Origin of the sequence: Methylobacterium endophyticum, assembly GCF_050591105.1 — a bacterium.
GTDB lineage: Bacteria > Pseudomonadota > Alphaproteobacteria > Rhizobiales > Beijerinckiaceae > Methylobacterium.
The window spans coordinates 1-55,432 of sequence record NZ_JBNHES010000023.1 but is presented as its reverse complement, the minus strand read 5'-3'; the positions used below and the strand labels follow the sequence as shown (position 1 = coordinate 55,432).

General features: G+C 69.0%; 57 protein-coding genes. 34 read left to right on the top strand and 23 right to left on the bottom strand.

The features are described from left to right. Positions 1–145: 145 nt before the first annotated feature. From ACP56T_RS19980 to ACP56T_RS19945, 8 genes are all read left to right on the top strand, one after another. Complete coding sequence (locus tag ACP56T_RS19980; RefSeq protein WP_430913911.1) at positions 146–616, top strand: phage adaptor protein; 471 nt, start codon at positions 146–148, stop codon at positions 614–616. Between the two features lies 1 nt (position 617). Next, positions 618–2,099 (top strand): hypothetical protein, encoded by a 1,482-nt coding sequence (locus ACP56T_RS19975; protein ID WP_430913910.1) that lies wholly within the window; start codon positions 618–620, stop codon positions 2,097–2,099. Beyond that, positions 2,096–2,398 (top strand): hypothetical protein, encoded by a 303-nt coding sequence (locus ACP56T_RS19970; RefSeq protein ID WP_430913909.1) that lies wholly within the window; start codon positions 2,096–2,098, stop codon positions 2,396–2,398. Before ACP56T_RS19975 ends, ACP56T_RS19970 begins: the two co-directional genes overlap by 4 nt. A 243-nt stretch (positions 2,399–2,641) precedes the next feature. Next, the gene (locus ACP56T_RS19965; RefSeq protein ID WP_430913908.1) at positions 2,642–2,914 is read left to right on the top strand and encodes a macro domain-containing protein; all 273 of its coding nucleotides are present in this window, start codon (positions 2,642–2,644) and stop codon (positions 2,912–2,914) included. 101 nt (positions 2,915–3,015) lie between these two features. Next, positions 3,016–3,324: a hypothetical protein gene (locus tag ACP56T_RS19960; RefSeq protein ID WP_430913907.1), complete on the top strand. Its 309-nt coding sequence runs from the start codon at positions 3,016–3,018 to the stop codon at positions 3,322–3,324. Beyond that, positions 3,321–4,874 (top strand): tail fiber domain-containing protein, encoded by a 1,554-nt coding sequence (locus tag ACP56T_RS19955; RefSeq protein WP_430913906.1) that lies wholly within the window; start codon positions 3,321–3,323, stop codon positions 4,872–4,874. Before ACP56T_RS19960 ends, ACP56T_RS19955 begins: the two co-directional genes overlap by 4 nt. Then, on the top strand, positions 4,871–6,391 hold the full coding sequence (locus ACP56T_RS19950) for a hypothetical protein (protein ID WP_430913905.1): 1,521 nt from the start codon (positions 4,871–4,873) through the stop codon (positions 6,389–6,391). Before ACP56T_RS19955 ends, ACP56T_RS19950 begins: the two co-directional genes overlap by 4 nt. Then, positions 6,388–9,681, top strand: coding sequence for a hypothetical protein (locus ACP56T_RS19945; protein WP_430913904.1), 3,294 nt, complete (start codon positions 6,388–6,390; stop codon positions 9,679–9,681). The genes ACP56T_RS19950 and ACP56T_RS19945 overlap by 4 nt, the downstream gene beginning before the upstream one ends. Positions 9,682–9,925: 244 nt before the next feature. On the opposite strand, the gene ACP56T_RS19940 is transcribed toward ACP56T_RS19945, so the two are convergent. Together ACP56T_RS19940 and ACP56T_RS19935 are read right to left on the bottom strand one after the other, a co-directional pair. Beyond that, positions 9,926–10,306 carry a hypothetical protein gene (locus tag ACP56T_RS19940; protein WP_430913903.1) on the bottom strand — a complete coding sequence of 127 codons (381 nt, stop codon included), beginning with the start codon at positions 10,304–10,306 and terminating at the stop codon, positions 9,926–9,928. A 397-nt stretch (positions 10,307–10,703) separates the two neighbouring features. Beyond that, the gene (locus ACP56T_RS19935; protein WP_430913902.1) at positions 10,704–11,204 is read right to left on the bottom strand and encodes a hypothetical protein; all 501 of its coding nucleotides are present in this window, start codon (positions 11,202–11,204) and stop codon (positions 10,704–10,706) included. A gap of 190 nt (positions 11,205–11,394) precedes the next feature. Between ACP56T_RS19935 and ACP56T_RS19930 the strand changes: the two genes are divergently transcribed. The 8 genes from ACP56T_RS19930 to ACP56T_RS19895 all read left to right on the top strand — a co-directional run bounded on the left by ACP56T_RS19930 (position 11,395) and on the right by ACP56T_RS19895 (position 17,820). Further along, positions 11,395–12,189: a lysozyme family protein gene (locus ACP56T_RS19930; RefSeq protein WP_430913901.1), complete on the top strand. Its 795-nt coding sequence runs from the start codon at positions 11,395–11,397 to the stop codon at positions 12,187–12,189. 75 nt (positions 12,190–12,264) lie between these two features. Beyond that, positions 12,265–13,503, top strand: coding sequence for a tail fiber protein (locus ACP56T_RS19925; RefSeq protein WP_430913900.1), 1,239 nt, complete (start codon positions 12,265–12,267; stop codon positions 13,501–13,503). 66 nt (positions 13,504–13,569) lie between these two features. After that, on the top strand, positions 13,570–15,402 hold the full coding sequence (locus ACP56T_RS19920) for a hypothetical protein (protein ID WP_430913899.1): 1,833 nt from the start codon (positions 13,570–13,572) through the stop codon (positions 15,400–15,402). Between the two features lie 111 nt (positions 15,403–15,513). Further along, positions 15,514–15,990 (top strand): sterol desaturase family protein, encoded by a 477-nt coding sequence (locus ACP56T_RS19915; RefSeq protein WP_430913898.1) that lies wholly within the window; start codon positions 15,514–15,516, stop codon positions 15,988–15,990. Between the two features lie 113 nt (positions 15,991–16,103). Then, the gene (locus ACP56T_RS19910; protein WP_430913897.1) at positions 16,104–16,781 is read left to right on the top strand and encodes a lysozyme; all 678 of its coding nucleotides are present in this window, start codon (positions 16,104–16,106) and stop codon (positions 16,779–16,781) included. Positions 16,782–16,785: 4 nt separating this feature from the next. After that, positions 16,786–17,055, top strand: coding sequence for a hypothetical protein (locus ACP56T_RS19905; RefSeq protein ID WP_430913896.1), 270 nt, complete (start codon positions 16,786–16,788; stop codon positions 17,053–17,055). Next, a complete protein-coding gene (locus ACP56T_RS19900) occupies positions 17,055–17,471 on the top strand; it encodes a hypothetical protein (RefSeq protein ID WP_430913895.1) in 417 nt (138 codons plus the stop codon). Before ACP56T_RS19905 ends, ACP56T_RS19900 begins: the two co-directional genes overlap by 1 nt. A 4-nt stretch (positions 17,472–17,475) precedes the next feature. Next, positions 17,476–17,820: a hypothetical protein gene (locus ACP56T_RS19895; protein ID WP_430913894.1), complete on the top strand. Its 345-nt coding sequence runs from the start codon at positions 17,476–17,478 to the stop codon at positions 17,818–17,820. Positions 17,821–17,886: 66 nt separating this feature from the next. Here the strand turns inward: ACP56T_RS19895 and ACP56T_RS19890 are convergent, their stop codons facing one another. The 5 genes from ACP56T_RS19890 to ACP56T_RS19870 form a co-directional block, all read right to left on the bottom strand. Further along, positions 17,887–18,162 (bottom strand): hypothetical protein, encoded by a 276-nt coding sequence (locus ACP56T_RS19890; protein ID WP_430913893.1) that lies wholly within the window; start codon positions 18,160–18,162, stop codon positions 17,887–17,889. Beyond that, positions 18,159–18,311, bottom strand: a complete 153-nt coding sequence (locus ACP56T_RS19885) for a hypothetical protein (protein ID WP_430913892.1) — start codon at positions 18,309–18,311, stop codon at positions 18,159–18,161. The genes ACP56T_RS19890 and ACP56T_RS19885 overlap by 4 nt, the downstream gene beginning before the upstream one ends. A 249-nt stretch (positions 18,312–18,560) precedes the next feature. Beyond that, positions 18,561–19,286: a TetR family transcriptional regulator gene (locus ACP56T_RS19880; RefSeq protein WP_430913891.1), complete on the bottom strand. Its 726-nt coding sequence runs from the start codon at positions 19,284–19,286 to the stop codon at positions 18,561–18,563. Next, positions 19,283–20,467, bottom strand: coding sequence for an amidase (locus ACP56T_RS19875; protein ID WP_430913890.1), 1,185 nt, complete (start codon positions 20,465–20,467; stop codon positions 19,283–19,285). Before ACP56T_RS19875 ends, ACP56T_RS19880 begins: the two co-directional genes overlap by 4 nt. Then, positions 20,464–21,075, bottom strand: a complete 612-nt coding sequence (locus ACP56T_RS19870; protein ID WP_430913889.1) for a cysteine hydrolase family protein — start codon at positions 21,073–21,075, stop codon at positions 20,464–20,466. Before ACP56T_RS19870 ends, ACP56T_RS19875 begins: the two co-directional genes overlap by 4 nt. Before the next feature lie 497 nt (positions 21,076–21,572). Between ACP56T_RS19870 and ACP56T_RS19865 the strand changes: the two genes are divergently transcribed. From ACP56T_RS19865 to ACP56T_RS19845, 5 genes are all read left to right on the top strand, one after another. After that, positions 21,573–22,556 (top strand): BMP family protein, encoded by a 984-nt coding sequence (locus tag ACP56T_RS19865; protein WP_430913888.1) that lies wholly within the window; start codon positions 21,573–21,575, stop codon positions 22,554–22,556. Beyond that, the gene (locus ACP56T_RS19860; RefSeq protein ID WP_430913887.1) at positions 22,553–24,151 is read left to right on the top strand and encodes an ABC transporter ATP-binding protein; all 1,599 of its coding nucleotides are present in this window, start codon (positions 22,553–22,555) and stop codon (positions 24,149–24,151) included. The genes ACP56T_RS19865 and ACP56T_RS19860 overlap by 4 nt, the downstream gene beginning before the upstream one ends. Further along, positions 24,148–25,215 (top strand): ABC transporter permease, encoded by a 1,068-nt coding sequence (locus ACP56T_RS19855; RefSeq protein ID WP_430913886.1) that lies wholly within the window; start codon positions 24,148–24,150, stop codon positions 25,213–25,215. Before ACP56T_RS19860 ends, ACP56T_RS19855 begins: the two co-directional genes overlap by 4 nt. A gap of 13 nt (positions 25,216–25,228) precedes the next feature. After that, positions 25,229–26,146: an ABC transporter permease gene (locus ACP56T_RS19850; RefSeq protein WP_430913885.1), complete on the top strand. Its 918-nt coding sequence runs from the start codon at positions 25,229–25,231 to the stop codon at positions 26,144–26,146. 122 nt (positions 26,147–26,268) lie between these two features. Next, complete coding sequence (locus ACP56T_RS19845; protein ID WP_430913884.1) at positions 26,269–26,454, top strand: hypothetical protein; 186 nt, start codon at positions 26,269–26,271, stop codon at positions 26,452–26,454. Between the two features lie 59 nt (positions 26,455–26,513). Here the strand turns inward: ACP56T_RS19845 and ACP56T_RS19840 are convergent, their stop codons facing one another. The 6 genes from ACP56T_RS19840 to ACP56T_RS19815 form a co-directional block, all read right to left on the bottom strand. Next, a complete protein-coding gene (locus ACP56T_RS19840; protein ID WP_430913883.1) occupies positions 26,514–28,661 on the bottom strand; it encodes a TonB-dependent hemoglobin/transferrin/lactoferrin family receptor in 2,148 nt (715 codons plus the stop codon). 195 nt (positions 28,662–28,856) lie between these two features. Further along, positions 28,857–29,663, bottom strand: a complete 807-nt coding sequence (locus ACP56T_RS19835) for a heme ABC transporter ATP-binding protein (protein ID WP_430913882.1) — start codon at positions 29,661–29,663, stop codon at positions 28,857–28,859. Then, on the bottom strand, positions 29,656–30,711 hold the full coding sequence (locus tag ACP56T_RS19830; RefSeq protein ID WP_430913913.1) for a FecCD family ABC transporter permease: 1,056 nt from the start codon (positions 30,709–30,711) through the stop codon (positions 29,656–29,658). The genes ACP56T_RS19835 and ACP56T_RS19830 overlap by 8 nt, the downstream gene beginning before the upstream one ends. A 31-nt stretch (positions 30,712–30,742) precedes the next feature. Continuing rightward, complete coding sequence (locus tag ACP56T_RS19825; protein ID WP_430913881.1) at positions 30,743–31,621, bottom strand: heme/hemin ABC transporter substrate-binding protein; 879 nt, start codon at positions 31,619–31,621, stop codon at positions 30,743–30,745. Then, positions 31,618–31,815 (bottom strand): hemin uptake protein HemP, encoded by a 198-nt coding sequence (locus ACP56T_RS19820; protein ID WP_430913912.1) that lies wholly within the window; start codon positions 31,813–31,815, stop codon positions 31,618–31,620. Before ACP56T_RS19820 ends, ACP56T_RS19825 begins: the two co-directional genes overlap by 4 nt. A 162-nt stretch (positions 31,816–31,977) precedes the next feature. Then, on the bottom strand, positions 31,978–32,961 hold the full coding sequence (locus tag ACP56T_RS19815; protein WP_430913880.1) for a 2-hydroxyacid dehydrogenase: 984 nt from the start codon (positions 32,959–32,961) through the stop codon (positions 31,978–31,980). Between the two features lie 195 nt (positions 32,962–33,156). Here ACP56T_RS19815 and ACP56T_RS19810 point away from each other — a divergent pair, with 195 nt between their 5' ends. After that, on the top strand, positions 33,157–34,056 hold the full coding sequence (locus ACP56T_RS19810; RefSeq protein ID WP_430913879.1) for a ketopantoate reductase family protein: 900 nt from the start codon (positions 33,157–33,159) through the stop codon (positions 34,054–34,056). A gap of 166 nt (positions 34,057–34,222) precedes the next feature. Here the strand turns inward: ACP56T_RS19810 and ACP56T_RS19805 are convergent, their stop codons facing one another. Next, a complete protein-coding gene (locus ACP56T_RS19805; RefSeq protein ID WP_430913878.1) occupies positions 34,223–36,205 on the bottom strand; it encodes a sigma-54-dependent Fis family transcriptional regulator in 1,983 nt (660 codons plus the stop codon). 597 nt (positions 36,206–36,802) lie between these two features. On the opposite strand from ACP56T_RS19805, the gene ACP56T_RS19800 reads away from it, so the two are divergent. The 9 genes from ACP56T_RS19800 to ACP56T_RS19760 all read left to right on the top strand — a co-directional run bounded on the left by ACP56T_RS19800 (position 36,803) and on the right by ACP56T_RS19760 (position 45,647). Further along, on the top strand, positions 36,803–37,852 hold the full coding sequence (locus tag ACP56T_RS19800; protein WP_430913877.1) for an ATP-NAD kinase family protein: 1,050 nt from the start codon (positions 36,803–36,805) through the stop codon (positions 37,850–37,852). A gap of 35 nt (positions 37,853–37,887) precedes the next feature. Then, positions 37,888–38,871, top strand: a complete 984-nt coding sequence (locus tag ACP56T_RS19795) for a thiamine pyrophosphate-dependent dehydrogenase E1 component subunit alpha (protein WP_430913876.1) — start codon at positions 37,888–37,890, stop codon at positions 38,869–38,871. A 49-nt stretch (positions 38,872–38,920) separates the two neighbouring features. Beyond that, entirely contained in the window at positions 38,921–39,940 is a 1,020-nt protein-coding gene (locus ACP56T_RS19790; protein ID WP_430913875.1) for an alpha-ketoacid dehydrogenase subunit beta, read from the top strand. A 10-nt stretch (positions 39,941–39,950) separates the two neighbouring features. Continuing rightward, complete coding sequence (locus ACP56T_RS19785; RefSeq protein ID WP_430913874.1) at positions 39,951–41,084, top strand: acetoin dehydrogenase dihydrolipoyllysine-residue acetyltransferase subunit; 1,134 nt, start codon at positions 39,951–39,953, stop codon at positions 41,082–41,084. Between the two features lie 6 nt (positions 41,085–41,090). After that, entirely contained in the window at positions 41,091–41,426 is a 336-nt protein-coding gene (locus ACP56T_RS19780) for a carboxymuconolactone decarboxylase family protein (RefSeq protein ID WP_430913873.1), read from the top strand. 192 nt (positions 41,427–41,618) lie between these two features. After that, positions 41,619–43,571, top strand: a complete 1,953-nt coding sequence (locus ACP56T_RS19775; protein ID WP_430913872.1) for a pyrroloquinoline quinone-dependent dehydrogenase — start codon at positions 41,619–41,621, stop codon at positions 43,569–43,571. Positions 43,572–43,671: 100 nt separating this feature from the next. Further along, positions 43,672–44,040 carry a c-type cytochrome gene (locus ACP56T_RS19770; RefSeq protein ID WP_430913871.1) on the top strand — a complete coding sequence of 123 codons (369 nt, stop codon included), beginning with the start codon at positions 43,672–43,674 and terminating at the stop codon, positions 44,038–44,040. Positions 44,041–44,138: 98 nt separating this feature from the next. Next, positions 44,139–44,546, top strand: a complete 408-nt coding sequence (locus ACP56T_RS19765) for a hypothetical protein (RefSeq protein ID WP_430913870.1) — start codon at positions 44,139–44,141, stop codon at positions 44,544–44,546. Positions 44,547–44,825: 279 nt separating this feature from the next. After that, on the top strand, positions 44,826–45,647 hold the full coding sequence (locus tag ACP56T_RS19760) for a transporter (RefSeq protein WP_430913869.1): 822 nt from the start codon (positions 44,826–44,828) through the stop codon (positions 45,645–45,647). Positions 45,648–45,789: 142 nt separating this feature from the next. Here the strand turns inward: ACP56T_RS19760 and ACP56T_RS19755 are convergent, their stop codons facing one another. Beyond that, entirely contained in the window at positions 45,790–46,284 is a 495-nt protein-coding gene (locus ACP56T_RS19755) for a hypothetical protein (protein ID WP_430913868.1), read from the bottom strand. 149 nt (positions 46,285–46,433) lie between these two features. Next, positions 46,434–47,036 carry a TetR/AcrR family transcriptional regulator gene (locus tag ACP56T_RS19750; RefSeq protein WP_430913867.1) on the bottom strand — a complete coding sequence of 201 codons (603 nt, stop codon included), beginning with the start codon at positions 47,034–47,036 and terminating at the stop codon, positions 46,434–46,436. Between the two features lie 155 nt (positions 47,037–47,191). Here ACP56T_RS19750 and ACP56T_RS19745 point away from each other — a divergent pair, with 155 nt between their 5' ends. Further along, the gene (locus tag ACP56T_RS19745) at positions 47,192–47,494 is read left to right on the top strand and encodes a hypothetical protein (RefSeq protein WP_430913866.1); all 303 of its coding nucleotides are present in this window, start codon (positions 47,192–47,194) and stop codon (positions 47,492–47,494) included. Here ACP56T_RS19745 and ACP56T_RS19740 read toward each other — a convergent pair. From ACP56T_RS19740 to ACP56T_RS19730, 3 genes are all read right to left on the bottom strand, one after another. Further along, positions 47,449–47,862, bottom strand: a complete 414-nt coding sequence (locus tag ACP56T_RS19740) for a hypothetical protein (RefSeq protein WP_430913865.1) — start codon at positions 47,860–47,862, stop codon at positions 47,449–47,451. The genes ACP56T_RS19745 and ACP56T_RS19740 overlap by 46 nt on opposite strands. Positions 47,863–47,981: 119 nt before the next feature. Further along, complete coding sequence (locus ACP56T_RS19735; protein WP_430913864.1) at positions 47,982–48,293, bottom strand: hypothetical protein; 312 nt, start codon at positions 48,291–48,293, stop codon at positions 47,982–47,984. 10 nt (positions 48,294–48,303) lie between these two features. After that, a complete protein-coding gene (locus ACP56T_RS19730) occupies positions 48,304–49,389 on the bottom strand; it encodes an alkene reductase (RefSeq protein WP_430913863.1) in 1,086 nt (361 codons plus the stop codon). A 150-nt stretch (positions 49,390–49,539) separates the two neighbouring features. Here ACP56T_RS19730 and ACP56T_RS19725 point away from each other — a divergent pair, with 150 nt between their 5' ends. Both ACP56T_RS19725 and ACP56T_RS19720 read left to right on the top strand, forming a co-directional pair. After that, entirely contained in the window at positions 49,540–49,884 is a 345-nt protein-coding gene (locus ACP56T_RS19725) for a hypothetical protein (protein WP_430913862.1), read from the top strand. A gap of 84 nt (positions 49,885–49,968) precedes the next feature. Further along, complete coding sequence (locus tag ACP56T_RS19720; protein ID WP_430913861.1) at positions 49,969–50,886, top strand: LysR family transcriptional regulator; 918 nt, start codon at positions 49,969–49,971, stop codon at positions 50,884–50,886. A gap of 113 nt (positions 50,887–50,999) precedes the next feature. Here ACP56T_RS19720 and ACP56T_RS19715 read toward each other — a convergent pair whose 3' ends face one another. From ACP56T_RS19715 to ACP56T_RS19700, 4 genes are all read right to left on the bottom strand, one after another. Beyond that, complete coding sequence (locus ACP56T_RS19715) at positions 51,000–51,887, bottom strand: HEAT repeat domain-containing protein (RefSeq protein ID WP_430913860.1); 888 nt, start codon at positions 51,885–51,887, stop codon at positions 51,000–51,002. Positions 51,888–52,467: 580 nt separating this feature from the next. Further along, a complete protein-coding gene (locus tag ACP56T_RS19710; protein WP_430913859.1) occupies positions 52,468–53,742 on the bottom strand; it encodes a three-Cys-motif partner protein TcmP in 1,275 nt (424 codons plus the stop codon). An 83-nt stretch (positions 53,743–53,825) separates the two neighbouring features. Then, the gene (locus ACP56T_RS19705; RefSeq protein ID WP_430913858.1) at positions 53,826–54,578 is read right to left on the bottom strand and encodes a DUF5131 family protein; all 753 of its coding nucleotides are present in this window, start codon (positions 54,576–54,578) and stop codon (positions 53,826–53,828) included. A 563-nt stretch (positions 54,579–55,141) separates the two neighbouring features. Beyond that, the coding region (locus tag ACP56T_RS19700; protein WP_430913857.1) for a transposase at positions 55,142–55,432 on the bottom strand (291 nt) is incomplete at its 5' end.

Genomic DNA, 55,432 nt, shown 5'->3' with positions numbered 1-55,432 from the left:
CGACCAACATCCCGCGCAAGCCTCCCGTTCGAGCCGGAAGGCAGTGTGGATGACTTGTCCTGGGGTCCCGTTTGGACGCCGATTACCCCAAAAACGGGGTCCTTATTCCACGCCTAATCACAAGCGGATCATCACCTTCCAGACGATGCCGGGCGTCGACGTCTACGGGCGCGGCGACGCGGCGGCGATTCCGGACCTCTACGCCATCGACAGCGTCGTGATGCTCGACGGGAACCAGTCGTATCCGCTCGGCCGCATCCCCGAGGCGTGGATCGAGGCGGCCGACAGCCCGACCTCGGCGAGCCGGCCGTGCTCCTACTCGTATTTCGACGGGTCGCTCCGTCTTTGGCCGATCCCGTCCGACGCCTGGACGATCCGGATCGCGGCGCATCTGCGCCTCGATGTGCCGACCGACGATGCCGCGCCGAGCCCCTGGTTCGACGAGGCCCGCGATCTGATCTCCGCTCGCACGAAGTGGCATCTCGCCCTCCATGTGCTGCGGGACCCGGCCCTGAAGGCCGCGATGGACGTCGCTGCGGCCGACGCCTTCACGACCCTGAAGGGCCGCGCCAACGGCATCGCGAGCTCGGGGCGGATCGAGGCCTACGACCTCTGACATGCCCTCCGTCAAGCTCGCCCCCTTCGCGCCGGACGTCGCCTCCGTCGATGCCGGAGCCGCCGCCGTCGCGACGAACGTCATCCCGCGCGCCGATGGCTATGGCCCAATCGCTGGCCCGAAACCGATCTCGGCCGCGCTGCCCGCCGATTGTCGCGGCGCGATCGAGGTCGCCTCGCCCGCCTTCGGCTTCCCCGTCTACTTCGCCGGCACCGGCACGAAGCTCTTCAAGTTCAACCTCGGCACGGCCGCTTGGGACGACGTGTCGAAGCCCGGCGCGACCTATTCCGTGCCGCCGGGCGACTACTGGTCCTTCGCCGTATACGGGGCGCGGCTCGTCGCGACCTGCCTCGGCACCGTCATGCAGGTCATCGACATCGACACCGGCAAGGCCTTCGCGGACCTCGGCGGCAACCCGCCGCGCGCCCGCCATTGCGGTGTCGTCGGTGAGTTCCTGGTGCTGGCCGGCCTCGCCTCCGATCCGAACGCGGTGCAGTGGTCCGACCTCGGCGACCCGACCTTCTGGACGCCCGGAATCGCGACCGGACACACAGCGGACCTTCAGATCTTCCCCGATGGCGGCGCCGTGACAGGCTTTGCCGGCGGCGAATTCGGGGTGGTGTTCCAGGAGCGCGCCATCCGGCGCATGGTGTTCGTGCCGAACTCGGCCGAGGTCTTCGATTTCTCGATCTTCGAGGAGAACCGTGGGGCCGTGGCGCCCTGGTCGCTGGCCCGCGCCGGCGCGCGGGTCTTCTTCCTCGATCGCGACGGATACCACGTCTTCACGGGAGGGGCGTCGTCGACCATCGGCGCGGAGCGGGTGAACCGCTTCTTCCTCGATCGGGTCGATCCCAATCAGGTCGCATCGGTCGTCGCCATCCGCGATGCCACCGGGCCGCGCGTCCTGTTCGCCTATCGGAGCAAATCGGCCGCAGCCTCCGATCCGACGTTGCTCGACGAGGTACTCCTTTACGACTGGCTCCTTGACCGCTGGGCCTTCCTGGCGCTGCCGGTGCGCTTCGGTCTCGTCGCCGCGACGCCGCCGGTCTCCATCGACAGCATCCCCGGCTCGCTCGACGATCCAGGCCAGAAGAGCCTCGACGATCCGTCCTATGCCGGCGGCGCGCCGGCGCTCGGGCTGGTGACGGCCGACAACCGCCTCGCCCTGCTGAACGGGCCGAGCCTCGAGGCCCTGTTCGAGACGACCGACGCCATGCTCGCCCGTCCGAGCCGGGCCTTCGTGCGCGGCGTGCGCCTCGACAGCGACGCCGACGACTGGCGGGCGCAGGTCGGGACGCGCGAGACGCTGCGGGTCTCCGATCCGGTACGCTACCGGGCCGAGACGGCGCCGAACTTCGAGCGCTTCGCCCCCTGCCGGGCCTCGGGCCGCTATCACCGCGTCAGGGTCCGCATTCCGGCCGGCACGGCATGGACCTATGCGACCGGCATCGAGCCGGACGCGACGGCGGAGGGTGGACGATGATCGTTCCCGGCAAGACCGAGAGGGACCTCGCCAAGTTCTCGCAGGCGATCTCGGATGCGGCGCAGGGCGGCACCAACGCGCTCGGCGGTCCGATTGCGCTCACCGTCGGTGCGAGCGAGACCGACGTCGAGGATTCCCGCTGCACCGAAGGCGCCCTGCCCCGGCTCGAACCGTGCTCGGCGAGCGCGGCCACGGCGGCGGTCTGGCTGAAGGCGACGCGACGCGGCGGCTTCACCATCGGCCACGACGCCTCGGCGGCGACCGACCGCGTGTTCCGGTACGAGATCCGGCGGCCCTGATGCGTCTCATCATCTGCGATCTCAACCCGGCCGTTCCGGTACAGGCCGAAAACCAAGCGGCCGCGCGGGGTCTGCGCGGCGTCACTGGGCATATCGGCGACCTCCTCGCTCTGTCCGCCGATGCCGCCGTGTCGCCCGCCAACAGCTTCGGCCTGATGGATGGCGGGATCGATCTGGCTTATTCGCGGAAGTGGGGTTGGGGGGGTTCAGGATCGCCTTCGCGGCCTCATCGCGAAGCGGCCGATGCACGAGTTGCTGGTCGGCGAGGCCCTGATCGTGCCGACGGGTGGCGATGCCATCCCGTTCTGCATCTCGGCGCCGACGATGCGGGTGCCCGGCCCGATCCTCGATCCCATTGACGTGCTCCTTGCCAGCAAAGCGGCTCTGCTCGCCGCACGGGAGGCGGGGTTCAAGCAAGTGCTCATGCCGGGCATGGGCACGCTCACCGGACGCGTACCCGCGCCGCTCGCCGTCCGCCTGATGCTCGACGCCTACCAGACCGTTTTCGGGTCCTGATGCGCCTTTCCCCCGTCGCAGCGGCCGACCTCGCTCAGGCGTGGCCGGTTGCGGAGCCGTGGCTCGAAGCGGCCTGCCGCCGGCCGGGCTGCGATCTCACCGTGGCCGACCTGCTCGACCTCTGCCGGCGCGGCGAGGCGCAGCTCGTCCTCATCCATCCCGAAGACGGTGAAGCGGTCGCCGCCGGCGTGACGCAGGTCCGTGATCTGGAGCGCGGTGGCCGATCCTGCATCGTCCTCGCGGTCGGCGGCAGCGGCGCGCGCGCCTGGCGCCACACCCTCAGGCTGATCGAGGCCGGCGCCACGCGCATCGGCTGTTCCCGCGTCGAGTTCGTCGGCCGCGCCGGCTGGGCCGCGCTGCTCCCCGACTACGCCGTCGACGCATATTTCGTGAAGGAACCGGCGGCATGAGCGGCGGATCGCGCACCCAGACCACCCAGCAGAGCAGCCAGACCGATCCCTGGAAGCCGGCACAGCCCGCGCTCCAGAACATCCTCGACGGCGCGACGACGGCCTACCAGTCCGGCGTCGGCTCGCAGGTCTACGGCGGCCAGCGCGTGGCCGGGCTCGGCGATACCACGCAGGCCGGCCTTGGCGAGATGGCCGACGGCGCATCCGCCGGCGCGCCGACGGCGGCTTCCGGCAACGACTTCCTGCACGGCCTCCTCGCCGGCGGCGGCACCACCGCTGCGACGCAGGCCGCGACGGGCGGCCTCGCCGGAATCGATCCGAACGCGGACACCTCGGGCGTCGCGTCGGCCGCCGCGCGCATGGCCGACCCGAACGGCATGGCCGCGACGGTCGGCAACCGGCTCGCGAGCGGCGGCTACAATCTCGACGCGTCCGGCTATCGGGGCCTGCTCGGCGAGAACGCGGGGCCGACGCAGACCCAGCGCTCGCTTCAGGCCACGGCCGACGGCGCCTATCTCAACGGCTCGCCGCAGCTCGACGCGATCACGCAGCGCGCCTCCGACGCCGCCGCGAGCAGGGTGGCGCAAAGCATGGCGGCGTCGGGCCGCTACGGATCGGGCCGCTTCGCCGCCGCCACCGCCGATGCTGTGGCCGGGCAGAACGACCAGCTCCGCTACGCCGACCTGAACAACCAGCTCGACCGGCAGGCGCAGGCGGCCTCGGCCATCGATTCCGCGCGCAACGCGCAGACCGGGATCCGCTCGGGGCTGCTCGGCAACATCAACGACGTCACCTCGGCCAATGCCGGGCAGGCCGTCACGGGCGCCGGTCTCACGTCGGGCGCCGATGCGGCCGCGCTCACGGGGGCGAGTGCGCTGGCGGGCTTGCAAGGCTCGAACGCCGATCGCGCGCTCGGGCAGGCCGGCGCGCTGCTCTCGTCCGCACAGGGCGATCGCGCCGCCGGGCTCGCCGGCATCGCCGCCACGCCGACCGTGCAGCAGTCCCTCGCCCAGCCGGGCCAGACCCTGGCGCAGGTCGGCACGATCCAGGATCAGGCCCGGCAGCAGCAGCTCGACTCGAACCGTGAGATTTTCGACGAGGGGCAGAGCGCCCCCTGGCGCCAGATCGGTCTCTACGAGGGCGCGGTGAATCCGATCGCGGGGCTCGGCTCGCAGACCTCCGGCACCTCGACCCAGCGCACCCAGACCGACCCCGGCCTGCTGAACTCGATCATCGGTGGCATCTCCGGCCTTTCGGGCGCGGCGGCGAACGTCGGTCGCGCTGCGCCCTTCCTCGCCATGCTCTCCGACGAGCGGGCGAAAGAGGACGTCCAGGAGGTCGGCAAGCTCCACGACGGCCAGACCGTCTACAGCTACCGCTACAAGGGTAATCCGACGCCCCAGATCGGCCTCCTCGCACAGGAGGTCGCCGGCGCTGAGCCCGACGCCGTCGCGCTCTTTCCGGGAGGTAACGGCCTCCTCGGCGTCGACTACGGGCGCGCCACGGCGCGCGCCGCCGCCATGGCACCTCAGGATCGGAGAGCAGCATGACGACCGGCAACCCGTTCGGCATCGGCCTCCCCGTGAACCTGCGCCCCGAGGACATCGCGGCGCTGATGAGCCGGGTGCCCATGGCGCCGGCGCAGGGGTTTACTCCTCCCGACGCGCCGCAGACCGATCAGGGGCAGGCGCCGCAGGCCGCCATTCCGGTCGCGCCCGCGCCGGCCGCGCAGCCCATGCCGTTGGCGCCGCCAGTCGCGCGCGCGACGCCCCCGGCTCCCGATCCGGCACCGACCACGGGCTCCGCCCCTTCGGCGGCGCCGTCGCCCATCGCCCAGCCGCCCGCGAAGGCCGCCGATGCCGGCGGCGAGAGCGGCGGTTTCCTCAAGGCCTGGAAGGCGCTCGCCGATACCGGCCTCGGCGATCAGGCGCTCGCGTTCGGCGCCGGCCTGCTCTCGGCGCCCGGCGGCGAGGGGTGGGGCAAGGCGTTCGACAATCTGTCGAGGGTCTCGGCGACCTCGGCCACGACCGATCTGGCGAAGCAGAAGCTCGCACAGGAGCAGGCGAAGCTCGCCCGCGAAACGGCCGGCGAGAATGCGACGCGCCAGTACCTCCTCGGCAAGGGATTCGATCCCAACCTCGCCACCGCCGCCATGTCGAGCCCGATCGTGCTCCAGAGCGTGCTCGCCCAGATGAACAAGGATCCGAGCCGCGTCACGATCGGCGGGAACATCTACGAGCTGAAGCCCGGCGAGCGCCCGGGTGCCTCGAACATGCTCGGTTCGGCCGAAGCCAGTCCCGACGCTGTGCGCGCGAAGGCGCAGGCGCAGGCCGAGGGCACCGCCGCCGGCAAGCCCGACGACACGTTCAGCCTCGTCCCTGATCAGGAGCGCGTGCAGCTTGGTCTTCCGGCTGGCGCGTACCAGAAGGATTCGAAGGGCAAGATCACGCCGATCAACCCGCCCGGCGGGACGAGCGTGAACATCGACCTGGGCAAGAAGGCGAACCAGGAACTCGATTCCACGATGATCAAGGGCATCGACGAGAGCCGGCAGAAGGCGCTCGGCGCGGTGCAGACCATCGACGCGATCAACCGCCAGAAGCAGTCTCTCGAGAGCGGCATCGTCGCCGGCTGGGGTGCCGACTGGCGCACGCAGGCCCGTGCCGCCGCTGCCCAGATCCTCGGCATCCCCGACGACTACGTGAAGAACTCTCAGCTCTTCGATCAGGCCGCGACCCAGAAGGCCGCCGCGCTCGCGAAGGCGATCAGCCAGTCGGGCCACACGACGAACATGGATCTGCAATTCGGCAAGACGATTTCGTCCGGCGACCGTTCCAGCGTCGAGGCCGCCCTGCGCGCCGGCGTCGAGGCGCAGGAACTCCTCGCGAAGGAAGAGATCAAAAAGCACAACGACAGCGTCGACCGCTTCGTCGGCGTGATGCCGGAGGCGAAGGATCGCGCCGGCTGGTTCCGGGTCCAGCAGCCCGAGATCTACCAGTACCAGCCCCGAACGCCGGACCGCTCGGCGGTCGAGGCCGAGATGCGCCGCCGGGGCATGATGAAATGAGCGACCTCTCGAAGCTCTCCGACGACGAGCTGATGGCGCTCTACAGCCAGAGCGCCCCGAAGGCCGATCGTCCGCAGCCCGGCGCTCCGCCGGTCGCCGATCTCAGCAAGATGTCGGATGCGGATCTGACGAAGCTGCACGGCAGCTTCACGGACCTGCCGTCCGCCGGTCAGCCTGGCGACGCCTCGGCGGCGGTCGGGCGCGGCATCGTCAACGGCGTCCCCGTGATCGGTCCCTACCTCCTCGCTGGTCTGAACCGCGGCGTCGCAGGCATTCGCGCGCTCCAGAACGATACCCGCTATTCCGACGAGCTCGGCAAGGTCGAGAAGTTCGGCGAGAGCACCGTGGCCGAGCATCCGATCGCGAGTGGCGCGGGTGAGATCGCTGGTGGCGTGGTCGGCACGCTGCCGCTCGTGGCCGCTGCGCCGGCGCTGTTTGGCGCGGGCGGTGCCGCGCTTCCTGTAAGGACCGCTGCGTCGGCGGCGTCGGGCACCGTTCTAGGCGGCGCCGATGCGGCGGTGAGAAGCGGCGGTGATTGGGAGGCCACGAAATTCGGCGCCGAACTCGGTGGCGGACTTGGCGCTGCTGGCCCGATCGCAGGGCGTCTCGTCGGAAAGGCCGTGACCGCCATTCGCGGCGACGAGCTCGGCATGCCGCTTCTGCGCGAAGCGGCCCATGGGCTGACCGACGCCGAATTGGCCTCGGCCCAGCAGATCCGCGAGATGGGCCGCAACCTGCCCGGCGGCGGCGTCGACATCCCGCTCGACGAGGCGCTGAACCGGGCGACCGATGGGCGCGCCACGCGCGCATCCCAGCTGGCCCGCGTCGCGGCGAATTCCGGCGGTGAGGGCGGACGGATCGCGGCCGAGGTCTATGCCGGCCGGCCCGCCTCGATCGACAACGTCGCCCGTGCTGCGTTCAACAGCATCGCGCCCGAGAACGTGGCCCCTTCGGCCGTCGGCATTGACGCTCAGGCCGCAGCCCGTGCCGGCGTAGCACAAACCCCGGAGGGTATGGCGCTGACGCAGGCGCGCGAAGCCGTCGGCCCGCGTGTCACCGCCGATAGCGCCGGACAGGTGATCCAGCCCGAGATGCGCCGCGTGCTCGATGCTCGGCAGGCGACGCGCGATCAGCAGGCCGCCGCCGATTACGGCGCCGCGCGCGCCGCGCCCGAGAACGTCGGCGTCGAGCGCATGATCACTGTCGAGCGGCCGGGCGAGCCGATCATCACGCCGCAGGAATATGCGCGGCCGCGATTCGCCAATGCCGCGCCCCGTCCGCTCGAGCGCTTCACCGCCGATGCGCCAGACGCCGCGCCGGGTCCGGAGAGCCTTGCCCGCTTCGTCGCGAAACACGGCGGCATCGCGCTCGACGGCGATGCCCGCGCCACCGACCTGCACCGCTTCAACATCCCCGGCGTCGGCAACGTCGCCCGCGCCGACGGCAAGAGCATCGATAATTTCTGGCGGGAACGGCTGATCGAAGCCGGCTACCTGCGCCCCGATGCCGATGGAGGCGCCGCGCGCGACATCACGAACGACCTTCTCCGAAAGCTCCAGAACGAGCAGCGCGGCTTCCCGAGCTATCCGATCGACACCGAGGGTCAGCAGGTCGGACGGCAGACCGTCGGCCGGCAGTCGGACGAGTTCAAGAATGCGGTCTCGATGGCGGAGAGCCGGCTCGACGAGGACCTCACGAAGGTCGGTGTCGATCCGAAGAGCCTGCATCCGGATATCCGCGAGCGCGTGCTCGGCTCGATGATCCGCGGCGAGCATGCCGATCCGCTCGACGCGGTCGAGGCCGTGATCGGCGGCATGAAGGAGAACCCGGCGCCGCTCGTGAAGAGCACGACCGTCCAGGAGCAGATCCCGGATGTGCGGTTCGGGCAGGTCGATCCGCGCCCTGCCTTCGATGCGGTCGCCGACCAGAGCCGGACCGCGAAGGGGGACGTGAAGGGCGCGCTCGGCGCGACGCGGCGTGATCTCACCGGGCCCGGTGGTGAGCCCGACATGAGCGTCGAGGGCCTCCTCCACGCGCGCGAGCGGCTCGATCGGCGCATCGCCGTAGCGCAGGAGCAGGGAGATGGGACGAAGGTCCGCGATCTCACCATCTCGCGTTCAGCGCTCGACGGGCAGTTGAAGCAGGTCCCCGAGGTCGCAACCGCCGACGCCAATTTCGCGGCGAACTCGCGCCCGTTGGAGCCCTTCGCCGGCAACACCCCGCTCGGCCGCGTTACACGGCAGGATCCCCTCAGCGGCCGCATGGCGACGCCGACCGAGGAGGTGCCGACGCATCTCCAGGGCGCGAGCGCCGCGCGAGAATTCCTCGCCAACAGCACGCCCGCAGCACGGCAGGCCTACGAGGGCCATGTCGCGACCCGCATCATGGATGCGGCGACCGACCGGCGCGGGAATGTCGATGCAGATGCCCTCAGCGCCTTGCTGCGCGAGAGCGGCGATGTCCTCGGCCAGATGCCGGACGTCTACCATCGCCTCGATGCGGTGGTACGCGCCCGTGACGGTCTCGCCCGCGTCGAGGCTTCGCCGCTCGGGAAGCTCGCCCAGACCGACGATGTCCGCCGCGCGGTCAACGTGCTGTTCCCGCAGGTGCCTCAGGGTGCGAACCACCACGAGATCGCCTCGGCGATGACGGCGGTCGCCCGCAACAATCCGGCGGCAGCTAACGATCTGTCGCGCATCTACCTGGAGACCCTCTTCAATGAGGCGACCCAGCAGGTGAAGGGCATCGCGGCGCAGTACGGCGGTGCTGGATTTGCCTCAGCAGTCAGGGGCAATCCCCAGCAGCGTCACAACCTCGAAGCCGTGCTGCGCGTCCTGCCGGAAGGCGAGACGAAGGCGGCGGCGATCGATCGCCTGCTCACCGTGCTCGAGGCAACCGGCTACCGGCCCCAGAAGGGCTCGGACACCGCGTTCAACCAGGCGATCCAGAAGCAGCTCGCGAGCGGCAACACCCCGATCGGTCAAGCCATCGCGAGCGCTGCCTCAGGCGCTGTCGCCGGCGGGACGGTCGGCGGTGTCAGTGGGGCGCTCGGCGGTGCCGTCGTCGGCCTGAAGCACGGTGTCAGCGACGCTCTGCTGCATCGGCGCATGATGGGCAACGGCGAGGCCATCGCGCGCTTGATCTACAATCCCCGCGCCCTGCCGGATATCCGCGCCCTGGCGAAGTCGCCTCCAGGCACCAAGAACGCCGAGCTGTTCACCGAGCGGCTGCTGCGGCTCGCGAATGGTGGCTCGCAGCCGATCCGGAACCAGTCAGCGGCGTCGCGGTAGGAGCGGGTGCATCCGGCCCGATGGATCGCGGGGCCACCAGCCGTAGATGGCACACGCCCCGAAGAGGGCGATCAAGGCGACGCCCGAGCCAACCGGCCCGAGCGCACTGTCCAATGCCTGGTTGAACGACGGCAGAACCGCCATTAAGACAACCCGAGCCGTCACCATGGCGGCGACGAAGAGGGTGAGGCAGAGCAGGATTTGAAGCCAGCGAGGCATTTTCGCAGCTTATCATGCTCCGGCTCTAGTAGCAGTTCGTTGTTACCAAGCCCTCGGCCTGAAAGCTGTTGCAGGTGACACCAGCGGCGGCGGTCTTGCGCGCCTCGAACTCACCATTGGCGCTTGACAGCTCACGCGCGAGAAGCAGCCGGGCATCGGCATCTGAAAGTTCTTTTCGGCGCACTCGTTCGGCAATCGCATCACCCGTCGCCATGTACCGAATGCCGAGATCATTGTTCATCTGACCAGCTCGCTTGGCGGCGACCTCGGCTTTGATGCAGTCCCAGGCTTCAAGATACCCGGCGTGTGAAGACGTGCAGGCGCCCTGCGTTGAAACCAGCGATCCCGTCATGCATCCGGCCAGCGTGATAACGCCGATCCCCACCGCCAAAACACCGAAACGCATCGCCTTCGCCCCTGCTCAGCGCGCAACCTAGAGCAGCAGTTGGCCGGTGGTCCATGGCGTGGCAGCCGCAGTTCACAGCGCCTTCTCGCTCACCGCCCCCCATCCCGCGCACGGTAGATTGAGCCATGATGACTCCACGCGAAGCCGCCTGGACGGCCCACCACCGAGCCGGGGCCGCCATCACCCCGTGCACGCTGCACGAGCGGAGCGGCGATGTCCGTCGCTGGGTCGTTCAGAGCCCCTACGTCCACGCCCGTCCATCATGGACGACGACCAGCTTGTCGCGTGGTCTACCGAGCTAGACGGCCTCAAGGATGCGCACGGGACAGGGCGCCAAGATCTCCCGGTGCATTTCTGACGCGTTGCGGGAGAGGTAGGCGTCAGCGGCCCCGATGAATCATCGATCGAGCGCGTACTTCGGTCCACACTCGGCCGTCATGATGCTCGTGCGAATGACCAGCGGAGCGACCTTGCTTGCGGTCCATGCAAGCGTGCCGACGCCGAGTTCGCTCACCTTGAACAGGAAAGTTTCCGAGAAGTTCTCGCCATAGGCCGAGATCAATAATGACCTGTCCTGCTGGCTGAAATTGATCAAGGCCACCTTATAGCCTTCCTTTAGGTAGCTCTTCGTCCCGGTCGTGTCGCGTTGCAAGATGTCGAGTTGTTGATTGTCGTTGATGTATGCCGTGATGCGACCATCGTCGATGCCGTCTTTCTTCCATCCGCCACGACCTGGGCCGGCGATTCCGGCTTCGAAGTAGTAGCTCTCGCCCGTGGATGGGCCGCAGCGAGCAAGGATGGTAGCGGCTTCCACGCCCGAAGGAACGAAGAGCGCCAGCGCCGCCGCCAGCGCTGGGGACGCGATCCTGGCCGGTTGAACGTTGGGGGTGCGGCTCATTCTGCTCTCGTAAAGGTCGGCGGGGCAGGAATCGGCCGCCGCGCCATTCGTAGCACAGGGTCGCTCGCTCCCCTTGACCCGACGGGCGAACGGCCCGACAAGGCCCCGTCCCGAGACGCGCGCGAGCAATCTGCCGCGCTGCCCCGAGCCCCGCCCCTGCGCGGGGCTTTTCCATGTCCGGACCCACCGCATGCCCCTCGCCGACAGCATCATTGGGGCCGAGTCGGGCGGCAACGCCACGGCGCGCAACCCGCGCTCCTCCGCCACGGGCGCCGGCCAATTCATAGCCGGGACATGGCTCGACATGGTGAGCCGGTATCGGCCCGATCTCGCCGGCCTCCCGCGCGACCAGGTGCTCGGCCTGCGCAACGATCCCGGCCTCTCGAAGGAGATGGTCCAGCACTATGCCGACGAGAATGGCGCCAAGCTGCGAGCCGCCGGCCTGCCGGACAATGACGGCAGCCGCTACCTGAGCCACTTCGCCGGGCCGGCAGGTGCGCAGGCGGTGCTCTCCGCCGATCCGTCCACGCCGGTCGCGCAGATCCTCACGCCCGACGCCATCGCCGCGAATCCGTTCACGCGGTCGATGACCGCAGGCGATCTCACCTTGTGGGCCTCGAAGAAAGTCGGCGGCGACGGTTCCCCCGCCCCCGCCGCCATGACGATGCCGGGCGAAGCCCCCACGCCCGGCGCCTTCGGGCTGTCCGGCCCGACGCAGGTCGGCGCGCCGTTCTCGCTGGCGCCGGCGGGTGCCGCCGCGATGACCGCGCCGACCGAGCCGGCGCCCGCCGATGACGGGCCCGACTTCGCCGCCCTGCTGAAGAGCCTCGGCGGCCTCTCCGGGACCGGCCAGACGGCGCAAGGCCAGGGGCAGCAACAGGGCGACACGCCCATACAGCCCCTTCCGACCCGCCAGCCCCGCGCGGCGCAGTTCGACCCGACGAAGTTCTTCGCGCTGCTGCCCGGCCGCCGCGCACCCGTCTGACCCCTTTCACCCCCGATCCGCCCGACCCGAGCGCCCTGCGCTGATGGGATCGGTGGCGGCTGCGCGGAGGCGCCCATGGCCGGTCTCGTCGACTTCTCGATCGACGCGGCGTCGAACGACAGCATCGCGCCGCCGATCTACTGGGCTGAGGGCCAGCCAGCCGCCACCGTCAACAACTCCGCGCGCGAGATGATGGCGGCGCTGGCGAAGTGGCATGCCGACAACACCGGCGCGCTGGTCGCGCGGCGCGGGGCGTCCGACGTCTATGCCGTCGCGACGAACCAGGTGCTTTCGGTCAACTCGGCCGCCGCCGCCCACACCCTGAGCTTCACGGTCGACGCCGCGAACCAGGGCCCGGCCTCGTTGGCGCCCGACGGGCAACCGGCGCGGCCGCTGTTCCGTCCGTTCGGCCGCCAGCTCGGCCCCGGCGACCTCGCCCCCGACATCGTCTTCACCGCGCATTACCGCCCGAGTTCGGGGGCGTATTTCATCGTCGCGCCGTTCATCGAGCGGCCCGGCGTATTCAAGCCGCAGGGCGACGTCACGCCCGATGCGGGCTGGGTGCCGATGGACGGCCGCCTGCTGTCCCGCACCGCCTATGCCGCGCTCTTCGCGCAGGTCGGAACGACCTTTGGCCCCGGAGACGGGGCAACGACCTTCAATGCGCCGAACGCCAACGGCAAGACGCTGTTCGGGCCGGGCGGCACCCTCGGCGGCGTGGGTTCGACCGGCGGCTCAGAGACGGTCACGCTCGCCCTCAGCCAGGTGCCCGCCCACACCCATGGAGGCTCGACGAATGCGGCCGGCGGCCACGATCACGGCGGGGCGGTCGGCGCTGCCGGCTCGCACAGCCACGGCGGCACGACCGGCGCGGCGGGCGGTCACAATCACACCGGCACGACGGGCGGAGCAGGCGGTCACGGCCATACCGGAACGACGTCGATCGCCGGCAACCACGCCCATGCGATCCAGTTCACCCAAGCCTCGACCTATCAGGCCGGCGGCGGCGGCGCCGCGACCGCCATCGGGGCGATCTACCCGACCGGCACCCCCAACGCCGGCGGCCAGACCGACGGCAACGGCGCGCACCAGCACACGCTCAACGTGGACCCCGTCGCCGACCATCAGCACGGCTTCACCACCGGCGCGGTGGCCGACCACGCCCACGCGATCGCCGCGGACGGCAACCACCAGCATGCGATTTCGGCCGCGCCCGACCACGCCCACGCGCTGACCACGAACAGCGCCGGCGGCGACGGCGCGCATTCGAACATGCCGCCGGGCCTCGTCGCCTTCTACGTCGTCAAGGCCTGACGGCCGCCTTCCGCAGACCGCCGCCCGCCCTCCGAGGCGGGTTTTTCATGCCTGGAGCCTGACCCCATGGGCGCATTCGACTGGAAGACCGATCCCGCGCTCAACGGGACCGTGGATCCGGGCCTGCCGGTACAGGACGGCGCGTCGGCCCGGACCTATCCGGCCGTGGTCCGCGAAGTGATGGCGGCCGTTCGCGGACTCTCCGACGACATCGGCGGCGCGATCACGACCTCGGGGGCGCTCAACGCCTACATCGCCGCCACCGCCTCCGGGGTCACGCAGCTGCGCGCGGGCGTCTCGCTTCTGCTGAAGGTCGATCGAAGCAACACGGATGCCGCGTTCTTGAACGTGGACGGCACGGGGCCGAAGCCATGGGTCGATGCGGACGGCAGCGTGTTCGCCGCTGGACGGCTGAAGGCCGACCGCATGGCGCGCGTGACTTACCACGTCGCCACCGACGCATGGCGCACCGACATTCTGGCGGCGCTCGACAACACCAGCGATCAGCAGAAATCGGAGCCCGGCAATCCGGTCGGCGACAAGATCGCGGCAGCGGTCGATCAGCGCAAGGGCGGCCGCATCGTGGCGGCCCAGCGCGGGCTCGTCTTGAGCGATCCGGCCAGCGCCACGGCCAACCGCATCCTGCTCAACGCGCTCCTGGCCGAGATGGCCGGGCTCGGCGGCGGCACGGTCTACGCGTCGGGCACGGTCTACGTCGACGGTCCGATCGACAACAAGTACTCCGGCGTCTACCTCGAAGGTCCGGCGGCGCTCTCGGCCCACGACACGGCGTTCAGCGCCTACGGCCTGACGATCATCCCGACCGTCGATTGCACGGGCGCCGTCGACGCCACCAGCCCGAACGGGCGCGGCGCCGTCCTGCGCCACCGCACCCCGTGGAAGGCAGAGGTAGGGGGCGCAATCGCGCCGGCACGCAACGTCGGTGGCGGTTTTCGGTACGTCCGGGTGATCGGTAACGGCGTCGCGCGAAGGCTGCTGGAGGTCGATAGCGTCACCTACGGCACCTATGACGTGTACCTCGAAAACCCCGTCGGCTACGACGCGGCCTGGTTCCGGTCCGGCGTGACGGGCACCGACCTCGGCGAGGCGGCGGACATCCAATATGCGAACGTCAACCTGCGGGCCCGATGTGTCGAGGGGGCGGGGGCCAACGCCCATGGCGTCACCCTGGCCGGCTCGGTCAACGCCAATTTTTCGTTGAACGGCAACGTTCAGATCTCCGTGCAGCACGTCAACGGCAACGCGCTGAACCTGTCCAACGCGGACAACAACACTATCCGCCTCACCTCCTACCGGCTCGGGTCCGGCACCGGCGCGTCGTTCATCGCGGCGGCGGCCATCGGCGCGGGCAGTCAGGTCTATGCCCGCGCCAACACCCTGTTCCTGTCTGCCGATTCTGCTGGGTACGTCCAAGGCCTTGAGGCGTCCGGCGCGACGAGCCCCGCCGTTTTTCGAGAAATCATTCTCGACACCGAGAACGGCACGCCGATGCCCGTTCAGGGCACGGGGGCCCTGTCCAGGGTCACGAACGTCATGGCGATCTACACGCCGACGCTGGTTGCCGGCGGGGGCACGCTCGGCGCGGGGGCGACAGCGACAGGGCGATGGTCGCAGACGGCGGCCGGCCATGTGACGGCGCGCGTCTCCATTTTCATCCCGAACGGCAGCGGCCTGAGTTCTTTCCTTGCCGTTGGCATGCCCATCCCACCGCGCGCCGGCGTCATCGAGGGAATGGCCTACGGAAAGGAAATATCCATCACCGGGAAAGCCGTTTCCGGTATAGTTTCCGGCGGAACCGCCAATATCCAATACGCAGACGGAACTTTTACCGGCGCAAACGGGATGAACATTCGCCTTGTTGCTACCTATGAGGTCTGAAGCGATCTCCTGCAAACAATGATTTGCTCCCCGCCGATAGCGAGCCACGACTCCTCGCCCCATCCGTCCGCAGCCGCCTCCGGGCGGCTTTTTCATGCCCGGAGCTCGCCCGTGTCCCGCTTCGCCTATTACGCCGACTTCGTCCTGATGCCGGCGATGATCCTGGTGCTGCTGGTGCTGGGCTCGCCGACCCTCGCGGGTGTGCTCTTCGGTGCGGCGGCCTGGACGCTCGCCGAGTACGCGGCCCACCGCGTGCTCTTCCACCGCCCGCCGCTCTTCAAGGCGGCACACGACGAGCATCACGCCCGGCCCTGCGGCCGGACCGGCGTGTCGAGCCTGCACTCGTTCGCGATCTTCGTCGGCTTGGCGCTGCTGCTGCCGGCGGACGTGCTCGCCGGCTTCGCGCTCGGCTACCTCGCCTACATCACGGCCCACCACGCCGTGCATCACTGGCGCATCGGGCCGCGCCATCCGCTCTACGGCCTGAAGCTACGACACGCGATGCACCACCATGGCGTCGAGGCGAATTTCGGCGTCGTGACGACGCTCTGGGACCGGGTCTTCGGGACCTACCTCCCACGTCGCTGACGCGGCCGGGGCGCCTCCATCCTTCCGGGTAGGGGCCGCCTCGCGCGCGGGGACGGTCTGGTAGGCCCCGGCCGCGCCGGCCGCCGATCGTACACCACACATCGGAGATCACCATGCAGCTCTCCCCCGTAGGCCGCGCCGCCATCGAGGCGCGCGAGGGATGCCGGCTGACCGCGTATCGCGACAGCGTCGGCGTCTGGACCATCGGCTACGGCCACACCACGGCGGCTGGCGGCCTCGTCGTGAAGGCCGACGTCACGATCACCCAAGCGCAGGCGGACGCCATGTTCGCGGTCGACGTCGAGAAGTACGCCGACCCGGTGCGCAAGGCCCTCGGGCCGAAGCTCGCGAGTTGCTCGCCGGAGCAGTTCGATGCCTTCGTGTCGATCGCCTACAACATCGGCCCGGTCGGCTTCGCGCACGCGACCTTCCTGCGCAAGTTCATGGCCGGCGACGTCGCGGGCTGCGCCGAGGCGATCCTGATGTGGAACAAGCCGGCGGCGATCGTCTCGCGCCGGCAGGGCGAGCGCGACCAGTTCCTCACGCCCTACGCCAAGGCGATGCCGAGGGCGCGACGCGGGGACCTGCGGCCGGTGACGGCGAGCTTACCTCCTTCGGCGCCGAGCCTGCCTCCTAAGCCGGCCGACCCGATGGCCCCGATGACGACCCCCAAGCCCGCCCCCACCGGCGGGCTTCTTCGTTCCGGGGCGCAGGCGGCGGGCGCCGGCACGCGCGGCCTGCTGAACGGCCTCTACGACCTGATCCACGCCACCCTCGCCCGGAAGGCCTGACCACATGCCCCGCCGCCCCATTTTCCGGGCGCGCCTGCGCCTGCTGCGCTGCTGGCGCGCCATCGCCGGCGGCCGCATCTACCTGCTCGCCCTCGTCATGGCGTTGCCGGACATTCTCGACGCGCTGGTCGGCGTCGATCTCAGCGCGCTCCTGCCGCCGTGGATGCCGGGCGCCAAGGTCGCGGCCGCCCTGGCGATCCTGCGCCTCGTCGCCCGCGCCTACGCCGTGAAGCTCGCCACGGTGGTCCCGCCGCCTGCCGGAGGGCCGCGCTGATGGACATCCTCGGCTGGATCTTCAACCTGCCCGGCAAGCTCGCGGGCATCGCCGGCTCCGGCATCATCAAGGTGCTCGGCAACTCGGTCCTCGAGCCCATCCTCAAGGGCATCTCGAACGGCCAGAACACGCAGCGCGATGTCGCTGTGCAGATGATCCAGGCCGAGATGGCGGCGAACTCGGCGAAGGCCGCCATCGCGCCGGCCTTCAAGGGGCTGATCTACGGCATCGGCATCCCGCCCGCGATCCACTTCGGCGCGTCGTGCCTCTCGCACACCTTCGCGCTCGACTGGCCGGTGACGCCGCTGCCGGCCGAGTACGTGCCGATCGAGGCGACGATCCTGACGGCCTTCTTCGTCTCCTCCCCGCTGACCACGCTCGCCCGCGCGGGCGCCGCGCGCCTGCTGAAGGCCTGACGCCATGACCGAGCCCCGCGCCGCCGCCGGCAAGTCCTCCGAGCTGCTGACCGATATCCGCGTGGCGCTGGCCCGCATGGAGGAGCGCCAGGTCGCCCTCCAGACGGCGGCCGATGCCGGGCAGAAGGCGGCCGAGGCGCGCCACACGAGCCTGATGCAGACCATCGCGACCTTCGTCCCGCGCTCCGAGATCGAGAAGGACCACAGGGCGCTCCACGATCGCATCGACGCGCTGGAGGGTCGCCTCGGCACCATGGAGAAACGGATCTGGGGGGTGGTCGCCGCGATCGGCGGCACGGTGCTCCACGCCGTCGCGGGCGCCTTCGGGATCATGGTGAAGTCCGGCTGATCCCCGAACCCGTCTACCGCTCGCCCCCAGGCGCCTCCGGCTCAGGCCGGGGGCGCTTCTTGCGTTTCAGGTCCTGCCCGCCCCCATCCGAACCGATCCCCACAGCGGATAGGTGAGGTTCGGCCGGCCGCCGCAGGCCGTGCAGCGACAGCGCAGGACGACATCGGGTACGAACTCGTCGGGGTTGAGGGCGTCGAGTTCGATCCGCCCGGTATGCCCGCACCCGCACTCCACCATGATCGCCTCGGCGCCGTTCTGGCGCGCGTTGGCGATGGTGGCGGGCGCGATCTCGGTGCCGTCGCGGTTGTAGGTGCGGCGCGGGTTGCGGGACGGCCGGCTCACAGCGCTAACCACGTCAGCGCCCCTGCCAAGGCCGGCGTCGCGACCAAGCCGAGAACGAAGACGGCCACCATCAGGCGGTGGAGCCCGCGCCTCCGCTCGCGGGCCAGGGCGTCGCGCTGCCGGCGGGTGTGGTCCAGATTGTCGCGCATCGCCGCCCCTATGAAGTGCTCGGAAGTTCGCGTGAACCCTCGAACCCGATTTTCGGGGATGGTAAGCGCTTTCGGGGCGGAACAGGTTGCGCACGTAGCGTAAACGAACGCAGAAAAAAAGCAGAAGCCCCTTTTTCGTAATGAGGGGGTCGGGGGTTCGAATCCCTCAAGCGGCACCATTTCTCCCCTCGCCGCCGCCACTTCCGAGCCGAGACCGGCTCCGGGCATGCGCCCCAGGGGCGGCAACGGTCAGGCTTCCCCTGCCGTCAGAGCACCTTCCGCATCGTGTCCCAGCAGGAATCGATGCAGCATCAGCCGGGCGTCCGCCCTGCGCGCGGCGCGCCAGCGCTTGTCCGCGAGGTCGCGATCGAAGATCACCGAGAGCGTATGCACGTTCGTGAGATGGAACTGGGCCAGCGCCACCATCAGAACGTAGAGGCGCAGGGCATCGAAGCTGCAAGCCAGCCGTCCCGACGCGGCGCCCCGCTTCAGAAGCTGGTCGATCATGGACAGCGTCGGCGACGACATCTCGCGGATCGAGCCCGAGCGCCGCATGAAGCGCGCCTTCAAAAGGTTCTCGTTGCTCAGGAGGCGCACGAGATCCGGGTTGGCCTCGAAATGGTCGTTCAGGAAATCGAAGAGCTGAAGCAGCCCCTCCAAGGGATCCGCCCGCGCGACATCGAGTTTCAGCTCCTGCCGGCGCAGCTCTCCCAGGGCAGTCTCCAGCACGGCCACGTAGAGCCCGGCCTTGCCCGCGAAATGGAGGTAGAGCATCCTCGGGTTCACCCCGGCCTTGTAGAGGATGCGCTCGACTCGGGCGCCCGCGAATCCGTGCTGGGTGAACTCCGCCCGCGCCGCGCGCATCAACCGCTCCCGCGTGGGTTCGGCCGCCTTGCCGGCGGCGGCCGGCCGCGTGCGCTTGGCGGCTGGCCGCGCCTCGGTCGCGGGGATATCGAGGGCGTGGTCGGCGGTCATGCCGAGGGCCGGGCCCCGAACAGGCCGCAGGCGGCGGCGAGGAGCGCCTCGTCGGCTCCGGCCGCGCCGATCAGCGAAAGGCCGACCGGCGCCCCGGCCACGGTGGCGAGCGGCACCGTCACCTGGGGCAGTCCGGCATGGCCTGCGATGGCCGTGAGCGGCAGGGCGCGCGCATAGAAATCCCCGATTGCGGCTCCGGCGGCATCGCGCGGAAGGGCCGGCGTCGGAGAGGTCGGTATCACGAGGGCGGTGCCGGGGGCGAGGAGGTCGTGCAGCCGCGCCCGGATCGCCGCCCGCAGCGGCCGACATCGCGCCACATCGGCCGGCGTGATTCTCGATGCGTCCAGAAAGCGCTCGGCGATCGACGCCCCGAACAGGGGCCGCACCGTCGTGATCCAGGCGCCGAGGCTGGTCCAGATCTCGGCCCCCTGGAGCACGCGGTAGGCTTCCCTCCAGGCTTCCGGCCCTTCCGCGAGGACGCGCCTCGCGGCGATCCCGGCGAAGACCGGGGGAAAGGCCGCCCGGAGCGCCTCGCCCACCGCCTCGTCGGCAAGGTCGAACGCGTCCTCGGCGACCAGGAAGCGCGTCACCGGCGCAGCGCGGCGCCCGCCAGGCAGAAGAACGGCGCCGACCTTCGCCAAGGTCTCGGCGTCGCGGGCGAACCAGCCGATCGTGTCGTAGCTCGGAGCGAAGGGAACCACCCCCTCCAGGCCGACCCGGCCGTGGGTCGGCCGAAAGCCGTGGAGGCCGCAGAAGGCCGCCGGGATGCGCACCGAGCCGCCGGTATCGGTCCCGAGGGCGATATCGGCAGCCCCGGAGGCCACCGCGGAGGCCGAGCCGCTCGACGAGCCGCCCGGCAACCGATCGGGAGCGGCGGGATTCGGCGGCGTCCCGTCATGCGCGTTCGCCCCCTCCAGGCTGAAGGCCAGCTCGTCGGTGACGGTCTGCCCGACGAAGGCGGCTCCGGCCGCGCGCAGCGCCGCGACCGCCGGCGCCGAGGCGCGGGCCGGGGCGTGACCGGCGCGCCAGTCCGGGTTGCCGCCGCCGGTGACGAACCCCTCGACGTCGATCAGGTCCTTGACCGCCAGGCGCAGGCCGTCGAGCGGGCCGCTCCCGGACGGCGGCAGGAACCCGCGCGGGCCGGGAACGAAGGGGTCGGACCTCGGCGCCGGCCGGCTCACCGCGCAAGGCCCGAGAGGCCCTCCAGGATCGCCCCCGACCCGGTCACGAAGCCGAAGCACTTCTTCACGTTCCACACGGTCGCCTCGGTGCAGAAATCGGGAGAGGTCGTGGCGCAGCAATCCTCCACGAGGATGCAGCCGTAGCCGAGGAAGTTCGCGTCGGTCAGCGAATGCAGCACGCATTGGTCGGTGTTCACGCCCGCGAACAGCACGGTGCGGATGCCGAGATTGCGCAGGATCGAGTCGAGCGGCGTGTCCCAGAAGCCGCTGATCCGATACTTGTCGACCCTGATGTCGGAGGGCTCTGGGGCCAGTTCGTCGACCACAGCCGCGGCCCAGGAATCCTTTTCCAGCACCTTCGCGCCATGCCCCGGAAGCGGATCGCCCAGGCCGATGCCCGTTCCGGTCGGCTTGTAGAGATGGATCTGGTTGGGCGGCATGTTGGCGAGGTCCGGCCGGTTGCCCCAGTTGACCCAGATCACCGGTACCCCGGCCGCGCGCAGGGGCGGCAACAGGCGCCGCAGCGGCGCGATCGGCGCGCGGTCGGGGGTGAAGTCGGCGCCGAGATGGTCGACCCAGCCCGTCGCCGCGCAGAAGTCGTTCTGCATGTCGATGACGACGATCGCGGTGCGTCGGCAGACGCAGGGGCACCGGCGCCGGGGACGGCATCGCCATGTCCACCATGTCCGCGCTCGCCCGCCAATGGTAGGTGCGCCCGACCCCGAGGCGTCCCGCGCCTCCTCCGGCACCGCCCGTCCCGTCCGACACGCTCGTCATCCCGTCCTCCCGGCGCGATCGCCATCCGAGACCGGAAACTGCAAATCGCCCGCCAGACGGCTCGCTCCGGGGAGCGCCTCCTCCGGCGCGGCAGCCGGCCGTGCCGGCAGCCCGAAGCTTCGGCAGAGTCCTTGGGCAGGCTGCCAAGTAAATAACCATTTACTTAACCGAGGCGCCCCGCGCCCCGCCATTCAGAAGGGAGGAGAGGCGGTTAGGCGGCTGGCACGCCGGTTGCTGCGAAGGCCGGGAAGCCGCCGCCGCGCCGACTCCGCAGCGGCGGCCCGTCCCTCCCACACTCCTCGGGGCCCTCCTCATGCCGATCCTTCCCTTGAGCCGCCGCCGCTTGCTGACCTGCGCCGTGGCGGCCGGCGCGATCCTCTCGATCGGCCTCGCCGCCCCGGTTCCGCAGGCGCGCGCGGCGGAGACGGCCAAGGTCGGGATCCTGATCCCCGGCTCCAAATCCGACAAAGGCTGGATGGAATCCGGCTATGACGGCCTCGTCGCCGCGCAGAAGAAGCACGGCGATGCGCTCAAGGTGCAGATGATCGAGAACATCAACTACGCCGACATGGAGCAGGCGCTCACCCAGCTCGCCACCAAGAACACCCTGGTGATCGGCGTCGGCGGCCAGACCCAGGCCGCCGTGTACAAGGTCGCCAAGCGCTTTCCGAAGGTGAAGTTCTCCATCGTCGGCGGCAACGCGGGCGAATCCGCCCCCAACGTCGCCGGATATGACGTGAAGCAGGCCGAGATCGCCTATGTCGCGGGCGCCGCCGCGGCGATGCTCTCGAAGACCGGGGGCGTCAGCTATGTCGGCGGCATGGAGCTGCCCTCCATCGTCAACGCCGGAAAGGAGTTCGGTCTGGGCGCCAAGAGCGTCAACCCTAACATCAAGTACTTCGAGAACTACACCGGCGATTTCGACAACGTCGCCAAGGCGAAGGAAGCGACGCTCGCCGCGATCGCGCAGGGCGCCGACGTGCATTACCACATCCTCAACCTGGGCCTGCGCGGCCTGGAGCAGGCGGCCAAGGAAAAGGGCACGCATGTCATCGGCAGCTACACGAACTACTGCGGCACCGATCCGCTGACCATCGCCTATTCCATCACAGGCGTCGGCTATCAGGTGCGCTACGCGATCGATCAGGTCATCGCCGGCACATGGGTCGCCGGCTACAAGCCGTTCGGGCTCGCCATGGGGCCGGAAGCCTCGGACATGATCGTCTGCGGCGCCACGCCGGAGATCAAGGCCAAGCTCGACGCCATCAAGGCCGACATCCTCTCCGGCAAGATCAAGGTCCTGGAGGGGTGAGCGCTGCGTCCTCCACGGCCGGACCGCCGCCGCGCCTCGAGCTCGCCGGGCTGACCAAGCGCTTCGGCGGCTTCACCGCGTTGGCCGAGGTCGATCTCGCCCTGCGCGCCGGGGAGATCCACTGCCTGCTCGGCGAGAACGGCGCCGGCAAGTCGACCCTCTGCAACCTCGTCTTCGGCGTGCATGCGCCGGACGAGGGCAGGATGCTGATCGACGGGCGGCCCTACCGTCCCGCCGGCCCCCGCGACGCGCTCGCGGGGGGCATCGCCATGGTTCACCAGCATTTCAGCCTCGTCGACGAGCTCAGCGTCGTCGACAACCTGATGCTCGGCCGTGTGCGCGGCATCCTCGACCGGAAGGGCTGGGCGAAGCGGCTCGACGGGCTCGCCGCGCGCTACGGGCTGCCGCTCGCGCCCTTCGCCCGGATCGGCGATCTCTCGATCGGCGAGCGCCAGCGTGTCGAGATCATGAAATGCCTGATGCTGGAGCCGCGCCTCCTCATCCTCGACGAGCCCACGGCGGTGCTGCTGCCGGACGAGATCCGCAGCCTGCTCGCCGTCTGCCGCCGGGTCGCGGACGAGGGCACCGCCGTCCTTCTCGTGACCCATAAGCTCGCCGAGATCCGCGAGGCGGCCGACCGCGCCTCGGTGCTGCGGCAGGGCCGGATCGTGGCGACCTCGGAGGCGCCGTCCAGCGAGATCGACCGGCTCGTGCGGGCGATGATCCGGCGCGACGTCGACGCCCTCGATCCGGCGATGGCGGCGACCCTGGGCATCGCCGAAGCCGCTCCGGCCCCCGCGCCGGCCGAGCCGCCGGCCGCCGAGCCGAAGGGCGTGGACGTGTTGCAGATCGACGGCATCACCGCGCGCGATCCCGATGGCGCGCTGCGCCTCGACACCGTGACCCTGACCCTGCGGGCCGGCGAGATCGTCGGCCTCGCGGGCGTCGAGGGCAACGGGCAGAGCGAGCTCGGCATGGTGCTCGCGGGCCTGCGCCAGCCAGACGGCGGCCGGCTGCATCTCGGCGAGACCGACCTGACCGGCCGGACGCCGGCGGCCTTCACCGCGGCCGGCATCGGCATCGTGCCCGAGGACCGCCACCGGGTCGGAGCGATCTCCGAGATGAGCGTCGCCGAGAACATCTTACTGAACCGGACCGGGCCGTTCACCCGGTTCGGGCTCTTGAACCGCAAGGCCATGCGCGAGGCCGCAGCCGCTCTGATGGAGCGCTTCGACGTGCGCGCGACGGGGCCGGACGCGGTGTTCGGCCGGCTCTCCGGCGGCAACCAGCAGAAGGCCGTGCTCGCGCGCGAGCTCACGGCGCCCGGCCTGCGCTTCCTGCTCGCGGCGCAGCCCACGCGCGGGCTCGATGTCGGCGCGGTCGAAGCGGTCTACGGGCTGATCCGGCAAGCCAGCGCGCGCGGGGTGGCGGTGCTGCTGGTCTCCTCCGAGCTCGACGAGGTCCTGACCGTGGCCCATCGCGTGGTGGTGATCTATCGCGGACGCATCGTCGGCGAACGCCCGGCCGATCCGCGCCACCGGGACGCCATCGGCGCGATGATGGCGGGCCAGCAGCCGGAGCAGGCGGCGGCATGAGCATCCGAGCCCTGCGCACCATTCCGCTCCCGCTCGGCGTGGCGATCCCGGTCCTCGCCGTCCTCGCCGCGCTCCTCGTCGGGATCGCGCTCGTGATGAGTCTCGGCGTCTCCGTTGCGGACGCCTTCGACAGCTTCCTCGACGGCACGATCGGCTCCGCCTACGCGGTCGCGGTCTCGTTGAACCGCACCGTCGTCTACACCCTCGTCGGCCTGGGCTTCATCCTGTCGGCGCGCGCCGGGCTGACCAATGTCGGCGGCGAGGGGCAGATCGCGGTCGGCGGCATCGCGGCGACGGCGGTCGCGCTCCAGGGCGGGGTGTCCGGGCTGCCCCTCGGGCTCGCCTTCCTGATCCCGCTCCTGGCCGCGACCCTGGCGGGGGCGGCCTGGGGCGGTCTCGCCGGCGTCCTCAAGGCGCGGATCGGCACCAACGAGGTCATCAGCACGCTGCTGCTCTCCTTCATCGCCGTCTGGCTCGTCTATTGGTGCGTCCAGTCGGAAGCGCTGCTGCGCCGCCCGATGACCAATGCCGCCACGCTGCCCGAGTCGCTGCCCGTCCCTGAGGCTTCGCAGATCCCGCTCCTCAGCGGGGATCCGGCGGCCCCCGTCACCATCGGGCTGGCCTTCGCCGTGGTGCTGGCCCTCGTCGTCGCGGTGGTGCTGGGACGCTCCCGCTTCGGCTTCCAGCTTCGGGCGGTCGGCCTCAACCCGACGGCGGCGACGCGGGCCGGCTTCTCCTTCTCCCTCACGGTCGTCCTCGCGCTGGCCCTCGCGGGGGCGCTGGGCGGCCTGGCGGGCGGGCTGATGCTGCTCGGCGAGCAATACTCCCTCAAGACCGGCTTCTCCTCGGGCTACGGCTATGACGGGCTCGTGGTCGGCCTTCTGGCGCGCGGATCGGTTCCGGGCGTCGTCGCGGCCGCCCTGCTGTTCGGCTTCCTGCGCTCGGCCGGCATCAGCATGGAGATGGGCGCGGGCGTGCCGACCGCCCTCGTCCAGATCCTCCAGGGCCTGATCATCCTCGCCGTGGCCGGAGCCTCCTTCTGGCTCGATACGCGCAAGGCGTGAGGGGATACGCGCCATGACCGTAGAGCTCTTCGCCGTCTTTCTCGGCTCCTCGATCCGGCTCGCCGTGCCGCTGCTGATCGCCGCGATCGGCGAGTTGGTCAGCGAGCGCGGCGGCGTCCTCAACATGAGCATCGAGGGGATGATGCTCGCGGGCGCCTTCGGGGGCGCCATCGGCTCCTGGGCCACGGGATCGCCGAGCCTCGGCCTCCTCTGCGGAGTGCTCGCGGCCCTTCCGGTGGCGCTGGCGCAGGCCCTGCTCACCGTGACGCTGCGCGCCAACCAGGTCGTCACCGGGCTCGGCCTCAACATCCTGGTCCTCGGCGCGACCACCCTCGCCTATCGGGAGATCTTCGGAGCGCGCTCGCGCGAGGAGATTCCGGGATTCCCGACCTGGGCCCCGCCGATCCTGCGAGACATCCCCGTGTTCGGCGAGGCCGTCTTCCGGCAGGTCTGGCTGGTCTACGCCGCGATCCTCGTCTGCGCCGCGGCGGCCTTCCTGCTGCGCCGGACCTCCCTCGGCATCGTCCTGACGGCGGCGGGCGAGGATCCGCGCACCCTCGAGCGCGCGGGGGTGTCGGTCCGGCGGGTGCGCTTCGGCGCGATCCTCGTCACGGGGCTTCTCTCGGCGCTGGCCGGCACCTTCCTCTCCATCGGGGACATCCACACCTTCACGGAGGGGATGACGAACGGAGCCGGCTATCTCGCCATCGCCGCCGTGATCTTCGGGAACTGGACGGTGGGGCGCACCCTGCTCGCCTGCTTCGTCTTCGGCGCCGCCACCGCCTTGCAGTTTCAATTGCCGGCGATGGGGTTCGAGGTTCCGAACGCGCTCCTGGTGATGATGCCGTATCTGCTCGCCTTCCTCGCCGTCGCCGGTCTCGTGGGCCGCCAGACCGCCCCGCGCGCCCTCGCGGTGCCCTACCGGCCCTGACCGCCTCGGACGGGCGTCCCGAACGCGGCGGCATCCACCGCCGCCGTGACCGAGGTCAATTGCAAAGCTTCGTGCATTATGTATTCCAGCATGAGTCCGACATGGACTCAGCGAGGTGACAGATGCCGAAGCCCCTCCAGGAAGATCGCCCCATCTGGCCGCCCATGCCCGCCGCCGGAGAGATCCCGTCGGGGCTGCCGGCCGGCCCGGAACCGCGCGAGAGCGACCGCGACCGGCCCGCCGAGCACCGCCCCGACCGTCCCGCCGCCACCTCCTCCTTCGAGGGTTTCGGCTCCTTCGCGGGCTGATCGAGCAGGGCCCGCCGACCGCATCGAGCGATGGCGGGCATCATGCAGGGTCTACGCGGTCAGCGCGTCGCGAACTTGATGCTGATCGCGGCCTTGGCGACGAGACCGGGGTTGTTCAGCGCGTTCAGATACTGCCGGTAGCGCTTGTCGAAGGCGTTCTGCACGATGAAGTCCGCCCGCACCCACTCGTTCGCCTGGTAGGAGGCGAAGAAGTCCACCAGCCCGTAGGCCTTCGTGGCGAGGACGGTCGCGCCGGCGGGGACGTTGAGCCGCTCGTCGACGAAAGTGAGCCGGCTCCCCAGCGTGAGGCTGCGGTCGAGGAAGCGCAGGCCGAGCGTCGTGCTGATGCGGTCCGGCGGCACGGTGAGCAGGGTCTGGCGCGTGGCCACGTCGCGCCCGTCCGTGTGGGTGGCCGCGAGGGAGACGAAGCCGCCGCCCCAATCGTAGGCGCCCTCCAGCTCCACGCCGGTGAGCTCGGCCTGGGCGATGTTCAGATACTGGAACGACTGCACCGGGATCACGCAGGGGAAGCGTCCGGGGATGCGCGTGCAGATCGAGGCCGGGATTCCGGGGATGGCGGGCACGAAATAGGTCGGCCCGACCGTCTCGATATTGATGAAGTTGTCGACGGTGTTCTGGAAGCCGTTGATCTTGGCGCGGAACGTATCGCCGGGGGTGATGACGTCGTTATACTTGATATTGACGCCACCCTCGACGTTGTGGGCCACCTCCGGCCGCAGGTTCGGGTTCGGCAGGATGCTGAAGGCCGGGAACGGATGGATGCCCTGCACCAGGGTCTCGGTGATCGACGGCGCGCGGTAGCCCTCGGCATAGGTGCCGTAGAACTCGATACCGGCGAAGGGCGAGACGCCCACGGTGATCTTGGGCGAGATGCGGTCGCCGCTGGAGCGCAGGGTGCCCCCCGACAGTTCGTAATGGTCGTAGCGTCCGGCGGCGATGACGCGCAGCCAGCCCCCGTAGCGCATCTCGTCCTGGATGAAGGCGCCGGCCAGGCTGCGGCTGCCGGAGGGCGTGAAGGCCGAGCCGAAGCCGCCGGCATTGTCGGTGGTGCGCACGTCGTTCGAGACGAAGTCGCCCCCCACCGTCAGCGCGTGGCTGATCGCCCAGGTGTCGAAGCGGGCGGTGTTGTGGACGTCGAAGCCGCGCGTCTCGATGTCGTAGGTGAGGCGATTGCCGGCCTTCACGCCAAGATTGCCGTAGAGGCCGCTCGCGGTGTCCGAGAGGAAGGTGAGCTGGTTATGCGTGCTGGTCGCGTAGCCCTTGATGCTGAAATCCACCAGCGGCACGTCGGGCCGGGCGAAGCGGTAGCCGAGGGTATAGGTATCCGCCCGCACGGAATTGGCGAAGCGGGCGCCGGCGTTGCTGGTGCCGGCATTGGCGAAGTCGAACTGCTGGAGCAGCGCCGTGCCACTGATCTCGTGGCCATCGGCCGGGCGGATGTTGAACTTGGCGAGCCCCGAGGTCAGCTCGTTGCCGGTGTCGCGCACCAGCGTGCCGAAGCCGTCCTTGTAGGGATCGTTGGTGCGGTAGACGAACTGCCCGAACACGTCGGCGCCCGTGCCGATGCGCGCGCCCAGCGAGGTCGAGTTCAGGAACTTCTGGCCGTTGGTGCCGAAGCCCCATTTCTGCACGGCGCCCGCCGTCTCGTCCGGGTTCAGGATATCGTCGATGGAGCGGGTGCGGAAGGCGACCACGCCGCCGATGGCGCCCGAGCCGTAGATCGTCGAGGTCGGGCCACGGGTGATATCGACGCCGCCGACGAGCTCGGGATCGAGATAGAACACGCCGTTGGCGCTGTGGCCGGAGGTCTGGAAATCCTGGCGGGCGCCGTCGACGAGCACGTTGACGCGGCCGAAATCCTGGAGGCCGCGAATGTTGATCGCCTGGGCCGGGTCGTTCTGGTTCTCCTGCGTGGTCACGCCCGGAACCTGGGACAGCACCTCGGAGAGCCAGCTCGGCTGGATGCGGTTGATCTGCTCGCGGGTGACGATGCTGGTGCCGGACAAGGCATCGATGGCGGGCTCGGCCGTCTTCGTGCCCGTCACCGAGAGCGTGTCGAGGCTGACCTCGGAAGCGGGAGCCGGGGGCCGCGCGGCGGGTTGCGGCAGGACCTGCGCCTGCGCCGCCGTCAGGGCGGTGAGAGAGACGCCGAGCGCCAGCAGGGCGCGGTGAGGACGGTAGGGCATGGACGCATCCGCTTGAGCACAGTCGATCGAGTTGGCTGGCTGGCGGAGGGCTGGCTGGCTGACTCCCTGGTGTTCGAGAGCGGCGCCCCTCGTCAATGTGGACGACGGGCACCCAGATTACTGCGATTCCGAAGAGGCTCGGCGGGGATTTACAGCATTTCCAGACTGCTGAATCCGGGATGGAAGATGTTGCATTCAGGCCACGCCCGGTCGCGGCAGGATGAAGGGCCGGCCGGGCTCCGACACCTGCCCGACGCGCCAGGGAACACCGAAAACATCCGCGACGAGGGCGTCCCGCAGCACCTCGGCCGGCGGACCGGCGGCGACGAGCCGCCCCGAGGACAGCACCAGCAGCCGGTCGGCATAGGCGCTCGCGAGGTTGAGGTCGTGCAGGATCGCCACCACCGCCACCCCCGAGCGCGCCAGCCTAGCCGCCACGTCGAGGAGCGCGCATTGGTGGCGCAGGTCGAGGCTCGCCGTGGGCTCGTCGAGGAAGAGCACCTGCCGCTCGGCGATGCTGCGCCCCGCCGCGAGCTGGCAGAGGACGCGGGCGAACTGCACCCGCGCCTGCTCGCCGCCGGAGAGCGTCTGGTAGGCGCGCCCCGCGAGATGCATCACGTCCGCGTCGCAGAGCGCGCGCGTCAGGATCGCATCCCTGTCCTTCCGGCTGAGGCCGCGTCCGATGCCGTCGAGCCCGATCCGCGCCACCTCCGCCACCGAGAACGGGAAGGCGAGGCGCGCGGCCTGGGGCAGCACGGCGCGCATCCCGGCAAGACGCCAGGGCGGGATGCGCCCGACGGGCTCGCCCCCGTAGCGCACCTCGCCGCGACCGGGGGCGAGCTCGCCGCAGAGCAGGCGCAGCAGGGTCGACTTGCCGGCGCCGTTCGGGCCGACGACGACCTGGAGCGTTCCGGGCTCCAGGGCGAGGGAGACCTCGCGCAGGAGGTCCCGGCCGCCCACCGAGACGCCGAGATCCGTGGCCGTCAGGCAGGGCTCAGGCATCGGCGAGCCGGGCCCGGCCGAGCAGCAGCCACAGGAAGACCGGCGCGCCGACGAGCGCCGTGACGATCCCGATGGGGAGTTCCGCCGGCGCCGCGACGAGCCGGGCGGCGATGTCCGCCAGCACCAGCAGCGCCCCTCCGAGCAGGGCCGAGGCCGGCAGCAGGAGCCGGTGCTCCGGCCCGACCACGAGGCGCAGCGCATGCGGCACCACGAGGCCGACGAAGCCGATCACGCCCGCCGCCGCCACCCCCGCGCCGACCGCCACCGCGACCAGCACGATGCAGACGCGCTTCAGCCGCTCCACCGGCACCCCGAGATGGAACGCCTCCGCCTCTCCGAGCACGAGGGCGTTGAGCCCCCGGCCGAGGAAGGGCACGGCGGCGAGCACCGGCAGGATCAGCGGCGCGCTGGCCGAGACCTTCGTCCAGGTGGCGCCCCCCAGGCTGCCGAGCGACCAGAAGGTGAGGTCCCGCAACTGGCGGTCGTCGCTGGCATAGACCAGCAGCCCCGTCATGGCGCCCCCGAGCGCGCCGAGGGCGATTCCGGCGAGCAGCATGGTCGCCACGGAGGTGCGCCCGGACCGCGTCGCGAGGGCGTAGAGCGTCAGGGTGGCGGCGAGCCCCCCGAGAAAGGCACCCGCCGGCAGCACGGCATAGGGCAGCGGTCCGGGCAGGCCGACATGGGCGATGAGGCGGTCGCCGAGCACGATGACGCAGGCCGCCGCCAGGCCCGCTCCCGCCGAGACGCCGACGAGGGCCGGATCGGCGAGCGGATTGCGGAAGAGCCCCTGCATCAGCGCGCCGGACACCGCGAGCCCGGCGCCGACCATCAGCCCGAGCAGCGTGCGCGGCAGACGGATGTTCAGGACCACCATGGCGTCGCGGGCGAGCGCGGGATCGTCCCCGCCTCCCGACAGGGCCGCGAGGACACGCCCCGGCGGGATGCGGATCGCGCCCATGCCGATGGAGAGCAGCGCCACGGCGAGGACGAGCGCCGCGAGCGCCGCCAGGATCAGGGCGCCCCTGCCGCCCCCGCTCGACACCCGCACCCGTTCGAGATCCGCCGCGCCGACGACACGATCAGCCACGCGGCAGGTCCGGGTAGACGGCCTGCATCAGGTCGGTCGCGGCCTGCGGCGTGCGGGGGCCGAAACCGAGGAGGTAGAGGCCGTCCATGGAAACGAGCGAGCGACGGGCGGCGGCAGGGGTGCGGCCGAGGGCCGAATCGGGGGCGAAGACCGCCTCGGGTTTCGGCGCTTCGGGGCCGTTCCGCATCATCACCACGGTGTCCGGGGCGGCGGCGACGATGGCCTCGTCCGTCATCGGCTTGAACCCTTCGAGCCCCGAGGCCGCGTTGGCGATGCCGGCGAGTGCGAGGATGCCGTCGGCGGTGCTGTGGGCGCCCCCCACCATGGTGCGCCCGCCCTGGAGCGAGAGCACCACCAGAGCCTTCGCCGGACGGGCGATGCGGGTCCGCTGGCCGGCGAGCGCGGCGAATCGGGCCTTCACCTCCTCGGCCAGCGCCGCCGCCTCCCCTTCCAGCCCGGCGAGCCGTCCCACCGTGGCGATCTTGTCGAGGACGCCCTCCGGGGTCGGCGGCTCCTTCACGCTCTCGATCCGCACCCCGGCGTCGCGCACCAGGGTCAGGGCGTCGGCGGGGCCGGCGCCCTCGACGGCGATGATGAGATCGGGCGCGACCGAGAGCAGCCCCTCCGCCGAGAGGGCCCGCAGGTAGCCGACATTCGGCTTCTCGCGCATCGCCTCGGCGGGAAACAGGCTGGTGGTGTCCACCGCCACGATGCGCGGGCCCGCGCCGAGACGGTACAGGATCTCCGTGACCGCGCCGCCGAGCGACGCGATCCGGGTCGCCGGGCCGGCGGCGAGCGCCCCACGCGGCGCCAGGAGGGAGGCGGCGGCGCAGAAGAGAAGACGGCGGCGGGTCCAGGAAGCGGGCGTCATTTGGTCAGGATCAGCTTGTCGTTGGCGGTGATGCGAAGCCGGTAGCGCTCTCCGGCATGCAGGATGATCACCTCGCGGCGGCCGTTCATCAGCACCGTGGACAACACGGCCGCCGCCGGCTCTCCAGGCAAGTCGACACGCTCGTGCGGCAAGTCTGCATTCGACCTGCGCACCGTCGCATCCGGATCAGGCATGATCACGACGAGATCTCTGCTCTTTTGAATAGATAAATTCTAAACACCGACACCGGCGCCAAGTCACGGTTACGGTCGAACAATCTCTGGCGCAAGCGGCTCATCGCAGGGATGGCATGCGTCGGAGCGGCTTTCCTTGCGGATCGCCCCGTCCAGCGTCCCTCAGGGCAGAGGCCAGGGTGTCTCCGTGACCGGCGTCACCGGCCCGTGGCCGGAAAACCAGGAGGTGAGGTTGCGCAGGCCCAGCGCCGCCATCAGCGCCCGCGTCTCATGCGTCGCCGATCCCGCATGCGGGGTCAGCACCACGGTGTCGATCTCGGTCAGCGCCGGGGGAACATGCGGCTCCTCGGCGAAGACGTCGAGGCCGGCGCCCAGGATGCGGCCGCTCTTCAAGGCATCGACGAGGGCGGTCTCGTCGACGACGGACCCCCGCGCCACGTTGATCAGGATCCCGTTCGGGCCGAGCGCCTCGAGGACCGCAGCGTCGACGAGATTCCGGGTCGACGGCCCGCCGGGCAGGATGACGATCAGCACGTCGACGGCGGCGGCGAGGTCCGAGAGGCGCTCGTGATAGGCGAAGGGCAGGTCCGCGACCGGATGCCGGGCGTGATAGTGGATCGGCCGCCCGAAGGGGACGAGCCGCGCCGCGATCGCCCGGCCGATCCGGCCCATGCCGGCGATGCCGATGCTCCGGTCGCGCAGGGAAGGACCGAGCGGAAACGCGCCCGCGCCCCAGGCGCCGCTGCGCACGAAGCGATCCGCCTGCGGGATCCGGCGGATCGTCGCGAGCATGAGGCCGACGGTGAAGTCCGCGACCTCGTCGGTCAGCACGTCCGGCGTGTTGGTCACGACGACGCCCCGGCGCCGGCAGGCGTCCAGATCGACGGAGTCGTAGCCGACGGCGAAGCTCGCGATGAGTTCGAGGCCGGGCAGGCGGTCGATGAGAGCTGCATCCGCCGGCTCGCGTCCGCGCGTCGCGATCGCCCGGATGGCGGGTCCGTGCGCCGCGACGAGTTCGGCCATTGCTGCATCGTTGGTGCTGAGCACCGTGAAATGCCCGGCGAGATCCCGCTCGACGGAAGCCGCCATGTCGCCGATCGAGAGGATCGTGATCGGGCCACGCGGGCCGGTCGCCGTATCGTTCATCGTCGTCCTCATCCCGAGCGTGGCGGCCGGAGGCCGTCGTTCCTTCATGATGGGCCGCAGCGCCCCGCCGGACAGGGCCGGCGACGAAGAGTGGCGGCTTGCGCGCCCGTCTGTCATGGGAGGCCGATGCGCTCCGAAGGGTGATGCGGCGATGTCCGCGTCGCATCGGGTCTCGGGCGGGAAGGGAAGCGCGCCATGAAGGTGGCCGTCATGGGGGCGGGCTCGGTCGGGTGCTATTTCGGCGCCCTGTTGGCCCGCGCCGGCAACACCGTGACGCTGATCGGGCGCGCACCGCATGTCGAGGCCGTCCGCGAAGACGGATTGCGCCTGGAGACGAGCGCGGGGAGCACCCTCGTCCGGATCGCGGCCACCACCGGGGCCGAGGGCGTCGCGGGCGCCGAGGTCGTCCTGGTCTGCGTGAAATCCGGCGACACGGAAGCGGCCGGCCGCGCGGTCCGTCCGCACCTTCACGCGGAGGCGGCGGTCCTCAGCCTCCAGAACGGCGTCGACAACGCCGAGCGCCTGGCGGCCGTGCTGGAGCGGCCGGTCGTTCCGGTCGCCGTCTATGTCGCCACCGAGATGGCGGGTCCCGGCCATGTCCGGCATCACGGCCGGGGTGAATTGGTGCTCGGCGCCTCCCCCGCGAGCGAGCGCCTCGCCGCGCTCTTCGCAGCCGCCGGCATCCCGGCGGAGGTCTCGGCGCGGGCGCTCGACGCACTCTGGGGCAAGCTGCTCGTCAACTGCGCCTACAACGCGCTCTCCGCCCTGACGCGCATGCCCTACGGACGGATGCTGGCGGTGCCCGGCATGGCCGGCGCGATGCGGGACATCGTGGCGGAATGCATCGCCGTGGCGCGGGCCTCCGGCATCGCCGTGCCGGACGATACCACGGAGACCGTGCTGGCCCTCGCGGGCAGCATGCCGAACCAGTCCTCGTCCACGGCGCAGGACCTCGCCCGAGGCAGGGAAACCGAGATCGACCACCTCAACGGCTTCGTCGTCGCCAAGGGCAAGGCGCTCGGCATCCCCACCCCCGCGAACAGTCTGCTCTGCGCGCTCATCAAGGCCGCGGAAGCCGACCTGCCGTCGCGCTGAGGGGCAAGAGACGGTCCGTCTGGACGATCGGGCATCGGCCTATTCTCCCGCCGCGCCACAGGGGGTCCGGTACGATCGCCGATCCGTTCCGCCGCGCGACCTCGCCGTCCGCGTCACGAGCGACCCGATCCCATCCCGGCGCGCGTATAGCCGGCAAAGAGGCCGTCTATCCGGCCCAGTGCTTGGGCGACTTGATCGCGTAGCGATGCATCTGCCGGTGGATCGTCGAGCGATCGACGCCGAGGTCGCGGGCGGCGGCGGAAATGTTCCATTGCCGGGCCCGCAGCGCGGCCAGCAGTTCCTCGCCGCGCAGATCCATCGGCTCGCAGACGAAGCCGGATACCTTCTCCGGGACCGCGCTCACGGCCGGCGCGGCGGCGGACGGACCGCTCACGCTGTCGGGCAGGTCCTGGCGGTCGATCTCGACATCGCCCGCGACGGCGATCGCGTAGTCGATGGCGTTGCAGAGCTCGCGCACGTTTCCGGGCCAGGAATGGGCGCGCAGGGCCGCGCGGGCCTCCGGGCTGAGCCGGAAACAGCCGGCCTCCCCCGATTTCCGGGCGAGGATCCTGTCGATCAGCCAGTCGAGATCGGCGCGCATGCGCAGGGGCGGCAGAGTCAGGGTCGCGCCGTTCAGGCGGAAATACAGATCCTCCCGGAAGCGGCCGGTCTTGATGAGCATCTGCAAGTCGCAATGCGTGGCGGCGATCACGCGCAGATCCACGGGGACGGGCTTGGTGCGGCCCACGGGCATGATCTCGCGCTCGGAGAGCACGCGCAGCAGCCGCGTCTGCGCCAGGAGCGGCATGTCGCCGATCTCGTCGAGGAACAGCGTGCCGCCATTGGCCTCGAGGATCAGCCCCTTCTTGCCGCGCGCGGCGGCGCCGGTGAAGGAGCCGGCCTCGTAGCCGAACAGCTCCGCCTCGATCAGATGCTCGGGCAGCGCCGCGCAGTTCACCGCGACGAAGGGCTTCTCGGCGCGCAGGCCACTCTTGTGCAGGGCCTTGACCAGATGCTCCTTGCCCGTCCCCGTCGGCCCCTGGACCAGGATGCTGAGGCCGGAATTGACGATCCTGGCGGCGCGGCGGACCACCTCGTCCATCTGCGGGTCGCCGCCCGAGATCGCCGCGAGCGGCCCGTCGGGACTGACCGCCGCCATGCGGGCACGGCTCGGCGCCGCGGCTTCCGGCGGCCGCTGCGCGAGCGCGAACAGGGTCATGCCGCTCGCCCGCAGGGTGACGCCGCGCTGCCCGGCCGGCCGGACGCGGGTGAAGTTCGGCAGGTCGCTGAAATCCGCGTCGAACAGGTCCCGGAAGGCGGCCCCCGAGGAGGCCGGGCGCCGAAGCGGATGGATGCGCGCGGAACGCTCGGCCAGGGCGAACTCGGCCGAGATCAGCTCGCGGGCCGCGTTGTTGTACCCGAGGATCCGCCCGCCGGCATCGATGGCCATCCAGTATTCCGGATCGACGTCCACGAACTCCTGGGAGCGCGAGAGCTGGAAGATCCACTGGTTGCGGAAGGCGTTGAGCAGGTTCGCGTTCTCGATCTTCTGCGCGTAGGAGGTCACGAGTTGCAGAGCCAGATGCTGACTCAGCTTCGGCTCGGGCGAGCGCATGGCCGAGATGTCGAGCACCGCCGCGAGGTTGCCGTCCGGCGCGAAGATCGGCGCCGCCGTGCAGGTGAGCGCGATGTTGCGCGCGTCGAAATGGTCGGTCTGGTGGACGGTCAGCGCCTTGCCCGTCGCGATGCAGGTGCCGACCCCGCATGTGCCGGCCAGGACCTCGTTCCAGTCCGCTCCGCCGTAGAGCCCCGCCCGGCGCAGCTCGGCGTCGTTGGAGGGATCGCCGATGAAATCCACGGTGACGCCCTGCGCGTCGGTCAGGAGCAGGACGTAGCCGAGGCCAGTCACCTGCCGGTACAGGGACTCGACGCCGACGCGCGCCACATGGAGGAAGCTGTCCATGGCCTCCTTCCGCTCGCGCAGGCGCGACGCGGTATGGATGTGCGGCTCCCGCAGGACCGAGGGATCGAGCCTGTAGGCGGACAGGCAGCGCTGCCAGGAATCCCGGATCACGAGATCACGATCGACCACGGCCCCGGCGGCCACCTGGGCCACTTCCTCCACATGGACCGTGCGCGCTTCACGCATGGGGCCATCCTCCCGATTTTTCTTTATTATGCGGCTCATCCGCCGAGGCTGGCAAGTCGCCCCTTGGCAGCGGCGGAAGAATGTCAATCACATGCAACACCTGTTGCATTCGCTGTGCGACAGGTGTTGCATGTGATTGACTTCCGCGGACACACTATACTTTCGTACAGGCTCTCGCGCCGATGAATTGGCATTCCGTTTGCTGATACGACATCCGTAGCAGCGAAGGCGACCTCCACGGGTCGCATCTTCTGCGGCTCTCCTTCCGACCATGACTCAAGGCCGCCCAACCGGGCGGCCTTTTCTTTTGCGCATGACGCCAGCGGCCGTGACGGAGCACCGCGCCCCGCAAGGGGCCGGGCGAGGCTCCCCCTCGGCGAGCGCAAGAGCCGGAGACCGCTTGCCCGACGGCGGAACACGAAACGGGTGCGCATATTGGAAACACCACACCTGTTGCAACAGGTGTCGCAAGTATTGCATCATATGTTGCACGATTTATACTGTTGTTATTTCCAAATAAGCACAGTACACATCCTGCAACTGCTGGCCCCGATCCGCATCGATCGTGAAGGCCGGCAAAGACACAGGGGGAATCGCGTGGGGCCGATCGTCGGCATCATCGCCAATCCGATTTCGGCCCGCGACATCCGGCGGGTCGTGGCGGATGCGTCCAGCCTTCAGACGGCAGATCGGGCCGGCATCGTCCTGCGGGTGATGAAGGCGCTCGCCGCCACCGGGGTCGGGACGGTCCTGCTGATGCCCGACCGGCTCGGCATCCGCGCGCATGTCGAGCGGCGAATCCGGCAGGCGCAGGCCCAGGACGAAGCCTCGGGCCGGGGCGGCTATCCGAACCTCGAGGTTCTCGAGATGCCCGTATCGGGGACGGTGGCCGACACGCTTACGGCGACGCGCCTGATGCGGGAGCGGGGCGTGCGCGCCCTGGTCGTGCTCGGCGGCGACGGAACGCATCGGGCGGTCGCAGCGGAATGCGGGCCGGTGCCGATCGCCGGCATCTCGACGGGCACGAACAACGCCTTCCCGCATTTCCGCGAGGCCACGGTGCTGGGGCTCGCCGTGGGGCTCGCCGCGAGCGGGCGCGTCCCCGAATCCGTCGCGACGCGCACCAACAAGGCGCTCCGCGTCGACGGAGACGGCTGGAGCGAGATCGCGCTCGTCGACGTCGCCGTCGTCACCGACCGCTTCGCCGGCGCCCGCGCCCTGTGGCGGACGGAGTCCTTCCGCGAACTCTATTGCGCCTTCGCGGAGCCCGGCAGCGTCGGGATGTCGGCCATTGCCGCGCTGGTCGATCCCGTCTCGCGCACGGAGCCCGCCGGAATCGGGCTCGCGCTGGAGCCGGCGGCGGACGCGCCGCGCCGCGTCCTGGCCCCGATCGCGCCCGGCATCGTCGAGCCGATCGGCCTGCGCGACGCGTTCCGGCTGGCTCCCGGCCGGCCGGTGCGGATCGCCCTGGAGGCCGGAAGCATCGCCTTCGACGGCGAGCGCGAGCGCCTGTTCGGACCGGGCGACGATGTCCGCGTGACCCTCGTCACCGAGATGTTCCGCACGGTCGACGTGGAGGCCGCCCTCCAGTTCGCCGCCCGCCACGGACTGATGGTTCAGGACGGCACCGCCCCGAGGGCGGCGTAAGCCAGAAGATCGAAGCACAACCGGAGAGGAAACCCGTGTCGAACAACCCGTTCCCGCTGCCGAAGGACAAGCTTCTCGAAGCTTATCGGACCATGCGCACCATCCGTGACTTCGAGGAGCGCCTGCATATCGAGTTCGCTAAGGGCGACATCCCCGGCTTCGTGCATCTCTACGCGGGCGAGGAGGCCACCGCGACCGGGATCATGATGCATCTCACCGACATCGACCGGATCGCCTCGACCCATCGCGGCCACGGCCACTGCATCGCCAAGGGCGTCGACGTCGACGCGATGATGGCGGAGATCTACGGCAAGGCGACGGGCTCCTGCCTCGGCAAGGGCGGCTCGATGCACATCGCCGATCTGTCCAAGGGCATGATGGGCGCGAACGGCATCCTGGGCGCGGGCGCGCCCCTGGTCTGCGGGGCCGCGCTCGCCTCGAAGTTCCGCGGCGACGGCGGCGTCGGCATCACCTTCTTCGGCGACGGGGCGGCCAACCAGGGCACCATCCTGGAGAGCATGAACCTGGCCGCCGCCTGGGACCTGCCCGTGATCTTCGTGGTGGAGAACAACGGCTACGCCGAGGCCACCGCCTTCGAATACGCCTCGGCCATCGACAACTTCGTGGACCGCGCGGCCGGGTTCGGGATGCCCGGCGTGATCGTCGACGGCATGGATTTCTTCGCCGTCTACGAAGCGGCAGGCGAGATGATCCGCAAGGCGCGCCAGGGCGGCGGCCCCGCCCTCCTCGAATGCAAGGTGGCCCGCTTCTTCGGCCATTTCGAGGGCGACGCGCAGACCTACAAGGCCAAGGGCGAGAACGAGGCCAACAGGGCCAACCGCGACTGCCTCAAGACCTTCGGCCGGGCGGTCACGGAGGTCGGGCTGATCGAGGCGGCCGAGCTCGCCGCGATCGACACCGAGGTGGCCGAGCAGATCGAGAACGCGGTGCTGCGCGCGAAGGCGGCGCCGCTGCCCCAGCCCGACCAGCTCATGGCCAACGTCTACGTCTCCTACTGACCTTCCGACATCCTTTCAGATCAGACCTTTATCCAGGGAGTCCGGCGCCATGGCGCGGTTGCTGAGTTACAAGATGGCGGTCAACGAGGCGCTCGACCTCGAGATGCGCCGGGATCCGACGGTGATCCTGTTGGGTGAGGACATCGTGGGCGGCGCGGGCGCGCCCGGCGAGGACGATGCCTGGGGCGGCGTGCTCGGCGTCACCAAGGGGCTCTACGCCAAGCACGGCAAGCGCGTGATGGACACGCCGCTCTCCGAGTCCGCCTATATCGGCGCGGCGATCGGCGCGGCCACCTGCGGCATGCGTCCCGTGGCCGAGCTGATGTTCCTCGACTTCATGGGCGTCTGCTTCGACCAGATCCTGAACCAGGCGGCGAAGTTCCGCTACATGTTCGGCGGCCGTGCCAAGACCCCGGTGGTGATCCGGGCCATGGTCGGCGCGGGCTTCCGAGCCGCCGCCCAGCATTCGCAGATGCTGACGCCGATGTTCACCCACGTTCCGGGGCTCAAGGTCGTCTGCCCCTCCAACGCCTACGATCTGAAGGGCCTTCTGATCCAGTCGATCCGCGACGACGACCCGGTCATCTTCTGCGAGCACAAGGCGCTCTACAGCCACGAGACCGACGTGCCGGAGGAATCCTACACGATCCCCTTCGGCGAGGCGAACGTCTCTCGGGACGGGCGCGACGTCACCATCGTCGCCTACGGCCTCATGGTGCACCGGGCCCTCGACGCGGCCAAGGATCTGGCGCGCCGGGGTATCGAGGCCGAGGTGATCGACCTGCGCACCCTCTCGCCGATCGACTGGGACACGGTGATCGACAGCGTCGAGCGCACCGGACGGCTCGTCGCGGTGGACGAGGCCAACCCGCGCTGCTCGATCGCCGCCGACATCTGCGCCTTCGTCGCGCAGAACGCCTTCGGTGCCCTGAAGGCGGCCCCGCGCATGGTCACGGCCCCGCATACCCCCGTGCCGTTCTCGCCCTCGCTGGAGGACCTCTACATCCCGAGCAGCGATCAGGTCGTGGCGGCCGTCCTCAAGGCGGTCCCGACCGCCAAGGCCGCGTGAGGGGCGAGCGATGAGCGAGACACGCATCATCCCCATCGTCATGCCGAAATGGGGGCTCTCGATGTCCGAGGGCAAGCTCGGGGCATGGCTCAAGAAGCCGGGCGACCTGATCGCGGTCGGCGACGAGATATTGGAGGTCGAAACCGACAAGATCTCCAACGTGGTCGAGGCGGGCGACGCGGGCAAGCTGCGCCGCATCATCGGCACCCCGGACACCGTCTACCCGGTCAAGGCGCTGCTCGCGGTCCTCGCCGACGATTCGGTGGGCGAGGACGAGATCGACGCCTATGTCGCCGCCTTCGAGACGCCGGCGGCCGCGGGCGAGGGCGAGGGCGAGGCCACGGATCGCTATGCCTTCCTCGAGCTTCCCGTCGGCCGCATCCGCTACGCTCGGGAGGGAAGCGGCCCGCATGCGGTCGTGCTCGTGCACGGCTTCGGCGGAGACGCCGACAATTGGCTGTTCAACATCGGCGCCCTCGCCGAGGACTCCACGGTCTACGCCCTCGACCTGCCGGGTCACGGCCAGTCGACGAAAGCGCTGGCCGACGCCTCCATCGGGGGCCTCACCGCGACGCTCGCGGCCTTCATGGACGCCCTCGGCATCGAGAAGGCCGATCTCGTCGGCCATTCGATGGGCGGCGCGGTCATCCTCCGGCTCGCCGTCGAGGCGCCCGAGCGCGTGCGCTCGCTCACGCTGATCTGCTCGGCGGGGCTCGGGTCCGAGATCGATGCGGGCTATATCGAGGGCTTCGTCCGGGCCGGCTCGCGCAAGGAGCTGAAACCCGTGCTCGAACGGCTCTTCGTCGAGCCCGGCCTCGTCGGCCGCCAGATGATCGACGAGCTCCTCAAGTACAAGCGCCTCGACGGGGTGCAGGAGGCGCTGACCGCCCTGTCCGGGAACCTGTTCGCGGACGGACGTCAGAGCACGGTCCTGCGCGACGCGCTGGCGGGGCTCTCCTGCCCGGTGCTCGTGGTCTGGGGCGCGCAGGACCGCGTGATCCCGATGGAGCATGGCCAGGGCCTGCCCAGCACTGTGCGCTCCGAGACGATCGAGGGCGCCGGGCACATGGTGCAGATGGAGCGGTCGACCCAGGTGAACGACCTCATCGGCCGGCACCTCGCCGGCACCTCGCGGGGAGCGTGACGCGCCATGGCTGACACCGCCACCTCCCTCAAGCAGCTCAACGGCCGCCTCGCCACGCTCGGCAAGGCCGCTCCGCAGGTGATGGGCGCGTTCCGCACCCTCCTCCAGGAGGCGTCCCGGAGCGGAACCGTCGATGCCGGCCTCAAGGAGCTGATCGCCGTGGCGCTCGCCGTCCAGAAGGGCTGCGGCGACTGCATCGTCTTCCACGTCGCCAATGCGCGCGGCCACGGCGCGAGCCGGGCGCAGCTCGTCGAGGTGCTCGGCGTCTGCATCGAGATGGGCGGCGGCCCCGCCGCCGTCTACGCGGGCTACGCCCTGGAAGCCTTCGACCAGCCGGGCTGAACCGGCGCCGGCCGGCCCCGGAAGACCCCTTCACCGACCGGACGGGCCGTTCCGACGGCGGCGCGATGGAGAGCGGCGGACCGCCGCCGCTCTCCCGCGACCGCGCTCGGGACGTTCGCCCGGATCGACCCCACCACACCCAAAAGACGAAAACCAAGGGAGGCAATCATGCAAGGACATCTCGGCTCTCTGATGCGCAGACTCTCGGCCGGCACATCCCTCGCGATCGCGATGCTCGCCGGAGCCGCATTCGCCCAGGACGGGGACTGGCCGGAATACAATTCCGACAAGGCCGCCTCGCGCTACCTCGGCGGCGGCAAGGTGACACCCGACTCCGTGAAGTCGATGAAGGTCGCCTGGCGCTTCGCCATGCCGGACAACCAGATCTCGATCGACAACCCCGAGCTCAGGACCTGGGTCAACGAGACGACCCCGATCGCCGTGGACGGGATTCTCTACACGAGCTCCCCGATGAGCGTCGCCTCGGCCATCGACGGCACCACGGGCAAGACGCTCTGGTCCTACGATCCCAAGGCCTACATCGAGGGCACGCCGCCCAATCTCGGCTTCATCAGCCGCGGCCTGAGCTACTGGGCCGACGGGGAGGACAAGCGCATCATCCTCGGGACCGGGGACGGCTACCTCATCGCCCTCGACGCCAAGACCGGGAAGCCGATCGAGTCCTGGGGCGAGAAGGGCCGGATCGACCTGACCAAGGGCATGCGCCGCTGGGTCGACCGCTCGCTCGTCAGCGTCACCTCGCCGGCGCTCGTCTGCAACGACGTGGTCATCCCGAGCCTTGCCGTGCTCGATTCCTTCGCGGTCGGCCGGGCGCCGATGAAGATGCACCCGCCCGGCGACATCCAGGCCTTCGACGTCCGCACCGGCAAGCGCCTCTGGATCCGTCAGCAGCCGCCCCAGGAGGGCGAGGAGGGCAACGAGACCTGGAAGGACGGTTCCTGGAAGACCACCGGCAGCTCCAACCTCTGGGAGCGTCCGAGCTGCGACGAGAAGCTCGGGCTCGTCTACCTGCCGCTCTCCACCCCCACCAACGACTTCTACGGCGGCGAGCGCAAGGGCGACGGCTTGTTCGGCGAATCCCTGGTCGCGGTCGAGGCCAAGACCGGCAAGCGGTCCTGGCACTACCAGATCGTCCATCACGGCCTGTGGGACTACGACCTTCCGGCCGCGGCCAACCTCATGGACCTGAAGATCGGCGGGAACCCGGTCAAGGCCGCCGTCCAGGTGACGAAGCAGGGCTTCGTGTTCGCCTTCGACCGCACCAACGGCAAGCCCCTCTGGCCGATCGAGGAACGGCCCGTGCCGCAGTCGACGGTGCCGGGCGAGGAGAGTTCGCCGACCCAGCCCTTCCCGACCCTCCCCAAGCCCTACGTGCAGCAGGGCGTCACCGAGAACGACCTGATCGACCTGACGCCCGAGCTGAAGGAGGGCGCCAAGAAGATCGCCGGCCGCTACAATTACGGCGCGCTCTACACCCCGCCGACCCTCGACAAGGCGGGCACGCTCCAGGTGCCCGGCGTGCTGGGCGGGGCGAGCTGGGCCGGGGCGGCCCACAACCCGAAGACCGGCGTCCTGTTCGTGCCCTCCTTCACGATCCCGTTCGGCATCAAGGTCAAGAAGGAGAACAACAGTCCCTACCAGTATACCGGGACCTGGGCCGGCGTCGGCGGGCCGGACGGCCTGCCGCTGATGAAGCCCCCGTTCTCGACCGTGACCGCGATCGACATGAACACCGGCGAGCATCTGTGGCGCGTGCCGGCGGGCAAGGGCCCGATGGACAATCCCGCCCTGAAGGGCGTCAAGACCGGCTGGCTCGGCGTGCCGCGCGAAAGCTTCGTCGCCATCACGGACAACATCCTGTTCCTGGCGCCCGAGGGCACCAACAGCGTGATGGGCCTCTCCTCGCGCGGTAACGCCCTCATCACCCAGGCGACGAAGGACGAGAAGGAGCCGTATCTGTATGCGTATTCGCAGAAGACGGGCGAGGTTCTCGGCGAGGTCAAGCTTCCGGGCGCGGCCTTCGGCGGGATCATGACCTATCGGGCCGGCGGCAAGCAGTTCGTCGTCGTGCCGGTCGGGGGAGCCGGACTTCCGGCCGAGCTGGTCGCGGTCCAGGTCGACTGATCGCGGCGACGAACCTCTCTCGCCACATCGTGCTCCTCCCCCCGGCCGGCCCCACGCCGCCGGGGGGAGGAGCCCTCCGACACATCCGGGAATCCGTGAGATGGATCCAAAGAAGATCGTCGCCGTCGCGGTCGCAGCGGCGCTTGCCGTTGCCGCCCCGATCGGCAGGGCCCATGCCGGAGGCGGACCGCCCCCCGAAGCCGGGCCGCCCTTCCCGTTGACCGATCCGGCACGGATCGCGGCCGGCAAATCCCGGTTCGATTCGACCTGCGCCGCGTTCTGCCACGGCGAGAGCCCGGCCCTCTTCATCGGCCGCACCGACCTCGAGCGTCAGTACATCTACAACACCATCCGCGACGGGGGGAAAGGCGCGACCCCGATGCCGCCCTGGGGCGACGTCTTCAGCTCCGAGGAGATCTGGGAACTGGTCGCCTACGTCCAAAGCCTCGGCACGCCTCCGGATCGCTAAAGCGCACCCTGCCGAAGTGGATGGCCAAGATGGACGCCGCCCAGACACCGACAGACACCCTTCGCGGCTCGGTCGAGGGCGTTCGCGATGTCGTATCGTTGTCCACGAGGCAGGTCAGCCCGCTGATCGAGGGCATCGAGCGGCTGATCGGCCGCCTGCGCGAGGCCAGGAAAAGTCACGGCCTCACCGCGGAGGAGCTGACGCTCTATCTCGCGGTCGGACGGATCTCGCTCAGCGTCGGCGCCACCGTCACGGCCATGCGGCCCGTGAGCTATATCGAGCTGTCGGACTGCTTGCTGATGCCCCGCGAGACCGTGCGCAGGAAGGCGGCACGGCTCATCGACCGGCGGTTTCTTCTGCGAGTCCCGCACGGCGTGCTGCTGCGGGAACTCGAGCAATGGGCGGAGCTCGCGCGGCACCTGCTCGCCCCCGGCATCCTGGAGGATGCGGGGCCGGAGGCCGGCTGCCTCGGCAACGCGGCCGTCAAAGCCGCCCAGAAGTCGTGACCGAAAAGACACGCCGGCTTGGTCGAGGCCAGGGAAACCCATTTTGGGTTTCACCACCCATCTTAGCCGGCGCAGGCATCAAACCAGATGATATTTTTCGAACTCTAGCATGACGGAAATACTCGACAACAATCGAACGAGCGCAAATCGCAGCATCGTGAATTCGTCGACTAGAGCAACACGAGAACGGACGAAACCTAGGGGGCTCCGATGACATCGAACACGAGTGGCGCGAGACCGTTTGCACGCATCAGGAAGCCGGTCGCGGCGGCTTGCCTCATGGCGGCGTGCTGGGGCCCCGCACACGCTGCGGACGTCACCTTCGCCGTGATCGGGCCGCACGAATACGAGCTTCCGGTCAACTTCAAGCCGTTCGATGTCTTCGTTCAGTATGGCGAGATCAACAACCAGGGAAGCGCCTTCAACGCGGCGGGCCGGTCCATTCCAGGTCCGACCGGCGACCTGCTCGTCGGCCTCTCGAAATACGTGCACTTCTTCACGATCGACGCCCTGCCGAATGTCGGCCTCGCTTATGAAGTGATCGTGCCGGAGGTGCGGATCGACATTCCCGGCCTCGGCGTCGGCGGCTTCGGCGACCCGCTCACGGGACCGGCCGCCTGGATCAAGCCCACCCCCGAAAGCACGCTCGGCATCCAGTCGTTCATGCAGTTCCCGGTCGGCGTGCGCGAAGTCAGCAACCACTACTACGCCAATTATTCGAGCGTGTTCTTCGATTATCAGTGGCCGGCGGTGAGCTTCACCGGCAACATCGGCGGCGTCTTCCGCACGGATTCCCACCAGACGGGCGCCCCCGACATCTCCCAGGGCACGACCTTCCACGTCAACCTGCGCTGGGGTTGGAAGAACGAAACCATCATCGAGCCTTTCGTGGCGTATGATTTTCAGGCCACGAGCGTCTCGCGCTTCGTCAATACGGGACTGACCGCGATCCCGGCCAGCCACGAGAACGCGATCGGCGCCGGCCTCATGTTCAAGTTCACGCCGGCCACGTCCCTGACCCTGCGCTATTCCAGAGCGGTCGAGGGAAAGAACGTCGTCAAGACCGACGCGGGATATCTGAAGTTCGTCTACGCCTGGTAGCGTATCGCGAGAAGCATGACGGCGGAGGAGGCGCGTTTTCCGCAACGCGCCTCCTCCGCCGTCGGCTCATGACGTCGACGAAGTCCGAGACACAGGCACCGGACTCCTCACCGGCCCACACGCGGCCGGATGGAGCAACCCGTCAGTCCTCCGCGTCCTCCTGATCCTCGTCGTCCTCGCTCGGATCGTCCTCCTCGGCCGGCGGCCGGCCGGCGCTGTAGAAGTCACCCCGCCGCACGGCCTCGCCGCTCGTCACCATGGTGCTGAGATAGGCGTTCAGCGTGGCGGGGGCGACATCGGGCAGCCGCCGCGAGATCTCCGCGTGCGACAGCCCCTGCAAGCCCGTCTCCTCCAGCAACGCCTTCAGGCGTCCCTTGGCCGAATTCGCCCGCGGCCCCCGGCTTCCCCGGCCCGTCGCGCGCCCCGAGACCGGCCGCTCGCCCGCAAAGGCCGGATCGCTTCCCGCGAAAGTCCCCTCCGCTTCCGCGGATTCGCCTTCCACGATGGCCGCGAGGGCCCGCTCCGCCATCTGCAACTTCATCAACTCGGCTTTGACCCGGTCGAAATCGGCCTGAAGATCGATCCGGCGCTGCCGCACGTCGGCCAGCGCCTTCTCCAGCATGTCGCTCTCACTCATCACGCAAACCAGCCCTTGCCTCGCATGACAGGCTTACAGTCACAGCTTGCGCGCCCCGTCAATTTCCAGGGCCGCTAAGGCCGCCCGTTCCGCAGAGCCGACCCGGCGCCCGCCGGCGGGAGCGCCGGCACGGATGGCGGAGGTTGCGGCTAGGATGTGCCGACGCCGGCCATCGCGCGGAAGAAGCCGAGCAGCATCCGCTCGCGGGGAAGCGCGCCCTCGACATCCCCTTGGACGGCAAGCCCCATCCACAACGCATAGAGGCCGATGCCCGCCTGGAGCGGCGGCATGGCGGGGCTTAAGCCGAAGCGCCGCGTGAGGTCCTCGACGAGCTCGCCGAACACCCTGTAGCAGGACGCCTTGCTCTCCCGGTGCCGGGCGGCGAAGGCCGCATCGCGATGGGCGTGAAGTTGCAGCTCCACCGAGAGCAGCGACCATTGCGGCTGGGCCGCGAGCTCCGCGAGGCGTTCAGAGAGAACGCGCAGCGTCGCCTCGATATCGGTCCCTTCCGAACGGCGCACGAGATCGCGCAGGACCGCCACCTCCTCGTGGATATACGCCTCCATGAGGTCGACCAGCAGATCGTCCTTGCTTGCGAAGTTCGAGTAGAAGGCGCCCTGCGAATGGCCGGCGGCGGCGCACAGGGTGCGGATCGACATCGCGGCGACCCCTTCCTCGGCGATCAGGGCATGGGCGGCGGCGATCAGCCGCTCCCGCGTCCGGCGCTGGGTTTCCTTCCGCGTGAGCGCCATCCCTTGATGCCCTCCGGCCGATCCGTCGTCGCGCCGAAACCTTGTCGGCCCGACGGTGTTTCCGTCCAGCCCGAATATCAATCGATATCCAAAATAGCGCGCCGATTCGAGGACGAATCCCTCGCGCGCCGGCCATCGCTCGGACGGGGATGCCCTTGGCCGACACCTATCTGCGATACGCGCCGGACGTGGAGGTTCGCGACCCGAACGAAGACGCCCTGACGGCCGAGATCCTCGACATCATGGCCGCCACCAATCGCTGTGCCGTGCGGGACGCCCATGCCAAGAGCCATGGGATCCTCAAGGGCGAACTGGTCGTGCCCGATCTGCCGGAGCATCTGCGGCAAGGGTTGTTCTCCCGTCCCGCCACCTATCCGGTGGTGATCCGCCTGTCGTCGGCGCCGGGCGACATTCACTCCGACACCATTCCCGCGCCGCGCGGCATGCGATCACGGTGATCGGCGTCGACGGAGAGCGTCTGCTCCCGGACGACGCGGGGCGCAACCAGGATTTCCTGCTGGTCAACATCCCGGTCCTGAGCTTCGGCACGATCGGGGCCTGCCGCAAGCTGATCGGGCTCGTCGAGAAGAACGCCGACAGCCCCGCCTTCCTCCAGCGTGCCATAGCCGGGGTCGCGCGCGGCGTGGAGGCGGCGGTCGAGGCGGAACCCGGCGCGACGCTGCGCGGCCTCGCGCGCGACAACGCCCATCTGCTCGGCGAGACTTCCCGCCGTCAGGCCAGCGGCTTGCCTGAGATGGTCGATCGACGCCCCGTCATAGCCATGCTCGCGGAAGACCGGCACGGCGCGGGCGAGAACCGCGTCCATGTCGAAGGTGCGAGGTCTGCCCGTTGGCCGCGACGGCACTGTGCGCGAGATCGTCGTCGACCCGGAACTCCTGCCCGCCGGGACATGGCTGCATCTGTCGCGCGAGGGAGCGTCTCGGATCACGGTGCCCGAATGGCTGCCCGCAGACCGAAGAGCGGCTTCGCCTCGATCATCTGACCGAAGCCGCTCGATGCGCCGGTGACGAGTGCGACGAGGCTCATGACGCCGACCCTCAAACGGCGCCGCCATTGACCCGGACGATCTGTTCGGTGATCCGGCGCGACGTCACGCCCCGCATAGGCGGCGGACAGGAAGCCGTGCCACAGCAGCGCCGGTCGGCCTGCGGAGCGCCGATCCAGGAATGCAGCCGGACGCCGTCGACGGTCACGGTCTCGCTGCGCGACCCTTCGATCCGAAGCCTTGTCGACCACCGGAGCCTCCTCAGGCGTCCACGGAGGCGAGGAAGGGGTAGTCGGTGTAGCCTTTCGGCCCCTCGCCGTAGAACGTCGCCTTGTCCGGGCTGTTGAAGGGCGCGTCCCGGCGGAGCCGCTCGGGCAGGTCGGGATTGGCCAGGAAGGGAACGCCGAACGCGATCGCATCGGCCTTGCCGCCCGCCAGCGCGCCTGTGGCTTTCGCCTTGTCGAAACCGGTGTTTCCGATCAGCGGCACCGACACACGATCGCGAAAGGCCTCGAGCACGTCCTTGATCGGCTGCGTCTCGCGGTCCTTCTCGTTGGGATCGAGCAGGCAGAGATAGGCGGGCTTCAGCGCGTCGAGCGCAGCGATGACGTGACCGAACGTGGCGGGCTTGTCGCTGTCCTTCATGCCGTAGAGCGAGCTCGCGGGCGACAGGCGGATGCCGACATGCGCCCGATCCCAGGCCGCGATCATCGCTTCGGCCGTCTCGACCATCAGCCGGGCACGGTTGGCGACCGATCCGCCGTAGCGATCGGAGCGCCGGTTGCTGCCGTCCTCCAGGAATTGATCGTGGAGATAGCCGTTGGCGCCGTGCAGCTCGACGCCGTCGAACCCGGCGGCCTTCGCGTTGCGGGTCGCGGCGGCGAAGTCCTCGACGATCGGTGCGATCTCCCCTTCGCCGAGTTCGCGCGGCGTCGGGAAGGCGACCTCGCCGGTCGGCAGGAAGAACTTGCCTTCGGCCGGGATCGGGGACGGCGCCACGGGCGGCTCGCCGCCGCGCATGTCGGGATGGGCGACCCGGCCGCAATGCCAGATCTGGCAGACGATCCGACCGCCCGCCGCGTGGACCGCATCGGTGATCCTGCGCCAGCCCGCCACCTGATCGGCGCGGTGGATGCCGGGGCATCGGATGACGCCGTGCGCCTGGTCCGAGACCTGCGTGCACTCGGTGACGATCAGCCCGGCGCTGGCGCGCTGCACGTAATAGTCGCGCATCAGATCCGTCGGCACGCCGTCGTCTCCCGCACGGGTGCGGGTCATCGCCGACATGACGATGCGGTTGGGCAGCGACAGGCCGAGCAGTTCGATGGGCGAGAAGAGATCCGTCATGGGGCTGGCTCCGCTTGGGTGAAGAAGGAGGGGCGGGCGACGACGAGAGCGCCGCCATCGCGACGTGGATGGCCTGGGCGGTGGGGTTGTTGCCGGGCCTCCTCCGCCACGGCTCGCGAGATCGTCCGCCACGGGCAGCAAGGGCGCGGCGTGATCGTCCGGACGATGCGGGAACGAGGGGTCATCGACCGACACCGCGACGAGCTTCGCGATGATCGGATCGAAATCCTCGACCCTGCCGTCGGCGACCGGATAGAGGCCTGCGGCGCAAGGCGGGCGCCATTTCTCGGACCACAGCGCCGAAACGGAATCGTGATGCGCGAAATACGGAAAGCCGCCGCCGATCTCGTCGGGCGTGATCTGAACGTGCCGGAGAGGGCCGACGAACGGAGAGCGATCCGCCATGTCGGCGCCTTCGTTCTCGGCGCTGAGCCGCGATGTGGCGATGGACCCGGCCTGCCGCTCCAAACCGACCTCCTTCGTTCCCCCACGTGAACCAGTGCCCATTGGAACGCGGGTCGATCCGGAACGAACCTCCTATCGGGTGGACACACTGATCCACCGATGGAACGGTGAGGCATGATCGACCTCAACGACCTCAGGGTGTTCGAGCGAGTGGCGACCTTGAGGAGCTTCGCGGCGGCCTCGCGGGAGCTGAAGGTCCCGCGCTCGAGCGTGAGCCGCAGTATCCAGCGCCTCGAAGCGACGGTGGGCGTTCGCCTCCTTCAACGCACCACCCGCGACGTGACACTGACGGAGGCCGGCGTCGCGCTGCTCGACCAGAGCGCGGAATCGCTCGCGCGGCTGGGAGACGCCCTCGATTACGTCAGCGGTTTGGGAGAGGAGCCGCGGGGCACCTTGCGGATCAGCGCCGGCATCGGATTCGGTGTCAACATTCTGTCCGAGCTTCTGCCCGAGTTCATCCGGCGACACCCGAACGTCGACGCGACGCTGGACCTGTCCAGCACACCGGCCGACCTCGTGGCCGAGCGCATCGACGTCGCGATCCGCATGGGGCCGATGCCCGACTCGCAGATCGTGGCGAAGAGGCTCGGCTTGCTCCATCGCTATCTTTGTGCGTCGCCCGACTACCTTTCGCGTCGCGGGACACCGGCGGTCATCGACGATCTGCGCCGTCACGATCTCGTCGACCTCCCGGTGCGGGACGGTCGCAAGTCGACATGGGTTTTCGTCAAGGATCAGGAGAGGGTCGAGCACCGCCAGGCCGCGCGCCTGTCGGTCAATTGTGCTCTGACCGTTCATAAGATGCTGCTCAACGGGGGCGGCATCGGCCTGTCGACGGCCTATCTCTGCGCGCCCGAGCTGGAGGTCGGACGGCTCACGAGGCTGCTCCCGGAGTGGAGCATTCCGGCCGTCGTCGTTCACGCGGTCTTTCCGACCCAACGTCAACTCGCGCCCGCCGTCCGCGCTTTCGTTCAGTTCATGATCGAGCATCCCAAGGCCGGCGCTTATTGGCAGCACGATGCCTTGCAATGAGCCAATTTGACAACGACTTCAGACAATTCGCAGATCAGTGATTATTGCAATATATCAAATTTTCTATTTCACTAAATTTCTATAATACAGTTTATGCGAACAGTCGATCGCAATTACTGCCTGCTTTGTTCTGCTATCCACCCGCAGCAGCCGCAGGCCCGCGACGCGTCCGTCCACGCCGTCAGAAGATCATAGGGCGAATGACTTACCTGGATGACCAGCCCCCTCTCCCGCGCGGCGGAGAGCGCCTCGCACAACTCAGGTGCGGCCAGCGCTGCCGCGGCGTCGAGCAACGGGAGCGCGACCTGCTGATGAAGCTCACGGATCAGGACGGGCAGCACTGTTAGATCGCCGCGCGTCGCCAAGCCTTCGATCGCCTCGTTGCGCGCATCGACGCAAGTATCGTCGAGTCGTGCGTGCAGAGCCGCACGGAGGGCCGGAGTGTCCGAGGCGATCAACTGGCCCAGCCCGAAGGTCGCCCAATCGCGAACATCCGCATCGGCGTCGGCCGAGAGCGCGATCAAACTGTCGATGGCCTCGGGCTCCTCGTAGCCGCTGAGGCCGGACACCACACTGGAGCGGACACGAGCGTCGGGGTGGGTGCGCAGTTCCAGCAAGGCTGGGATCGCCCGCGGATCATGCAGGTGCCCCAGCGCATAGCACGCCTCCTTCAGTACAGCGGGATCAGCCGCTCCCACACGTTCAGCCGCGAGGAGGTCCGAAAGCGCACGGAAGCGTTCCTCCCTCAGAACCGGTGTGTCCGCAGGCGGTATGTGCCCAAGTTGCCCCAGGACGGCAGCTCCGACGCGACGCTTCACCGGATTGGGATCGACGCACGCGGCGAGGGCCACGTTGAACACCTCGGCGGTGCCCATTGCTTGGAGGCGGCTGATCGCCGACCAGCCCACAGGAGGCTCGATCGGATACTCCTCCTCCCTGTCCAAGCCGGTCATCGCGCTGCGGAAGAGGTCACTGACCAAAATCGATGGATCGTTCGCCATCCGTCCTCGAGACCCTTCCGACCGATGTCGACCTCGTGAATGATTCCTGCCCTCGGTTGATCTCGGCTCAGTCGCCGGGCGTCCAAGCGATATTCGGGCGCTGCGCCAGCATGCGGTCGAGGTAGTCGGCCACCGCCTGCGGGCCGTTGGAGTGCATCATCGCGACGGGATGGGCGAGCTACCTCGCGCGGGAATTGCCCTGGCCAGTTGGCGGCAAGCACCTCTCCTCCGACAGCACCCTCTCTCGGAAACCCGCACCGCGCACGGCCTCCGCGCAATCGCCGATTCGAGAAAGGCATGCGGATTATGCGGCGCTGATCGGTGACACTCTAGTGACACCAGTCAAACGGCCGATCCCGAAGACATCATCTAAGTTATTGAAGAGATTGTATCGCGACATCTATAATGAAATCAACCCTTTAGGGGAAATCGTTTATCCCGCCATCGGTTCTGCAATCTGGTGCCAAGTGAACTGAAAGTTCCGATCTGCCGCGCCGACCTAAATGAAACTTGAGGGCCGGTGGACCCGGTCGATGAGGTCAATCCGACGTCCAGCCCGTGTCTTCTCGTTCGCCAGCCGTTACGTGAACGGGCTGAACAGAGATCGCTGTCGCGCCGGAAGGATCCTGTCCCCCCAATCGCAACTCATGCTGCGAGGGCGCTCCTTACCATCGGGCGTGTAGATCTGGATTTCCTTCTGCTCGCGGAGCCCTACCAGGGCGGTGGACACCCTCGCGATGGTAGCCGGGGTTGAATTGCAGATCTCGGTGAAGAGCTCGCCTACCGTGACGCCGCCATCCGCAACGCGACTGGTATCGAAGATGCGGTGGGGCAACTCCTCCATCAGCGCGGAATTGGACCGGCCGCTCGCGTCGTCATCGAACAAGAAGTCCATCGGGATCTGATCGGGACTGACCAGCTGGCCCGGATCGTAACCCAGCATCTGAGTACCGGCCCGTCCATGATGGATGAAATGGTTCGTCAGGGCCCAATGACGGGCCGCCATTTCATCGCGGGCTCGGGGATGTTTGGAGATGTGAACGAGCCAGTACGATCGATGGCTCGCGGGGGATTTGATGAAGAAGCACGTGTAGAACGGCGCACCGGTTCTTTCCTGGAGATGACGGTACAGGAAGTTCTGGATGAGCCATCGGGCTTCGCGACCGCCGTTGTCGCGAAGCGCCAGCATCTCTCGGATTTGCTCGATGCCGAGTTCCGCGGGCATGACACCGCGCAGGAAGCTCTCTTTTTCGCTCAAATAGGAGATGATGTAATCGACGCTGAACGTAAGAATGATTTCGGGATTTTTGAGGTTCTCTAGGATCGTTCTGATTGCTTGTAGGGAAACGTCGCCGTAGCCGTATTGGTCGAGAAAGAACAAGGCGCGATGGCCACCGCCATGTTGCTGGATGCGGCGGATGACATCCGGCAGCGCCGCTTCGAACCGCTCACGTAACAGGTGAATGTGGGAGCCGATCCCGGCAGCGTGCGGCGAGCGCCCGATGACGTCTCGCAGATATTCCAGGTTCTGTTGACGCGCCTCGACGAAGATGAATTCGGGGCGGAACGCAAAAGGTTTTTTCCTGGTCGTTGCGAACAACGCCTGCGCGCTTGCCACTTCGTCGAGGAGGATGAGTGGCGAGCCAGGACAGGTTTGCCCGCGATAGCTATATACGCCACCTCCTGCGAACCCGTCGACGAGGGTTAGGTTGAGGCCGTCATGCCTCGGATCGGAAGTGAGAATCTCGATGTATCGTTGGACGTAGCTGCGAAACACTGCATGTTTTGCGGCGCTGTGTTCATCGAGTGGCGGCGGCGTATGACCGACTTGCCAGTCGTATTTCTTCCCGGTCATCGATTATTCTCGTTCGGACCGGGGCAAAAATATCTCTGAATTTGGCATTCGGCAATCGTTGCGACTCGCGAGTGGCACGCGGATCACGCCGCTCGCTTTGCCAGGATGCCTTCGTGCGCTTGGATCGGCCACTCGCTCCATTCGCGACCATCGAGATCGCGACCGCCGCTCTTCGGCCGGAACCCGCCCCATTGTTTGAAGAAGAACGGGACATTCTGAGCTTGGCACTGATCGCGGATCTCGCGAACCCACTCGATCTCCATCGGCCTCGCCTTGGGCCCACTTTCTCCGCCGGCGATGACCCAATGGATGCCGTCGAGATTCATTGGCCCGACCGCCCCTAGCAGCGGCTCGATCGAGAGGAAGCGCACGCCGATGGGAGCCTGCTGAAGTTGCTGAATGCGCCCCTTGGCCTTGGCGTCTTCGACCGAAACGCCCAGCCAGATATGGTCCGGCGAACGACCGCTGTAGCGGGACTTGAGATAATCGCGCATCAGCGAACTGCGCTTCGTCAGGATCTGGAAGACGTGCCAATCGGCTGCTTCCATCGTGTCGAAGACGCGATCGATGAATTCCGTAGGGACATCCTTATGGAAGAGATCGCTCATCGAGTTGACGAAGATCATTTTCGATCGACGCCATTCCAGTGGCTGCTTCAGCCGTTCCGGCCTCAGGACGAGATCGAAGCCCTTCTCGAATGCGTGACCAGGGATGCCTCGCCACCGTTCGGCGAAACGCGCGGCATAGCAGTTGTCACAGCCGGACGTGATCTTGGTGCACCCGGTCACCGGGTTCCATGTCGCGTCCGTCCACTCGATGCTGCTGGTCTGTGCCATCCTGGTCCCCAGCGATTCACGCCGATTGCGCCAGGCTTGTAGGGCTGGCCTCGGCCGTATTGCAATCGAGGTCGCGTCCGTGACCCAACTCCAGCCGAAGGGCTGTAGGCTCCTCTTTCCGTCGTAGCGCACGCGACCGAACGGATCAAGAACGGACGGTCGGCTCGGCCGCTCTCCCCATAGGGCGTCGATGTCTTGTTCGCCCATCAGCCGTCACGGCGTTTTGGCGAAATCCTCTTCGGAGCGAGGTGTCGAGAGGCTTCATTCATGATGGCGCGTCGGAGGGCCAAACTGGTCGTCCTGATATGCTTGCCCTTGAGGTGGGCGTAGACGGTACTCTCAGATAGCGGCTTGTGCTCCGATCGCCCTGGAAAGACCCATGGGCCGCTTGGATCGAGCCAACTCCTACGGTGGGTAGCCCAACTCCGAAACGCATTTGCGAGGTGAGAATCGAGTGTCATCGGCTTCGACCCCGGCCATAAAATCACGTCTTGTTCGTCGATCGAAACTTCGTCTCGCCGCAACGTCAGCGAGCTATGCAGGATTTTAGGTGACGGCGGCGGTCAGGCGGCGCGGTGATCTGGGCTCGCGTTGACCTCGGTCCCGTCGCGGAAGATGACGCCGGCCACGACCTTCGGCAACTGGTTTTCGCCCTTCAGCCGCCGCCAGGTCTTCGAGGCCGCCATCACGAGCTTGAACACCATCAGCTTGGCGGTCGTGGCCGAGAGTGCCCCTTTGGTCCGCACGGTCCGATGCCGCACCGTGGCGAACACGCTCTCGATCGGGTTCGAGCTGCGCAGGTGGTCCCAGTGCTCGGCCGGGAAGTCGTAGAACGCCAGCAGCGCCTCCCGGTC

Coding starts and splice junctions, on each gene's coding strand:
- ACP56T_RS19980 (WP_430913911.1), top strand. CDS start 146: ATGCCGGGCGTCGACGTCTACGGGCGCGGCGACGCGGCGGCGATTCCG.
- ACP56T_RS19975 (WP_430913910.1), top strand. CDS start 618: ATGCCCTCCGTCAAGCTCGCCCCCTTCGCGCCGGACGTCGCCTCCGTC.
- ACP56T_RS19970 (WP_430913909.1), top strand. CDS start 2,096: ATGATCGTTCCCGGCAAGACCGAGAGGGACCTCGCCAAGTTCTCGCAG.
- ACP56T_RS19965 (WP_430913908.1), top strand. CDS start 2,642: ATGCACGAGTTGCTGGTCGGCGAGGCCCTGATCGTGCCGACGGGTGGC.
- ACP56T_RS19955 (WP_430913906.1), top strand. CDS start 3,321: ATGAGCGGCGGATCGCGCACCCAGACCACCCAGCAGAGCAGCCAGACC.
- ACP56T_RS19950 (WP_430913905.1), top strand. CDS start 4,871: ATGACGACCGGCAACCCGTTCGGCATCGGCCTCCCCGTGAACCTGCGC.
- ACP56T_RS19945 (WP_430913904.1), top strand. CDS start 6,388: ATGAGCGACCTCTCGAAGCTCTCCGACGACGAGCTGATGGCGCTCTAC.
- ACP56T_RS19940 (WP_430913903.1), bottom strand. CDS start 10,306: ATGCGTTTCGGTGTTTTGGCGGTGGGGATCGGCGTTATCACGCTGGCC.
- ACP56T_RS19935 (WP_430913902.1), bottom strand. CDS start 11,204: ATGAGCCGCACCCCCAACGTTCAACCGGCCAGGATCGCGTCCCCAGCG.
- ACP56T_RS19930 (WP_430913901.1), top strand. CDS start 11,395: ATGCCCCTCGCCGACAGCATCATTGGGGCCGAGTCGGGCGGCAACGCC.
- ACP56T_RS19925 (WP_430913900.1), top strand. CDS start 12,265: ATGGCCGGTCTCGTCGACTTCTCGATCGACGCGGCGTCGAACGACAGC.
- ACP56T_RS19920 (WP_430913899.1), top strand. CDS start 13,570: ATGGGCGCATTCGACTGGAAGACCGATCCCGCGCTCAACGGGACCGTG.
- ACP56T_RS19910 (WP_430913897.1), top strand. CDS start 16,104: ATGCAGCTCTCCCCCGTAGGCCGCGCCGCCATCGAGGCGCGCGAGGGA.
- ACP56T_RS19905 (WP_430913896.1), top strand. CDS start 16,786: ATGCCCCGCCGCCCCATTTTCCGGGCGCGCCTGCGCCTGCTGCGCTGC.
- ACP56T_RS19900 (WP_430913895.1), top strand. CDS start 17,055: ATGGACATCCTCGGCTGGATCTTCAACCTGCCCGGCAAGCTCGCGGGC.
- ACP56T_RS19895 (WP_430913894.1), top strand. CDS start 17,476: ATGACCGAGCCCCGCGCCGCCGCCGGCAAGTCCTCCGAGCTGCTGACC.
- ACP56T_RS19885 (WP_430913892.1), bottom strand. CDS start 18,311: ATGCGCGACAATCTGGACCACACCCGCCGGCAGCGCGACGCCCTGGCC.
- ACP56T_RS19880 (WP_430913891.1), bottom strand. CDS start 19,286: ATGACCGCCGACCACGCCCTCGATATCCCCGCGACCGAGGCGCGGCCA.
- ACP56T_RS19870 (WP_430913889.1), bottom strand. CDS start 21,075: ATGCAGAACGACTTCTGCGCGGCGACGGGCTGGGTCGACCATCTCGGC.
- ACP56T_RS19855 (WP_430913886.1), top strand. CDS start 24,148: ATGAGCATCCGAGCCCTGCGCACCATTCCGCTCCCGCTCGGCGTGGCG.
- ACP56T_RS19850 (WP_430913885.1), top strand. CDS start 25,229: ATGACCGTAGAGCTCTTCGCCGTCTTTCTCGGCTCCTCGATCCGGCTC.
- ACP56T_RS19845 (WP_430913884.1), top strand. CDS start 26,269: ATGCCGAAGCCCCTCCAGGAAGATCGCCCCATCTGGCCGCCCATGCCC.
- ACP56T_RS19840 (WP_430913883.1), bottom strand. CDS start 28,661: ATGCCCTACCGTCCTCACCGCGCCCTGCTGGCGCTCGGCGTCTCTCTC.
- ACP56T_RS19835 (WP_430913882.1), bottom strand. CDS start 29,663: ATGCCTGAGCCCTGCCTGACGGCCACGGATCTCGGCGTCTCGGTGGGC.
- ACP56T_RS19825 (WP_430913881.1), bottom strand. CDS start 31,621: ATGACGCCCGCTTCCTGGACCCGCCGCCGTCTTCTCTTCTGCGCCGCC.
- ACP56T_RS19820 (WP_430913912.1), bottom strand. CDS start 31,815: ATGCCTGATCCGGATGCGACGGTGCGCAGGTCGAATGCAGACTTGCCG.
- ACP56T_RS19815 (WP_430913880.1), bottom strand. CDS start 32,961: ATGAACGATACGGCGACCGGCCCGCGTGGCCCGATCACGATCCTCTCG.
- ACP56T_RS19810 (WP_430913879.1), top strand. CDS start 33,157: ATGAAGGTGGCCGTCATGGGGGCGGGCTCGGTCGGGTGCTATTTCGGC.
- ACP56T_RS19805 (WP_430913878.1), bottom strand. CDS start 36,205: ATGCGTGAAGCGCGCACGGTCCATGTGGAGGAAGTGGCCCAGGTGGCC.
- ACP56T_RS19790 (WP_430913875.1), top strand. CDS start 38,921: ATGGCGCGGTTGCTGAGTTACAAGATGGCGGTCAACGAGGCGCTCGAC.
- ACP56T_RS19785 (WP_430913874.1), top strand. CDS start 39,951: ATGAGCGAGACACGCATCATCCCCATCGTCATGCCGAAATGGGGGCTC.
- ACP56T_RS19780 (WP_430913873.1), top strand. CDS start 41,091: ATGGCTGACACCGCCACCTCCCTCAAGCAGCTCAACGGCCGCCTCGCC.
- ACP56T_RS19775 (WP_430913872.1), top strand. CDS start 41,619: ATGCGCAGACTCTCGGCCGGCACATCCCTCGCGATCGCGATGCTCGCC.
- ACP56T_RS19770 (WP_430913871.1), top strand. CDS start 43,672: ATGGATCCAAAGAAGATCGTCGCCGTCGCGGTCGCAGCGGCGCTTGCC.
- ACP56T_RS19760 (WP_430913869.1), top strand. CDS start 44,826: ATGGCGGCGTGCTGGGGCCCCGCACACGCTGCGGACGTCACCTTCGCC.
- ACP56T_RS19755 (WP_430913868.1), bottom strand. CDS start 46,284: ATGAGTGAGAGCGACATGCTGGAGAAGGCGCTGGCCGACGTGCGGCAG.
- ACP56T_RS19750 (WP_430913867.1), bottom strand. CDS start 47,036: ATGGCGCTCACGCGGAAGGAAACCCAGCGCCGGACGCGGGAGCGGCTG.
- ACP56T_RS19740 (WP_430913865.1), bottom strand. CDS start 47,862: ATGGACGCGGTTCTCGCCCGCGCCGTGCCGGTCTTCCGCGAGCATGGC.
- ACP56T_RS19730 (WP_430913863.1), bottom strand. CDS start 49,389: ATGACGGATCTCTTCTCGCCCATCGAACTGCTCGGCCTGTCGCTGCCC.
- ACP56T_RS19720 (WP_430913861.1), top strand. CDS start 49,969: ATGATCGACCTCAACGACCTCAGGGTGTTCGAGCGAGTGGCGACCTTG.
- ACP56T_RS19715 (WP_430913860.1), bottom strand. CDS start 51,887: ATGGCGAACGATCCATCGATTTTGGTCAGTGACCTCTTCCGCAGCGCG.
- ACP56T_RS19710 (WP_430913859.1), bottom strand. CDS start 53,742: ATGACCGGGAAGAAATACGACTGGCAAGTCGGTCATACGCCGCCGCCA.
- ACP56T_RS19705 (WP_430913858.1), bottom strand. CDS start 54,578: ATGGCACAGACCAGCAGCATCGAGTGGACGGACGCGACATGGAACCCG.